The 57,438-nt window shown below is 62.6% G+C and carries 50 protein-coding genes (2 of these 50 running past the window's edge); 19 read left to right on the forward strand and 31 right to left on the reverse strand.

Features of this window, described 5'->3' with window-relative positions; all coding sequences use genetic code 11:
- Positions 1–481 carry the start of a cytochrome d ubiquinol oxidase subunit II gene (cydB, locus tag ABH945_RS31915; protein WP_429253317.1) on the reverse strand. Its footprint begins 524 nt before the window's first position, so 481 of the gene's 1,005 nt are visible here — the first part of the coding sequence; its start codon is at positions 479–481; its stop codon lies off the left edge, out of view.
- A gap of 36 nt (positions 482–517) precedes the next feature.
- Positions 518–1,930 (reverse strand): cytochrome ubiquinol oxidase subunit I, encoded by a 1,413-nt coding sequence (locus tag ABH945_RS31920; protein WP_429253318.1) that lies wholly within the window; start codon positions 1,928–1,930, stop codon positions 518–520.
- 758 nt (positions 1,931–2,688) lie between these two features.
- On the opposite strand from ABH945_RS31920, the gene ABH945_RS31925 reads away from it, so the two are divergent.
- Positions 2,689–3,510: an alpha/beta fold hydrolase gene (locus ABH945_RS31925; RefSeq protein ID WP_074768092.1), complete on the forward strand. Its 822-nt coding sequence runs from the start codon at positions 2,689–2,691 to the stop codon at positions 3,508–3,510.
- A gap of 98 nt (positions 3,511–3,608) precedes the next feature.
- Here the strand turns inward: ABH945_RS31925 and ABH945_RS31930 are convergent, their stop codons facing one another.
- Positions 3,609–4,148, reverse strand: a complete 540-nt coding sequence (locus tag ABH945_RS31930) for a DUF2867 domain-containing protein (protein WP_429253319.1) — start codon at positions 4,146–4,148, stop codon at positions 3,609–3,611.
- Positions 4,149–4,675: 527 nt separating this feature from the next.
- Between ABH945_RS31930 and ABH945_RS31935 the strand changes: the two genes are divergently transcribed.
- Complete coding sequence (locus ABH945_RS31935) at positions 4,676–5,512, forward strand: NAD-dependent epimerase/dehydratase family protein (RefSeq protein WP_074768094.1); 837 nt, start codon at positions 4,676–4,678, stop codon at positions 5,510–5,512.
- A 30-nt stretch (positions 5,513–5,542) separates the two neighbouring features.
- A complete protein-coding gene (locus tag ABH945_RS31940) occupies positions 5,543–6,841 on the forward strand; it encodes an MFS transporter (protein ID WP_074768096.1) in 1,299 nt (432 codons plus the stop codon).
- Between the two features lie 280 nt (positions 6,842–7,121).
- Here ABH945_RS31940 and ABH945_RS31945 read toward each other — a convergent pair whose 3' ends face one another.
- The 3 genes from ABH945_RS31945 to garL all read right to left on the reverse strand — a co-directional run bounded on the left by ABH945_RS31945 (position 7,122) and on the right by garL (position 11,362).
- On the reverse strand, positions 7,122–9,317 hold the full coding sequence (locus ABH945_RS31945) for a glycoside hydrolase family 28 protein (protein WP_429253320.1): 2,196 nt from the start codon (positions 9,315–9,317) through the stop codon (positions 7,122–7,124).
- Positions 9,318–9,563: 246 nt separating this feature from the next.
- Positions 9,564–10,643 carry a 2-hydroxy-3-oxopropionate reductase gene (locus ABH945_RS31950; RefSeq protein WP_429253321.1) on the reverse strand — a complete coding sequence of 360 codons (1,080 nt, stop codon included), beginning with the start codon at positions 10,641–10,643 and terminating at the stop codon, positions 9,564–9,566.
- The gene (gene garL, locus ABH945_RS31955; RefSeq protein WP_429253394.1) at positions 10,562–11,362 is read right to left on the reverse strand and encodes a 2-dehydro-3-deoxyglucarate aldolase; all 801 of its coding nucleotides are present in this window, start codon (positions 11,360–11,362) and stop codon (positions 10,562–10,564) included. The genes ABH945_RS31950 and garL overlap by 82 nt, the downstream gene beginning before the upstream one ends.
- A gap of 221 nt (positions 11,363–11,583) precedes the next feature.
- On the opposite strand from garL, the gene ABH945_RS31960 reads away from it, so the two are divergent.
- Entirely contained in the window at positions 11,584–13,167 is a 1,584-nt protein-coding gene (locus ABH945_RS31960) for an aldehyde dehydrogenase (NADP(+)) (RefSeq protein WP_429253322.1), read from the forward strand.
- Positions 13,168–13,277: 110 nt separating this feature from the next.
- Here ABH945_RS31960 and ABH945_RS31965 read toward each other — a convergent pair whose 3' ends face one another.
- The 3 genes from ABH945_RS31965 to kdgD all read right to left on the reverse strand — a co-directional run bounded on the left by ABH945_RS31965 (position 13,278) and on the right by kdgD (position 16,810).
- Entirely contained in the window at positions 13,278–14,021 is a 744-nt protein-coding gene (locus ABH945_RS31965) for a FadR/GntR family transcriptional regulator (RefSeq protein WP_074768102.1), read from the reverse strand.
- Between the two features lie 199 nt (positions 14,022–14,220).
- Entirely contained in the window at positions 14,221–15,594 is a 1,374-nt protein-coding gene (locus ABH945_RS31970) for an MFS transporter (RefSeq protein ID WP_429253323.1), read from the reverse strand.
- 298 nt (positions 15,595–15,892) lie between these two features.
- Positions 15,893–16,810, reverse strand: coding sequence for a 5-dehydro-4-deoxyglucarate dehydratase (kdgD, locus tag ABH945_RS31975; RefSeq protein WP_074768106.1), 918 nt, complete (start codon positions 16,808–16,810; stop codon positions 15,893–15,895).
- A 247-nt stretch (positions 16,811–17,057) separates the two neighbouring features.
- Between kdgD and garD the strand changes: the two genes are divergently transcribed.
- From garD to ABH945_RS32010, 7 genes are all read left to right on the forward strand, one after another.
- Positions 17,058–18,650 carry a galactarate dehydratase gene (gene garD / locus ABH945_RS31980; RefSeq protein WP_429253324.1) on the forward strand — a complete coding sequence of 531 codons (1,593 nt, stop codon included), beginning with the start codon at positions 17,058–17,060 and terminating at the stop codon, positions 18,648–18,650.
- A 98-nt stretch (positions 18,651–18,748) separates the two neighbouring features.
- Positions 18,749–19,591: an NAD-dependent epimerase/dehydratase family protein gene (locus ABH945_RS31985; RefSeq protein WP_429253325.1), complete on the forward strand. Its 843-nt coding sequence runs from the start codon at positions 18,749–18,751 to the stop codon at positions 19,589–19,591.
- Positions 19,588–20,502, forward strand: coding sequence for an SMP-30/gluconolactonase/LRE family protein (locus ABH945_RS31990; protein ID WP_429253326.1), 915 nt, complete (start codon positions 19,588–19,590; stop codon positions 20,500–20,502). Before ABH945_RS31985 ends, ABH945_RS31990 begins: the two co-directional genes overlap by 4 nt.
- Positions 20,503–21,082: 580 nt before the next feature.
- Positions 21,083–22,075, forward strand: a complete 993-nt coding sequence (locus ABH945_RS31995) for a TRAP transporter substrate-binding protein (protein ID WP_074768112.1) — start codon at positions 21,083–21,085, stop codon at positions 22,073–22,075.
- A gap of 162 nt (positions 22,076–22,237) precedes the next feature.
- Positions 22,238–22,717 carry a TRAP transporter small permease gene (locus ABH945_RS32000; RefSeq protein WP_074768114.1) on the forward strand — a complete coding sequence of 160 codons (480 nt, stop codon included), beginning with the start codon at positions 22,238–22,240 and terminating at the stop codon, positions 22,715–22,717.
- A 7-nt stretch (positions 22,718–22,724) separates the two neighbouring features.
- Complete coding sequence (locus ABH945_RS32005) at positions 22,725–24,077, forward strand: TRAP transporter large permease (protein ID WP_074768116.1); 1,353 nt, start codon at positions 22,725–22,727, stop codon at positions 24,075–24,077.
- A gap of 72 nt (positions 24,078–24,149) precedes the next feature.
- Positions 24,150–25,349 (forward strand): porin, encoded by a 1,200-nt coding sequence (locus tag ABH945_RS32010; protein WP_074768118.1) that lies wholly within the window; start codon positions 24,150–24,152, stop codon positions 25,347–25,349.
- A gap of 387 nt (positions 25,350–25,736) precedes the next feature.
- Here the strand turns inward: ABH945_RS32010 and ABH945_RS32015 are convergent, their stop codons facing one another.
- The 3 genes from ABH945_RS32015 to ABH945_RS32025 all read right to left on the reverse strand — a co-directional run bounded on the left by ABH945_RS32015 (position 25,737) and on the right by ABH945_RS32025 (position 27,704).
- A complete protein-coding gene (locus ABH945_RS32015; RefSeq protein ID WP_074768120.1) occupies positions 25,737–25,922 on the reverse strand; it encodes a 4-oxalocrotonate tautomerase in 186 nt (61 codons plus the stop codon).
- A gap of 44 nt (positions 25,923–25,966) precedes the next feature.
- The gene (locus ABH945_RS32020; RefSeq protein ID WP_429253327.1) at positions 25,967–26,743 is read right to left on the reverse strand and encodes a class II aldolase/adducin family protein; all 777 of its coding nucleotides are present in this window, start codon (positions 26,741–26,743) and stop codon (positions 25,967–25,969) included.
- A gap of 67 nt (positions 26,744–26,810) precedes the next feature.
- Entirely contained in the window at positions 26,811–27,704 is an 894-nt protein-coding gene (locus tag ABH945_RS32025) for an urea transporter (protein ID WP_429253395.1), read from the reverse strand.
- A gap of 264 nt (positions 27,705–27,968) precedes the next feature.
- Between ABH945_RS32025 and ABH945_RS32030 the strand changes: the two genes are divergently transcribed.
- Positions 27,969–28,523 (forward strand): putative glycolipid-binding domain-containing protein, encoded by a 555-nt coding sequence (locus tag ABH945_RS32030; protein ID WP_429253328.1) that lies wholly within the window; start codon positions 27,969–27,971, stop codon positions 28,521–28,523.
- Here the strand turns inward: ABH945_RS32030 and ABH945_RS32035 are convergent.
- The 9 genes from ABH945_RS32035 to ABH945_RS32075 form a co-directional block, all read right to left on the reverse strand.
- Entirely contained in the window at positions 28,513–29,457 is a 945-nt protein-coding gene (locus tag ABH945_RS32035; protein WP_429253329.1) for an alpha/beta fold hydrolase, read from the reverse strand. The two genes, ABH945_RS32030 and ABH945_RS32035, sit on opposite strands and share 11 nt — an antisense overlap.
- Positions 29,454–30,335 (reverse strand): metal-dependent hydrolase, encoded by an 882-nt coding sequence (locus tag ABH945_RS32040; RefSeq protein WP_429253330.1) that lies wholly within the window; start codon positions 30,333–30,335, stop codon positions 29,454–29,456. Before ABH945_RS32040 ends, ABH945_RS32035 begins: the two co-directional genes overlap by 4 nt.
- A gap of 82 nt (positions 30,336–30,417) precedes the next feature.
- A complete protein-coding gene (locus ABH945_RS32045; RefSeq protein ID WP_074768130.1) occupies positions 30,418–31,326 on the reverse strand; it encodes an SDR family NAD(P)-dependent oxidoreductase in 909 nt (302 codons plus the stop codon).
- Positions 31,327–31,389: 63 nt separating this feature from the next.
- Complete coding sequence (locus tag ABH945_RS32050; protein ID WP_429253331.1) at positions 31,390–33,009, reverse strand: flavin-containing monooxygenase; 1,620 nt, start codon at positions 33,007–33,009, stop codon at positions 31,390–31,392.
- Between the two features lie 166 nt (positions 33,010–33,175).
- Positions 33,176–34,168, reverse strand: coding sequence for a sulfonate ABC transporter substrate-binding protein (locus ABH945_RS32055; protein ID WP_429253332.1), 993 nt, complete (start codon positions 34,166–34,168; stop codon positions 33,176–33,178).
- A 285-nt stretch (positions 34,169–34,453) separates the two neighbouring features.
- Positions 34,454–35,332 carry a MerR family transcriptional regulator gene (locus ABH945_RS32060; protein ID WP_074768136.1) on the reverse strand — a complete coding sequence of 293 codons (879 nt, stop codon included), beginning with the start codon at positions 35,330–35,332 and terminating at the stop codon, positions 34,454–34,456.
- 41 nt (positions 35,333–35,373) lie between these two features.
- Positions 35,374–35,955: an N-acetyltransferase family protein gene (locus tag ABH945_RS32065; protein ID WP_429253333.1), complete on the reverse strand. Its 582-nt coding sequence runs from the start codon at positions 35,953–35,955 to the stop codon at positions 35,374–35,376.
- Positions 35,956–36,045: 90 nt separating this feature from the next.
- The gene (gene sapR, locus ABH945_RS32070) at positions 36,046–36,957 is read right to left on the reverse strand and encodes a sap1 transcriptional regulator SapR (RefSeq protein ID WP_429253334.1); all 912 of its coding nucleotides are present in this window, start codon (positions 36,955–36,957) and stop codon (positions 36,046–36,048) included.
- Between the two features lie 188 nt (positions 36,958–37,145).
- Positions 37,146–38,033 (reverse strand): DMT family transporter, encoded by an 888-nt coding sequence (locus ABH945_RS32075; protein ID WP_429253335.1) that lies wholly within the window; start codon positions 38,031–38,033, stop codon positions 37,146–37,148.
- 122 nt (positions 38,034–38,155) lie between these two features.
- On the opposite strand from ABH945_RS32075, the gene ABH945_RS32080 reads away from it, so the two are divergent.
- A complete protein-coding gene (locus ABH945_RS32080; protein ID WP_074768144.1) occupies positions 38,156–39,592 on the forward strand; it encodes a PLP-dependent aminotransferase family protein in 1,437 nt (478 codons plus the stop codon).
- A gap of 33 nt (positions 39,593–39,625) precedes the next feature.
- Here the strand turns inward: ABH945_RS32080 and ABH945_RS32085 are convergent, their stop codons facing one another.
- From ABH945_RS32085 to ABH945_RS32095, 3 genes are all read right to left on the reverse strand, one after another.
- Entirely contained in the window at positions 39,626–40,705 is a 1,080-nt protein-coding gene (locus ABH945_RS32085) for a TAXI family TRAP transporter solute-binding subunit (protein ID WP_074768146.1), read from the reverse strand.
- A gap of 193 nt (positions 40,706–40,898) precedes the next feature.
- Positions 40,899–42,191, reverse strand: coding sequence for a hypothetical protein (locus ABH945_RS32090; protein ID WP_429253336.1), 1,293 nt, complete (start codon positions 42,189–42,191; stop codon positions 40,899–40,901).
- Between the two features lie 461 nt (positions 42,192–42,652).
- On the reverse strand, positions 42,653–44,188 hold the full coding sequence (locus tag ABH945_RS32095) for an MDR family MFS transporter (RefSeq protein ID WP_429253337.1): 1,536 nt from the start codon (positions 44,186–44,188) through the stop codon (positions 42,653–42,655).
- A 75-nt stretch (positions 44,189–44,263) separates the two neighbouring features.
- On the opposite strand from ABH945_RS32095, the gene ABH945_RS32100 reads away from it, so the two are divergent.
- Positions 44,264–45,046, forward strand: coding sequence for a TetR/AcrR family transcriptional regulator (locus ABH945_RS32100; RefSeq protein ID WP_429253338.1), 783 nt, complete (start codon positions 44,264–44,266; stop codon positions 45,044–45,046).
- Between the two features lie 44 nt (positions 45,047–45,090).
- Here ABH945_RS32100 and ABH945_RS32105 read toward each other — a convergent pair whose 3' ends face one another.
- On the reverse strand, positions 45,091–45,807 hold the full coding sequence (locus tag ABH945_RS32105) for a ribonuclease activity regulator RraA (protein ID WP_074768152.1): 717 nt from the start codon (positions 45,805–45,807) through the stop codon (positions 45,091–45,093).
- A gap of 477 nt (positions 45,808–46,284) precedes the next feature.
- Here ABH945_RS32105 and ABH945_RS32110 point away from each other — a divergent pair, with 477 nt between their 5' ends.
- Complete coding sequence (locus ABH945_RS32110) at positions 46,285–46,797, forward strand: response regulator (RefSeq protein WP_074768154.1); 513 nt, start codon at positions 46,285–46,287, stop codon at positions 46,795–46,797.
- Positions 46,798–46,847: 50 nt separating this feature from the next.
- Here the strand turns inward: ABH945_RS32110 and ABH945_RS32115 are convergent, their stop codons facing one another.
- Together ABH945_RS32115 and ABH945_RS32120 are read right to left on the reverse strand one after the other, a co-directional pair.
- On the reverse strand, positions 46,848–47,426 hold the full coding sequence (locus ABH945_RS32115) for a Fur family transcriptional regulator (protein ID WP_429253339.1): 579 nt from the start codon (positions 47,424–47,426) through the stop codon (positions 46,848–46,850).
- 155 nt (positions 47,427–47,581) lie between these two features.
- Positions 47,582–48,208 (reverse strand): glutathione S-transferase family protein, encoded by a 627-nt coding sequence (locus ABH945_RS32120; protein ID WP_429253340.1) that lies wholly within the window; start codon positions 48,206–48,208, stop codon positions 47,582–47,584.
- 238 nt (positions 48,209–48,446) lie between these two features.
- On the opposite strand from ABH945_RS32120, the gene ABH945_RS32125 reads away from it, so the two are divergent.
- Positions 48,447–50,153, forward strand: a complete 1,707-nt coding sequence (locus tag ABH945_RS32125; RefSeq protein WP_429253341.1) for an ATP-binding domain-containing protein — start codon at positions 48,447–48,449, stop codon at positions 50,151–50,153.
- A 15-nt stretch (positions 50,154–50,168) separates the two neighbouring features.
- Here ABH945_RS32125 and ABH945_RS32130 read toward each other — a convergent pair whose 3' ends face one another.
- The gene (locus ABH945_RS32130; RefSeq protein WP_429253342.1) at positions 50,169–51,116 is read right to left on the reverse strand and encodes a phosphoribosyltransferase; all 948 of its coding nucleotides are present in this window, start codon (positions 51,114–51,116) and stop codon (positions 50,169–50,171) included.
- Positions 51,117–51,458: 342 nt separating this feature from the next.
- On the opposite strand from ABH945_RS32130, the gene ABH945_RS32135 reads away from it, so the two are divergent.
- The gene (locus ABH945_RS32135; RefSeq protein ID WP_074771078.1) at positions 51,459–52,025 is read left to right on the forward strand and encodes a molybdopterin-dependent oxidoreductase; all 567 of its coding nucleotides are present in this window, start codon (positions 51,459–51,461) and stop codon (positions 52,023–52,025) included.
- On the forward strand, positions 51,995–53,845 hold the full coding sequence (locus tag ABH945_RS32140; protein WP_429253343.1) for an ATP-binding response regulator: 1,851 nt from the start codon (positions 51,995–51,997) through the stop codon (positions 53,843–53,845). The genes ABH945_RS32135 and ABH945_RS32140 overlap by 31 nt, the downstream gene beginning before the upstream one ends.
- 117 nt (positions 53,846–53,962) lie before the next feature.
- Here ABH945_RS32140 and ABH945_RS32145 read toward each other — a convergent pair whose 3' ends face one another.
- The 3 genes from ABH945_RS32145 to ABH945_RS32155 form a co-directional block, all read right to left on the reverse strand.
- Entirely contained in the window at positions 53,963–54,817 is an 855-nt protein-coding gene (locus ABH945_RS32145) for a helix-turn-helix domain-containing protein (protein ID WP_074768168.1), read from the reverse strand.
- A 325-nt stretch (positions 54,818–55,142) separates the two neighbouring features.
- Positions 55,143–56,486 (reverse strand): type II toxin-antitoxin system HipA family toxin, encoded by a 1,344-nt coding sequence (locus ABH945_RS32150; RefSeq protein WP_429253344.1) that lies wholly within the window; start codon positions 56,484–56,486, stop codon positions 55,143–55,145.
- Between the two features lie 2 nt (positions 56,487–56,488).
- Positions 56,489–56,743, reverse strand: coding sequence for a helix-turn-helix domain-containing protein (locus ABH945_RS32155; RefSeq protein ID WP_429253345.1), 255 nt, complete (start codon positions 56,741–56,743; stop codon positions 56,489–56,491).
- A gap of 318 nt (positions 56,744–57,061) precedes the next feature.
- Here ABH945_RS32155 and ABH945_RS32160 point away from each other — a divergent pair, with 318 nt between their 5' ends.
- Positions 57,062–57,438, forward strand: the beginning of a protein-coding gene (locus tag ABH945_RS32160; protein ID WP_074768174.1) for an NAD(P)/FAD-dependent oxidoreductase. Its footprint extends 964 nt past the window's final position; the window shows 377 of its 1,341 coding nt (coding positions 1–377); its start codon is at positions 57,062–57,064; its stop codon lies beyond the right edge, outside the window.

The following is a 57,438-nucleotide window of genomic DNA, read 5'->3' on the forward strand; positions in this document are numbered from 1 at the left end:
CCGTCAGCAGGCTGAACGGCGTGAGCCAGCCGAACGCGTCGCCGGCATACGCGCCGTCGATCACCGGAATGCCTTGCAGGAAAGCGCCCAGCGCGATGCCCTGGAAGAACGTCGCTCCCGCCGATCCGCCGATGAACGCCAGATCCCACAGATGCCTGGTGCGGTTCGCCTTCGCGCGAATCTCGAACGACACGCCGCGAAAGATCAGGCAGACCAGCATGAAGATCAGCGGCAGATACAGCGCCGACAACACGGTCGCATAGACCATCGGGAACACCGCGAACAACGCGGCGCCGCCGAGCACCAGCCAGGTTTCGTTGCCGTCCCAGACCGGCGCGACCGTGTTCATCATCAGATCGCGTTCTTTTTCATCGGGGAAAAACGGGAAGACGATGCCGATCCCCAGATCGAAGCCGTCCAGCACCACATACATGAAGAGGCCCAGCGCGATGATCGCGGCCCACACTACGGTTATATCCATTCTGTTTCTCGCAAGCGTCTAGGGGAGCGGGCCGGTTCAGGCGGCGTCGATCATCTGATCGGCGGCGGACATCGGGCGGCGCGCGGTCTGATTCGGCGAATGCGCGGGCGCATCGTGCGGCGTGTGCCCCGGCAGCGCCGGACCCGAGCGCATCAGCTTGAGCATGTAGTAGATGCCCGTGCCGAACACGAGGAAGTAGACGGCGACGAAGGTCATCAGCGAAATGCCGACCTGTTGCGTGGTGAGCGGCGACACCGCCTGCGACGTGCGCATCACGCCGTACACGACCCATGGCTGGCGACCGGCTTCGGTCGTGACCCAACCGGCCAGCAGCGTGATGAAGCCGGTCGGCCCCATCGCCACCGCGAAGCGCTGGAACCACTTCGACTCGAACAGGCGCTCGTGGCGGCGCAGCGCCCAGGCCGCGACCGACATCAGGATCATCAGCACGCCGAGCCCGGCCATGATGCGGAAGCTCCAGAACACCACCGTCGAATTCGGACGGTCCTGCGGCGGGAATTCCTTCAGACCGCGAATTTCGCCATCCCAACTATGGGTGAGGATCAGGCTGCCGAGGTGAGGAATCGACACTGCGTAACGGGTGGTTTCCGCCTTCATGTCGGGGATGCCGAACAGGTTCAGCGCGGTGCCGCCTTTCTCGGTTTCCCACAGACCTTCGATCGCAGCGATCTTCGCCGGCTGATATTTACGCGTGTTCAGGCCATGCTGATCGCCGACGAAAGCCTGGATCGGCGTGAGGATCAGCAGCAGCCACAGCGCCATCGAGAACATTTTCTTGACGGCCGGATCGCGCCGTCCGCGCAGCAGATGCCATGCGCCGACCGCCGACACCACCAGCCCCGCGACGATGAACGCCGCAATCGCCATATGCGCGAGCCGGTACGGGAACGACGGATTGAAGATGATCTTGAACCAGTCGAGCGGCACGACGTGGCCGTTGACGACTTCGAAGCCTTGCGGCGTCTGCATCCAGCTATTGGACGCGAGAATCCAGAAGGTGGAGATCAGCGTGCCGATCGCGACCATCAGCGTCGCGCCGAAGTGGGCGCGCGGACTCACGCGCTGCCAGCCGAACAGCATGATGCCGAGGAAGCCCGCTTCGAGGAAGAACGCGGTCATCACTTCGTACATCAGCAGCGGTCCGGTGATCGGTCCCGCGAAGCTGGAGAAGCCTGACCAGTTGGTGCCGAACTGATAGCTCATCACGACGCCGGAGACGACGCCCATGCCGAAGGCCACTGCGAAGATCTTCGACCAGAACAGGCAAAGATCTTTGTAGTACGCCTTGCCGGTTTGCAGCCAGCGCCATTCGAGGACGGCGATGAAGCTGGCGAGACCGATACTGAGCGCCGGGAAAACGATGTGAAACGAGACGGTGAAGGCAAACTGAATCCGGGCTAGATCGAATGCCGATATTGCGGTGTTCATGGGTGTGATATGCGTGATGTCCGCGAGGGCGGACTACGCGCGTCGACCGTTGTCGGTGCGCACTGCATCTGGCAGATGGCGCAAGAGTAGGGGATCGGCGGAAATCTTGCTGCGGCGCGACATGCGTCAAAAAACCGCCTTGTTTTAAGCTGTTTTACGGTTTTTTGGCGTCAAACCCTTGATGGGTATCAAGTTTTCCTGATTGTCTTGCGGGAGGCGCCTCGCGCGTGTGTGCGCCAAGTGCGTCAATAGACCGCGCTGCAACAATCGGGCTCGATTGAGGCGCACGCGGCTCGTGATAGTCGGGCTTCAGCCCGCCTTCGTCACTCCGCTTCGTGACGTCCCGCTTGAATCACCTCTCGTGCGTTTCGAGGCGAATGTCCGCGAACCGTCATCCGCCGACATTCGCGCGACTCTGCCCGACTTCCATGAACACGCGCGCTAGCCACTGAATTATTTTGCCTCTACCATGCAGACAGCCAGCGTCGGCGTCTTCCAGTCCAGAGTCCGTTACTCCGTTTCTCGATGCACGCGCGCCACGCAGGCAGTCCAGTCGTTATTCCCGATATTCGTTTCGAATAGTCACATCGAAGTGTCCGCGAGCCAATCTCCCGGTGCTTCGCAAATCCGTCAAGAAAGTGTGGTGCGATGCAGACCGTCCGTGACAGGGCGCGTCGTCCTGCGCCGCGCGAGTGCTTCGAAAACCCGCTTCATCCCCCTGCCGGCGACGGCAGACTTCATCCACAAGGAGTCAGCAGATGAGCACGATCAAGACGAAAGACGGCACTGAAATCTTCTACAAGGACTGGGGCACGGGGCGCCCGGTCGTGTTCTCGCACGGCTGGCCGCTGTCGGCGGACGCGTGGGACGCGCAGATGCTGTTTCTCGGCAGCAAGGGGTTTCGCGTGATCGCGCACGACCGGCGCGGTCATGGCCGTTCGTCGCAGCCGTGGGATGGCAACGACATGGACACCTATGCCGACGACCTCGCCGCGCTGATCGAACACCTCGACCTGAAAGACGCGACGCTGGTCGGCCATTCGACCGGCGGCGGCGAGGTCGCGCACTACATCGGTCGGCACGGTACGCAACGGGTCGCGAAGGCGGTGCTGATCGGCGCCGTTCCGCCGTTGATGCTGAAGACCGACGCCAATCCGCTCGGCTTGCCGATCGATGTGTTCGACGGAATCCGCAAGGGCGTGGTCGACGACCGCTCGCAGTTCTTCAAGGATCTGGCGGTGCCGTTTTACGGCTACAACCGGCCGAACGCGAAGGTGTCGCAGGGCGTGATCGACTCGTTCTGGGCGCAAGGCATGGTGGGGTCGATCAAGGGTCTGTACGACTGCATCAAGCAGTTTTCCGAAGTCGATTACACGGAAGATCTGAAGAAGATCGATGTGCCGACTCTGGTGCTGCACGGCGACGACGACCAGATTGTGCCGATCGACGCGGCAGGCCGCCGTACTGCCGAGATCGTCAGGAATGCGACGCTCAAGGTGTATCCGGGCGGTCAGCACGGAATGTGCACGGTCGAGGCCGACAAGGTGAACGCCGATCTGCTGGCGTTCATCGGCTCGTGATGAAGCGGGGTTGAAGTTTTCGCCAGGCGAGGAGGGCGCGGCCGGTTACCGATGGCCGCGCCCTCGGCCCGAAGCCTGCCGTTTGTAAAGGCCGTCGCTCAAACAGTCGGCCAGCCCATTCGCGCCGCTCGCCGCAACGACGAGCGCACCACCAGCCGGTGGAACGGCGCGATCGCCACGATGTACGCGCGCCCCAGCGCATTGTGACAATTCACCACCGTGGACAGAACCAGATAACGCGAGCGCCCCTCATGCGTGCTGCGGGTTTGTTGCAGCACCGACACCCGGAAGTCCAGATGATTGTCGTTCTCGCCAAGAATGATCTCGTGCGCGCTACGCGTGTAGATCCTGAAGATATCGACGCGCTCCCGCGGGCCTTCCGCACCTTCGCGGCGTAACTGCTTCGCCGTCTTGAGTCCGAAACGCGCGACCAGTACGTCGCGCAGCGCCAGCAATTGCGCGACCCATCCCGCCTGATTGGCGAACAGGAAGCGCGCGAGCAGCTCGGGGTCGTCGATTGCGTTGTCGGGCAGGCGGACCGCGAACGCGTCGGCGAGGTCGGGCGCGTTATACAGACGGGTGACGGCGGACTCGGACGGCAGCGCGACGGATCGCACGGAATAGTCGGCAGTGGGCATGGTGAGTTGCTGTGCTGAAAATGAACCGGGCTTGATGGACGAAAGAGCGGCAACGGCCTGCGCCTGCGGCTCCTGCATGAGCGGTAAAAGCAGCGGTAGAAGCGGTCGGTAGGACGGCAACGGGACAATGGCGAAACATTCACCGTACCCGAACGCGACAAACCGGCGCTGGCGCACAAGTCTACGCGTCCTTGCCGGAGGCTGCCTCACAGGAGGAGGCCGGTGATTTCCGCAAGCCAATCGATGAAAAGAAAAGTGAGCGAGAATTTTTGCGTTATGTCATACGACATCGCATAAATAAAAAATGAGATAGCGCTTGTTTATTAAGGAAAATTCCATTCAACCCGAATACGGATCAGGGTAAATGCCTGGTTGAAATCCGCGTGAGCATCGTTGATAGTACGTTATCGTACAACTAGCGTGTGTTAAGCAGGCGATAAATGCCGCTGCTTTGCCGCTGGCTTGTCACCCCAATTCGATCGCGCGCGGCGCAGTTGCCGCAGTCAATGAAGCAGGAAAGGAACCGTATGAAAAAGATTGCTCTGAGTGGCGCTGGCGGCCAGCTAGGCTCGGTTGTACGCGCAGCGTTGATCGCGCGCGGCACCTCGTTGCGTTCGGCGGCAGGCTCGAAGGCGTTGACGCCGCTGGTCGAAGGCGAGGACGTGATGCACGGCGACCTGCGCGACCCGGCGATCGTGGATCGCCTGCTCGAGGGCGTCGACGTGCTGATCCATTTTGCCGGGACTAGCGTGGAGCGTCCGCTGCCGGAGATCATCGAAAACAACCTGCGCGGTCTCGTCGAAGTGTACGAAGGCGCGCGCCGTCAGGGCGTGAAGCGCATCGTGTTCGCCAGCTCGAATCACGCGATCGGCATGTATCCGGTCACCGAGCATCTGAGCCTCGACTGCGAACTGCGCCCGGACGGCTTCTACGGCCTGAGCAAGGTGTGGGGCGAAGCGCTCGCCAGAATGTACTGGGACAAGCACGGCATCGAAAGCGTGTGCGTGCGGATCGGCAGCTGCCTCGCGCGTCCGGCCGAGCAGCGTCATCTGAGCACGTGGTTCGGTCACGAAGACCTGATGCATTTCCTCGACCGCTGTGTCGAAGCCGAAGACGTCGGCTTCCTGACGGTGTGGGGCGTGTCGGCCAACACGCGTAGCTGGTGGGACAACAGCGGCGCAGCGCGGCTGGGTTATCAGCCGAAACAGAACGCCGAAGACTACGCGGCGGAAATTCTCGCGCAGCCGAACCCGCTCGACGCGTTGGGCCAGCGCTTCCAGGGCGGCAGTTTTGTCGGTATCGATTATTCGCGCACGGACGGCGGTCCGGACAGCTCGACGGCAAACACCGCGAAGCCGGTCTGACAGCGGTAGGCATTACGAGGAGACTCAGCAATGAAAATCAAGGGCATCCGCTGGTGGATGGTCAGTCTGGTCGCGGCCGGGCTCATCATCAATTACCTTGCGCGCAATACGCTGTCGGTGGCCGCACCGACGCTGATGAAAGACCTGAACATCACCACGGAGCAGTACGCGCACGTGGTGGTCGCGTGGCAGCTCTGCTATGCGTTCATGCAGCCGGTCGCGGGCTGGGTGCTCGATACCATCGGCACCAAGCTCGGCTTCGCGGCGTTCGCGCTGGCGTGGTCGGTGGCGTGTGCGGCGGCGGCGTGGGCCACGGGCTGGCGCAGTCTCGCGTTTTTCCGCGGCGTGCTGGGTCTCGCTGAAGCGGCGGGCATTCCGGCCGGCGTCAAGGCGACCAGCGAATGGTTTCCCGCGAAAGAGCGTTCGGTGGCGATCGGCTGGTTCAACATCGGCTCGTCGATCGGTGCGCTGCTGGCGCCGCCGCTGGTGGTCTGGGCGCTGCTGCGCGGTCAGTGGCAACTGGCGTTCGTGATCGTCGGCGTGGCGGGGATCGTGTGGAGCGTGCTGTGGATGGTGCTGTACAAGCATCCGCGTCAGCAGAAACTGCTCGGCGACACCGAGCGCGACTACATTCTCAGCGGCCAGGAAGCAAAGCACAGCGACGACGCGAGCGCGCCGAAGCGCAGCCGTCTCGCGATGCTGGCGAGCCGCGACTTTTGGGCGATCGGCATTCCGCGCATTCTGTCGGAACCGGCCTGGCAAACCTTCAACGCGTGGATTCCGCTGTACATGATGACCGAGCGTCACATGAACCTGAAGGAAGTCGCGCTGTATGCGTGGATGCCGTTCCTCGCCGCCGACATTGGCTGCGTGCTCGGCGGCTATCTCAGCCCGCTGTTCCACAAGTACGCGAAGGTGTCGCTGTTCACGTCACGCAAGATGGTGTTCGTGGTCGGCGCGCTGTTCATGATCGGACCGGCGTGCGTTGGTCTGGTGGCGAGCCCGTACGTGGCGGTGGCGCTGCTGTGTATCGGCGGCTTTGCGCATCAGACGCTGTCGGGCGCGTTGTACGCCATCACGTCGGACATGTTCGGCAAGAACGAAGTCGCGACTGCGACGGGCATGGGGGGTATGGCGGGTTATCTGGGCGCAGCGGCCTTCACCGCGTTGTTCGGTGTGCTGGTGACGCAGATCGGTTATAGCCCGCTGTTCGTTGTTCTGGCTGTGTTCGATATCGTCGCCGCGTTTGTGGTTTGCGTGCTGGCGAAGAGCCCGGGCAAGGCGCCCGAGCCGCGTTGGACCGCGCCGGCGGGTGCGGTGGCGAAGTGATGGAAGTGGAAGTGAATGGATGAAAAAAACGACGCCCGAGGGCGTCGTTTTTTTTGCCTGCGCGTCGCGTGACAAATGCGGTGAAAGAAGCCGTGACCGACGCGTATGACAAAAAGTAGTGAAAAAAGTCCGCTGAACGAAAACTGCGTGCTCGCGGCAAGTACCTCTGGTCACCCCATAGTCAGCCGCTTGCCCATGCATCGAGCGACGCTTTCAGAGCGCGGCGGTCTCCAGAAACCTTCGCGCCCGGAGACCGCCCGCTCATCAACTCAGCAGCTCATCAGCTGGTCAGCGCGCTGTTATACGTGACGCCCGCAATCACCACATTGCTCAGCGTGATCGACTTCACGTTGCTCACGAACAGCGGACCCGGCACGGTGGCGCTGGCAGGTCCTGCGGCGATCGGCGTACCCAGGTTGCAGTCGGAGATCGTCACGCCGGTGATCGGCGAAACGGTCGGAACGGGCAGCGGACCGTTGTAATCCGCCGCGACCGGGCCTTGTGCGACGAGCGCCTGGAAGCACGAACCGGAGGTCGCCGTGAAGCCCGAAGTCAGCGCATAGCTCACAGCGCCCGACGTGTTGGTCGCATTCACGTTCGAGATGTTGATGTTGTTGATGGTCGCCGGATTCCAGCGGACCGCGTCGCCCGACGGGCTGTAATCGCAGTCGAACGTGATCAGGCCGCCCTGGCCCGTCGACGGATTCGCCGCGAGACCGACCGTGCCCGTGCCCGCGACCGAACCCGGAAACGCCGAGCCCAATGCGCCGCCGCCGTACTTGCCGGTCAGATTCACACCGTTCGGCAACGTGACGCCGTTGATCCACACGTTGTTGATAAAGCCGCCGCGGTTCATGTTGGTCTTGAAGCGCAACGCGATATTCAGCGGATTGGTCGCCCAGTTCGCGTTCTGCATCGTCAGATTGCGCGCGTAGACGTTCTCCACGCCCGCGCTCATTTCGCTGCCGATCGTCAGGCCGCCGTGGCCGCTTTGCATCGTGCAGTTCTGGACCACGATGTTCTGCATCGGACCGTATTGCGTGTCGAGACACTTGCCGGACTTGATCGCGATGCAGTCGTCGCCGGTATTGAACTGGACGTTCTGCACCAGCACGTAATTGCACGCGTCCGGGTCGAAGCCGTCGTTGTTCGGGCCGATACTGTCGGCGAACACGCCGTCGATCACGACGTTCGTGCAATCGGTCGGATGGTGCTGCCAGAACGGTGTGTTCTGCGTGTGGTAGTTCTGCAGCAACACGTTCGTGCAGCCGATGAACTCGACCATGCACGGACGCAGGAAGTGACCGAGGCCGAACACGCGGTTCAGAACCGGTACGCCGAGTTCGGACAGCGCCGGCAGATAGTTCTGATCCTGATTCCAGCCCGACGCGGTGAGCAGCGTCATCAGCGTGGTCGTCGTGCCGTCCTGATTCGTGAACGACACGTTGGCTTGCGGATTCGTGATCTGCGCAGCGGGCAGGCTCGTCAACGCGGTATTGCCCGCGTACGACGCGGAGTTCGCCGAGTACGAGGTCGCGCCCGTGTTGGCGTCCGCTTGCGAGACCGGCGCACCACCCGTCGCCGGCTTCACGTAACCGTATTCGCCGCTCGTGCCCTTGAAGGTCCACCAGCACGATGTCGGCGCCTTGGTGCTCAATTGCATCGGCGTCATCGACTGGCCGTTGAGCACGCAGGTGTTGTCGTCGGCGGTCAGCGCGATGTTGGTCTGCTGGTACGCGTAGATCGGTGCGCCGAAGTTCAGGCAGTCGTTGGCTTGCCAGCGCGACCAGTAGAGGTTGCCGTTGGTCGTCGGATACGGGCCATTCTTCGCGTAGTCGGCCGGGTTCGGGCTGAAATAGATCGTGCAACCCGAGGTCAGATGGAAATTCACGTTGCTCAGCAGAACGATCGGGCCGCCGCAATACCAGTTGCCGGCCGGCACCACGACACGGCCGCCGCCCGCCGCGTGCGCGGCCTGAATCGCGGCGTTGAACGGGGAGCACGAGTCGTACACGGTGTCGGTCATGTCGTACGGCACCATCACCGTCGAACCGGGGCTTTGCGGCGAGGCCGCGGCCTGCGTGCCGGTGACCCACGGAATCGTGCCGCCCGGCCATGCGCTCGCCTGGATCAGCGCGGACGGCAGCAGCGTTTTCGCGCCGTAGCTGGTCACCTGAAAATCGACCGACGGGAACATCGACGTCGTGATCGTCGCCAGTTTGTTGATGATCGCCGTGGCTTCGCCGCTGGCTCCCCAGATCGGATCGACCGGGGCGGTCGGCGTAGTGGCCGGCGGTGTCGACGCGTTCAGCGAATTGCTGCTGCCGCCGCAGCCGGGCAGCGTGCCGAGCAGGGTAGCGCCTGCGGACGCGCCCGCGAACATCATGAAGCTTCGGCGTTTGGGTGAGTTCGGCTGGTCGTTGTCGCGGATTGTCGATGCTGCCAGCTTGCCGCTGTTTTTATCGTGGATTGCCACAAGTGTCTCCTTGCCCTTTGCGGGCGTTGTCAATAATCGTTGGTGCCGTTGAAAGCGCGGCTTATAGGAAGAATTGTCCTGAGATCAGTGATCCTTATTATTTGTAAGCAGTGAGAATGCTTGATGTAAGGTGCCTATCGTTAAAGAGTTGCGTTGGCTTTGAACGCGCACCTACGCCGTTCCCTCGGCCCCCATTGCAGGGAGCGAGGCAGAACGGCGTAGGGACTGTCTTGAGCTTGCGGCGACTTAAGCGCTCTGCTGACCGATCTCGTGATTGGCGAGCACTTCGAGCGCGCGAACCATCGCGGAGTGGTCCCATGCTTTGCCGCCGTGCGCGACGCACGCATTGAACAGCGCCTGGCAAGTGGCCGTGTTCGGCAACGACACGCCGAGCGCCTGAGCCGTCGACAGCGCGAGGTTCAAATCCTTCTGGTGCAGTTCGATGCGGAAGCCCGGATCGAAAGTGCGTTTGGTCATCCGCTCGCCGTGGACTTCGAGAATGCGCGACGACGCGAAGCCGCCCATCAGCGCTTCACGCACGCGCGCCGGATCGACGCCGGCCTTCGACGCCAGCAGCAGCGCTTCGCCGACCGCCTCGATCGTCGCGGCGACGATCACCTGATTGGCGACCTTGCAAACCTGTCCCGCGCCCACTGCGCCGATCAGCGTGACGTTCTTGCCCATCATGTCGAACAGCGGCTTGACGCAGTCGAAGGTCGCCGTGTCGCCGCCGACCATGATGGTCAGCATGCCGGCCTTCGCGCCGACTTCGCCGCCGGACACCGGCGCGTCGAGATATTCCGCGCCGCACTCGCGGACGCGGGCGGCGAAATCGCGGGTCGCCATCGGCGAGATGGAGCTCATGTCGACCACGATCTGACCCGCGCGCAATGCGCCCGCCACGCCCTGATCGCCGAACAGCACGCGTTCGACGTCCGGCGTATCCGGCACCATGATGAAGACCACGTCGGCCTTCGCGGCGACCGCAGCCGGGCTGTCGCACGCGACGGCGCCCGCCTGGACGAGTTCGTCGGGCACGCCGCTGCGCGTGAAAGCCGCCAGCGCGACGCCGTTCTTGAGAAGGTTGGCGGCCATGGGTTTGCCCATGATGCCGAGTCCGATAAAGCCTGCTGTTTGCATGGTTTGCTCCGAAGATGTCATGACGGCGGCGCGTGGATATCCGTTAAAATTTCGCGCGCGTTGCGTGGTCGTTGCGTGCTCGTTGCGTGTGACGTACGCGCGCGTTAAGCCGTGCCCGCCTGTTTCTGCATGAAGTGTTTCTGCACCGATTGCGCCGCGCCTTTCAGCATGCCCATGTCCGCGCACACGGCGATCACGCGGCAGCCCATCGACAGATAACGTTCCGCGTCGGCCTGCACGGGCGCGAGAATGCCGCTCGATTTGCCTGCCGCTTTCGCGCGCTCGAACACATGCGCGATGGCCTGCTGCACGTCGGGATGATTCGCGTTGCCGAGATGGCCGTAACCGGCCGCGAGATCGGACGGGCCGACGAACACGGCGTCGACACCGTCCACCGCGAGAATCTCGTCGATCGACTCGACTGCTTTACGGCTTTCGATCTGCACGATCACGCAGACGTTGTCGTTGGCGATGTCGAAATAGTCGGGCACGGTTGCGAAGTGGTTGCCGCGATGGCTGACGGATACGCCGCGAATACCTTGCGGCGGGTAGCGCGTGGCGGCGACGGCGCGGGCTGCGTCGTCCGCGCTTTCGACGAAGGGCACGAGGAAATTCGAAAAGCCGCTGTCGAGCAGGCGCTTGATGAACACGCTGTCGTTGGCCGGCGGACGTACGACGGGGGCGCTCGCGCTATCCTTGAGCGACATCAGTTGAGGAATGAGCGTGAGCACGTCGTTCGGCGCGTGCTCGGCGTCCAGCAGCATCCAGTCGAAACCGATGATTCCCAGCAGTTCCGTCACGATCGGGCTGGCGAGCGACGACCAGCAGCCGATCTGGGTTTCGCCGCTGCAAACCGCGCGGCGAAAGCGATTGGGCAAGGCCTGGTAGGGCGTAACGACTGGCATCATGTCTCCTCGAACGTCAATGGATCGGGCGAGCGGCAACGACGGTGGATTGAAATGTTATAGGTCGTCGTATGTCTTATTCCAGATTAGCATTGCGACCTGTGCTTGTAACGGGCACGTAAACCCGAATTCGCGGTGCAGCGGGCGTTTCCGGGTTGCGTGAGAGTACCTCGATGTTGTAGGATGACTTATATCTAAAGCCTTTTTCAAGGAAAGCAAAAATGTTGATTACCGGCGAAATGCTGATCGGCCGCCAAGCGGTGCGCGGCGAAGAGCAGGCGTTGCATGCGTTCAATCCGGCCACGGGCTCCGACATCGCCGAGCCGGTTTTCGGCGGCGGTGGCGTCGAGCAGGTTAAACAGGCGTGCGATCTGGCGCAGCAGGCGTTCGACACGTATCGCAATCTGCCGCTGACGGTGCGCGCCGAGTTCCTCGAGCGTATTGCCGACGGCATCACGGCATTGGGCGACGCGCTGATCGAGCGCGCGCAGCAGGAATCCGGTCTGCCGAAGGCGCGTCTGGAAGGTGAGCGTGGCCGTACCACGGGTCAGTTGAAGCTGTTCGCGCAAGTCGTGCGCGCGGGTCAGTGGCTGTCGGCTACGCTCGACTCGCCGCTGCCGGAGCGCAAGCCGCTGCCGCGCTCGGATCTGCGTCTGCAAAAGATCGCGCTCGGTCCGGTCGCTGTGTTCGGCGCCAGCAATTTCCCGCTCGCGTTTTCGGTGGCGGGCGGCGACACGGCATCGGCACTGGCGGCCGGTTGCCCGGTGGTGGTGAAGGCGCACGGCGCTCACTTGGGCACGTCGGAAATGGTCGGTCGCGTGATTCAACGCGTCGCGCAGGAAATGGACTTGCCGGAAGGCGTGTTCTCGCTGGTGGTCGGCGCGGGCAATGCGATCGGCGAAGCGCTCGTTGCGCACCCGGCAATCAAGGCAGTCGGCTTCACCGGTTCGCGCGCAGGCGGCCTCGCGCTGATGCGCGTCGCGGCGGCGCGTGCCGAGCCGATTCCGGTTTACGCGGAAATGAGCAGCATCAACCCGGTGTTCCTGCTGTCGAACGCGCTTAACCAGCGTGGCGAAAGCATGGCGCGCGGTTTCGTCGACTCGCTCGTGCTGGGCGCAGGCCAGTTCTGTACCAACCCGGGTCTCGCGATCGCGCTGGACAGCGACGCGTTGAAGGGCTTCGTCGCGACGGCATCCGAAGCGCTGGCTGCGAAGCCTGCGCAAACCATGCTGACTGCCGGCATTTGCGCCGCGTATCAGAAGGGCGAGAGCACGCTGGCGTCGACCAAGGGCGTTGAAGAAGTGGCGCGCGGCGTCGAGGCAACCGGTCCGAACCAGGCGCGTGCCGCCCTGTTCGTGACCGACGCGAAGACGTTCCTCGCGACCCCGACGCTCGAAGACGAAGTGTTTGGCCCGGTGTCGACCATCGTGCGATGCAAGGACGAGCAGGAACTGCTGGCCGTTGCCGAGCATTTCGAAGGTCAACTGACGGCTACGCTGCAAATGGACAGCGCCGACATCGCGGCGGCGAAGAAGCTGCTGCCGATTCTCGAGCGCAAGGCCGGCCGTATTCTGGTCAACGGCTACCCGACGGGCGTCGAGGTATCGCACGCGATGGTGCACGGCGGCCCGTTCCCGGCAACGTCCGACAGCCGCGCTACGTCGGTCGGCACGACCGCGATCGACCGCTTCCTGCGTCCGGTCTGCTACCAGGATTTCCCGGCTGACCTGCTGCCCGAAGCGCTCGGCGACAGCAATCCGCTGGACCTGTGGCGTCGTCGCGATGGCGAGATCACGCGCAGCTAAGCGTGTGGTTGAAGCGCTAGTCAGATAAAAAAATGGCCGGGATGCAATGCATCCCGGCCATTTTTCTTTTGCGTTCGCTGTGAAGCGTTCGAACAGTTTCCGCTAGCGCCTCAGCTATTCGTCTCGCTCACTTCGTTCGCGCGCCGCAGCCGTTCCCGGCTATTCGACAGATGCATGCGCATTGCCGCGCGCGCACCTTCGGCATCGTGCCGCGAGATCGCTTCGAGAATGCTTTCGTGCTCAAGATTCACTAGCGACAGATACGCATCCGGCTCAGCGCGAGCAATGCCCGCCGAATCGAGCCGGTTACGTGGAATCAGCGCGCTGCCCATCTGCGTGAGGATGTCGACGAAATAACGGTTGCCCGTGGCGCGTGCGACCGAAATATGGAATTGCAGATCGGCGTCGACGCTGTCCAGCCCGTTGTGACGCGTGGCTTCGATCGCGTCGAGCGCGCCGCGCATGCGCGCGATGTCTTCCGGCTTCGAGCGTTGCGCGGCCAAACCAGCGCATTCCGTTTCGAGGCTGATACGCAATTCGAGAATGGACAGCACGTCGCGCAGCGTGGTGGCGGGCACCATGTCGATGCCGAGTTTTTCGCGCTGCGGCTCCAGCACGAAGCTGCCGATACCGTGGCGCGTCTCGATGATCTTGCCCGCCTGCAGGCGTGAAATTGCTTCGCGGATCACGGTGCGACTCACGCTCAGCGTGACCATCAGTTGCGATTCGGTCGGCAGTTTGTCGCCGGGTTTCAGCGCGTTGGACGCGATCTGATCGGTAACGTAGCTGACGACGAACTCGGCAAGATTGCGAGCGCGTCGTGGCGGTGCCGCGGATGCCAGTGGTGTAGCCATCGAAAACGCCCCTTGAAATCAAATAGTTGCAGATAAGACCTGCGTTTCATTATACCGTCGTCTGACGACTGATTATATAGAGGTCAAATCGATTTCCACTATGCGGTTTTTCCTGGGGGTAACCCGCGCTATGCGCCGCCAGGCAAGGCCAGAGGCCCGCCTGATAGGGGCGCCAGGGAAGTACGATGACCCGCGACGGTTAGACGCGCCGCAACTCGACCCGCTTGATGTCCTTCACGATCACCAGATAGCTGAACACCGTGAGCAGCGCGTTCGCGCCGACGAACACCAGCGCGCCGTTGAACGAGCCGGTTTCCGCGACGAGGTAGCCGATCACGATCGGCGTGACGATGCCCGCCACGTTGCCGAACATGTTGAAGATCGCGCCGGACAAACCGAGCGCTTCCTTCGGCGACGTATCCGCGACCACGGCCCAGCCGAGTGCGCCGATGCCTTTGCCGAAGAACGCGAGCGACATCAGCGCAACGACCACCCAGTCGGTCGACACATAGTTGCAGCCGATGATGCACGTCGACAGCAGCATGCCGCCGACAATCGGCACCTTGCGCGCGACGGTCAGCGAAAAGCCGCGCCGGATCAGCCCGTCCGACAGAATGCCGCCGAGCACGCCACCCGAGAATCCGCAGATGGCGGGCAACGACGCCACCAGGCCCGCATGCAGGATCGTCATGCCGCGCGCCTGCACGAGGTAGATCGGAAACCAGGTGAGGAAGAAGTAGGTCAGCACGTTGATGCAGTACTGCGCGAGATAGACGCCGACCAGCATCCGGTTGCCGAGCAGTTGACGCACGAGAAACCAGCCGCCTGTGCTTGAGATATCGGCGGGGCGGGTGGCTTTTTCAGCTTTCTTGTGCCCGCTGATCACGCCGCCGCCCTGTTCGATGTACTCGAGTTCGGCGCGCGACACACGCGGGTGATCGGCGGGATTTTTCATGACCCGCAGCCACGTGGCGGCGAGAATCAGGCCGATCGCACCCATCACGAGGTAGACCGAATGCCAGCCGAATGCGTGCGTGAGCCACGCCATCAGCGGCGTAAATACGACGGCGGCGAAGTATTGCGCCGCGTTGAAAATGGCCGACGCGGTGCCGCGTTCGTTGGTCGGGAACCAGCTTGCCACCACTTTCGCGTTGGCCGGAAACGCGGGCGATTCCGCTGCGCCCATCACGAAACGCAACACGAACAGTGCGGAGATGGCTGCGGATGCGCTGCCCAGCAGGCCGATCGAGCTTTGCAGCAGCGTGAACAGCGACCACGAGAAAATGCTCGCCGCGTACACGCGCCGCGCGCCGAAGCGGTCCAGCAGCCAGCCGGCCGGCAACTGCGCCAGCACGTAAGCCCAACTGAACGCCGAGAAGATGTAGCCCATCTTGACCGCGTCGAGGCTGAACTCGCCGCGCATCGCCGAGCCGGTCACGGAGAGCGTCGCGCGGTCCGCGTAGTTGAGCGTCGTGATCAGAAAGATCAGCAGCAGGATCGTATACCGGACTTTGGTGCGCTTTCCTGCATCGGCGGCGGCATTGGCGGAATCGGCCGTGCGGCTCACATCCATGGTCATCTCCTGAATTTTTATGCGAGGGAGCGAGCTCCCGGAGTTGCATGCAGCGTTCTGGCCGGGCGTCGACGGCAAAGGCGGTCCGGCTGGCGGTACGAGCCGTGCAGCGGCTCGCGATGGCCGCAACGCAACGCAATCGGATTCGCCGTTTTTCAGCGGATCGGATCAGCCTTCACGCCACCCGCGCACAGTACGCAAAACGCCCGGCGACGTTGCCGTCCCGGGCGCTCATTGCAAAGCCGTCAAGCGGCCCTCGTCGCACGGCCGCGATGTTGCCGCGACCGTGGCGGCTGCATTACTGCGCGCCGAGCTTCTTGATCAGCACGTCGAGCATGCCCATTTCTTCTTCGGTCAGGTCGGTCAGCGGTGCGCGGACCGGGCCTGCGTCGTGGCCGACCAGCTTCGCGCCGGCCTTGACGATGCTGACTGCGTAGCCAGCACGGCGGTTGCGGATCTTCAGGTACGGCAGGAAGAAGTCGTCGATCAGCTTGCCGACCGTTGCGTGGTCGTCGGCGGCAATCGCGCGGTAGAAGTCCATCGCCGTCTTCGGGATGAAGTTGAACACGGCCGACGAGTACACCGGCACGCCCAGCGCCTTGTATGCCGCTGCGTAGACTTCTGCGGTCGGCAGGCCGCCGAGGTAAGAGAAGCGGTCGCCCAGACGGCGGCGGATCGTCACCATGTTTTCGATCTCGCCCACGCCGTCCTTGAAGCCGATCAGGTTCGGGCAGCGTTCCGCCAGACCTTCGAGCATGTCCGCGTTGAGCTTCGAATTGGCGCGGTTGTAGATGATCACGCCCATGTTCGGCACGGCTTTACACACTTCTTCAGCGTGCGCGGCGATACCTTCCTGGCAGGCTTCGGTCAGGTAATGCGGCATCAGCAGAATGCCGTTGGCGCCGTGACGCTCGGCTTCCTTCGCGTAGTCGATCGCGACGCGCGTCGGGCCGCCTGCACCCGCCAGGATCGGCACCTTGCCCTTGCAGACTTCGGTGGCGGTCTTCACGACCTTCGAGTAATCGTCATGCGTCAGCGAGAAGAATTCGCCCGTGCCGCCCGCCACGAACAGCGCCGATGCGCCGTACGGAGCGAGCCAGTCGAGGCGCTCAGCGTACGTGTCGGCGCGGAAGTTGCCTTGTGCGTCGAAGTCGGTGACGGGGAAGGACAGCAGACCTTCCGAAACGATTGCTTTGAGTTCCTGCGGTGTCGTCATGATGAGTATCCAGGCGTCTGTACTAGGTCAGTATTGAATCGGTATGGGGTAGATCCGTCGAAATGGACATTTCTTATACGTCATCGTACAACAACAAATCGACGAACTCAACGGGGTTTTCACGGCATAATGGTTGTTATAGGGTAAATACGGAACATCCACGTCATGTCCCATGTTGTAGGATGACGTATGAATAGCTGGCGCGGCAGGCTCGCAGCAGGCTCATATCGCCAAAAGGATCGATGCAATGGAACAACAATCCCCGCTCTACATTCGCGTTCACCCCAATGACAATGTCGCGATCGTCGTCAACGACGGCGGTCTCGGCGAGGGCGCGACATTCCCCGACGGTCTCGTGCTGCGCGAACGCGTGCCGCAAGGCCACAAGGTCGCGCTGGCCGATCTGGCCGAGGGCGACGAGGTCATCCGCTATAACGTGGTGATTGGTTACGCGCTGAAGGCGCTGCCCAAGGGCAGCTGGATCAACGAACACGTGATCCGCATGCCGAGCCCGCCCGGACTCGAAGACCTGCCCATCGCGACGATCAAGGCGCCGGAGATGCCGCCGCTCGAAGGCTTCACATTCGAGGGCTACCGCAACGCGGACGGCTCGGTCGGCTCGCGCAACATTCTCGCGATCACGACCACGGTGCAGTGCGTGGCCGACGTCGTTCAGCACGCAGTGACGCGTATCAAGGCCGAGCTTCTGCCGCAGTATCCGAATGTCGACGACGTGGTGAGCCTCGGCCACACGTACGGCTGCGGGGTCGCGATCGACGCACCGGACGCGATGGTGCCGATCCGCACGGTCCGTAACATCAGTCTGAATCCGAATTTCGGCGGCGAAGTGATGATGGTCAGCCTGGGTTGCGAAAAGCTGCAACCCGAGCGTCTGATGCCGCCGGGCACGATTCCTATCGCGGCGGCCGCGAATGTATCGGAAGTCGCGGACATCGGCGATGTCGCGGCCGACCTGAACGGCGACGTGGTGGTGCTGCAGGACGACGCGCACGTCGGCTTCCAGTCGATGATCGAGTCGATCATGAAGATGGCCGACGGTCATCTGAAGCGCCTGAACAACCGCCGTCGCGAAACCTGCCCGGCGTCCGATCTGGTGATCGGCGTGCAGTGCGGCGGCAGCGATGCGTTCTCCGGCCTGACCGCCAACCCCGCGGTGGGCTTCGCGACCGATCTGCTGGTGCGCGCCGGCGCGACCGTGATGTTCTCCGAAGTCACCGAAGTGCGTGACGGCGTCGATCAGCTCACGGCCCGCGCAGCCAACGCGGAAGTGGCGGCGGAGATCATCCGCGAGATGCAGTGGTACGACGATTATCTGAAGCGCGGCGGCGCGGACCGCAGCGCGAACACCACGCCTGGTAACAAGAAGGGCGGCTTGTCGAACATCGTCGAAAAGGCGATGGGCTCGATCATCAAGTCGGGCAACTCGGCCATTTCGGGCGTGTTGTCGCCGGGCGAGAAGGTTCGTCAGAAGGGCCTGATTTACGCGGCGACGCCGGCAAGCGATTTCATCTGCGGCACGCTGCAGGTGGCCGCGGGTATCAATCTGCACGTGTTCACGACCGGCCGCGGTACGCCGTACAGCCTCGCCGAAGTGCCCGTCATCAAGGTCGCGACGCGCTCGGACCTGGCGCGCCGCTGGCACGATCTGATGGACATCAACGCCGGCACGATCGCCACCGGCGCGGCGACGATTGAAGACGTGGGTTGGGAACTGTTCCGCCTGATGCTCGACGTCGCCAGCGGCCGCAAAGAGACCTGTGCGGAAAAACTCAAGCTGCATAATGCGTTGACGCTGTTCAACCCGGCGCCGGTGACCTGATTCCCGGCTGAGCCTGGTCATGCCGCTGTTCTGCCGCATGGCCGGGCTTTCCCCGAATCGACTGACACCCCGACCGCACTCCCATCAAATAAAGAGACATGACTGACTCGAATTCCGACCGCTCCGCGGCAAAGAAGCCGTTCCATCGTCTGCTGCTGACGGGCGCCGCCGGCAATCTCGGCAAGCAATTGCGCGGCGCGCTGTCCGCGTGGGCCGATATCGTGCGTGTGACCGATATCGCGCCGCTCGGCGAGGTCGCCGATCATGAAGAGGCATCCATCGTCAATCTCGCCGACGAAGCCGCGGTTCACGCGTTGCTCGAAGGCGTGGATGCCGTCATCCACCTCGGCGGTATTTCCGTCGAAGCGCCGTTCGAAGAGCTGATCGAAGCGAACATTCGCGGCCTCTACAACCTGTATTCGGCTGCGCAGAAGCAGGGCGTGAAGCGGATCATTTACGCCAGCTCGAATCACGCGGTGGGTTTCCATCCGGTGACGTCGGTGGTCGATATCGACGCGCCGCTGCGTCCGGACAGCCTGTACGGCGTGACGAAGTGCTTCGGCGAATCGCTGTCGCGTTTCTACTTCGACCGCTTTGGTCTGGAGACCGTGTGCCTGCGGATCGGCTCGTCGTTCGAACAGCCGAAGTCCGCGCGCATGCTGGTCACGTATCTGAGCTATCGCGACTTCATCGAACTGATCCGCTGCTCGCTGTTCACCAATCGCGTGGGTCACGCAATCGTCTATGGCGTGTCGAACAACCGTATTTCGTGGGTCGACAACACCAAGGCTGCGTTCCTCGGCTTCCGTCCGCAAGATAGCTCGGAGCAGTTCGAGCATCTGTTCCCGGCGGGTGCGCCCGACCAGAACTTCGACGATCCGACCCAGTTGTTCCAGGGCGGCCCGTTCGTGCTGGCCGGTCCGATGGAGCCGAAGCGGTGAGCGCGACGTTCGGTCCGCGCGTCGAGCGGCTTGAGGGAGCAGGGCAGGCGCCCGCAGGTGTCGGCGAAAGCCCGGTGTGGCGTGCCGCCGAGCAGGCGCTTTACTGGGTCGACATTCCGGCGCAGAAAATCGTTCGCCTGGCAGTCGGCTCGGGCGTGCGCACCGAATGGACGTTGCCGGAGAAGGTGGCCTGTATCGCGTTCGACCGTCACGGCACCGTGCTGGCCGGTTGCGAGACCGGACTGTTCGCGGTGACGCTGGACGAAGCGGGCGGCAATGTCGCCGTGCGCAAGCTCGCCGCGCCGTCGTTCCGGTTCGCCGACATGCGTTTCAACGACGGCCGTTGCGACCGGCAAGGGCGCTTCTGGTCCGGCACGATGGTCCAGGACATGTCGGCGGCCAATCCGGCCGGCGAACTGTATCGCTACGACGCGCAGGGCGTGCTGTCCGCGCCGGTGATCGACGGGCTGATTACGCAGAACGGTCTTGGCTGGTCGCCGGACGGCACGACGATGTATCTGTCCGACTCGCATCCGCTGCGCCGGCAGATCTGGGCGTTCGACTACGACATCGCGTCGGGCGAGCCGCGCAACCGTCGCATATTCGCGGACCTGAATCATCACGTAGGCCGGCCGGACGGCGCGGCGGTGGACGCTGACGGCTGCTACTGGATCTGCGCGAACGACGCCGGCCAGCTGCTGCGTTTCACGCCACAAGGCAAGCTCGATCGTCAACTGGCCGTGCCGGCCGTCAAGCCAGCAATGTGCGCGTTCGGTGGCCGCGATCTGGACACGTTGTTTGTGACATCGATTCGCCCCGCGACGGGTGCGAGCGAGCACGACGGACATGTATTCGCCGTGCGCCCGGGCGTCACCGGCCTGCCTGAGCCGGAATTCGCCGGCGAACTGTAAAGCCGGCCTTACACGTTGCATGCGCCGGGGCTTATCGCACCCGGCGCCTTACACTTTCGTGTGTTTTATTCATCACTCGTCGTACAACATGTGTCGCGTTTAGGCCACGTTTTTACCGTGACTACGCTATAAAAGCACAGCCGCTTCGACCCATCGTCATCTCCTCCCGATCTCTGCGCTAGCTGGCGCGGGGCCTCGCGGTTCACCGAGCCGGTCATCTCTACCGCGCGTCCCAATTCTGCGGGTAAATACCGTCTGTACAAGTCAAAACGCGTTTTATAGACTTCATATGTCGTCGTACAACGTATAAGCCCAAACGAATTCCTTTCTGTGAATTTCGAGATTACAGCCTGAATCCATCGGGGCTGTATAGGCGGGCCGTTAGTACGCCAGATTTAAATCGACGTAATCGAAGTACAAGAAGCAAGTTGGAGTGCTGAGCATCGCGCCGGGGACATAGCGCGATCCAGCGCGGCAGTGCGCCGCCAGCCGCCCAGGCCCGCGAGTGCGCATCCGTGAGACACATTAAAACCAAGCGGCATCCACCACTCAGGGTGTCAACTTTTCAAGGAATGTCACGATGAACAAGAAGTTTGCCTCTTCCCGTGTTTCGATGATCGTCGCGGCTTCGGTGCTCGCATTCAGCACCGTGTCGGCACATGCGCGGACGTTCCGCGTCGCGGACGTGCACGGCGACACCTATCCGACCAATATGGCCGTGAAGTACATGGGTGAAGAGATCAACAAGGCAACCGGTGGCAAGGATTCCGTGAAGGTGTTCGGCAACAGCGCACTGGGTTCGGAAAACGACACCATCGACCAGGTGCGTATCGGTGCGCTGGACATGGCGCGTGCCAACGGTGCCGCGTTCAACGAGATCGTTCCCGAATCGATGATTCCGTCGCTGCCGTTCCTGTTCCGCGACATCGACCATTTCCGCAAGGTGATGTACGGCCCGGAAGGCCAGAAGATTCTCGACGCGTTCGCCGCGAAGGGCATGATCGCGCTGACGTTCTACGAGAGCGGCGCGCGTTCGATGTACGCCAAGCGCGCGATCCATTCGCCCGCCGACATGAAGGGCCTGAAAGTGCGCGTGCAGCCTTCGGATCTGATGGTCGACGAAATCAAGGCAATGGGCGGCACGCCGACGCCGATGCCGTTCGCCGAAGTCTATACGGGCCTGAAGACGGGTCTGGTGGACGCAGCGGAAAACAATATTCCGTCGTACGAAGAAACCAAGCACTTCGAAGTCGCGCAGGTCTATTCGGAAACCCAGCATTCGATGACCCCGGAAGTGCTGGTGTTCTCGAAGAAGGTGTGGGACACGCTGACGCCGCAGGAGCAGCAGATCATCAAGAAGGCGGCGGCCGACTCGGTGCCGTACTACCAGAAGCTGTGGACCGCGCGTGAAGCCGACGCAGCGAAGACGGTCACCAAGGGCGGCGCGTCGATCGTCCAGCCGGCGCAGATCGACCGCGCGGCTTTCGTGACGGCGATGCAGCCGGTGTGGGCGAAGTACGAAAAGACCCCGCAAATGAAGCAGCTCGTCGACGAGATCCAGGCAATCAAATAAGTTTCGGCATCAGTTAAAGACGGTTGCACAGGCATCGGCCACGGCGAGGAGAGCCCTGCGGAAGTTCCGCGGGCTCTTTCGCCGCGCGCCGTTGCCGGCTGGTGAAGCACAGCAGGATTGCTAAATAGTGAAGTTAGGTCTGTCGTGAGCAAGGACGGGGTCATGAGTTTCCTGAAACGCCCAAATGATTTTCTTTTTCGCGCGCTGGTCGTCGTTGCGTCGACCAGCCTCGCCACTCTCTGTCTGCTGGTGATCTATAGCGTCGTGATGCGCTATGTCTTCAACGACGCACCCGATTACGTCGAGCCGATCGCGCTGCTGCTGGTGATCGTGATCGCGATGTTCGGCGCCGCGCTCAAGGTTCGCGAAGGCGGCCATATCGGGCTCGACTCGCTCGTGAAGAATCTTTCGCTGAAGGGCCAGGCCATTGCTGCGGGGATCCAGCATCTTTGCCTGATCGCTTTTGCGGTGGCGGTTTTCTTCGGCTGCTCGGAAATGGCGATGACCACGATGGAGGACCGGATTCCGATCATTGGCGTTCCAGAAGGAGTGCGTTATCTGATTCCGGTCGTCGCCAGCGTCTGCATTGCGCTGTTCTCGTTCGAGCACCTGCTGGCGCTCTTCGTCAAGAAACAAAAATAGAACAATCATGGAACTTGCCCTCCTTGCTGTCAGTTTTCTCGTCTTCCTCGTTCTAGGGGTTCCGGTTTCATTCGCGTTGGGGCTCTCGTGCGTCCTCACGTATCTGTATGAAGGTTTGCCGGCGGCGACTGCGATGCAGTCGATGATCTCGGGCATGAACGCGTTCTCGTTCCTCGCGGTCCCGTTCTTCATTTTCTCCGGCGAACTGATGCTGCACGGTGGGATCGCCGATCGCATCCTGCGTTTCGCGCAGGCCACCGTGGGTCACTTCCGCGGCGGTCTCGGCATGGCCAACGTGGTCGCGTGCACGCTGTTCGGCGGCGTGTCGGGTTCGCCGACTGCGGATACGTCCGCGATGGGCGGCGTCGTGATTCCGCTGATGAAGCGCGAAGGCTATAGCGCCGCTTACGCCGTCAACGTGACGACGCACTCGTCGCTGGCGGGTGCGTTGATGCCCACCTCGACCAACATGATCATTTACGCGTTCGCCGCGCAGGGCATCACCGGCACGTTGAATGGCGTGCAGATGAGCGGCGTGTCGATTGGCGATCTGTTGTTTTCCGGTCTTCTGCCGGTGCTGTGGGTGATGGGTTTCGTGCTGATCGCGGCCTACTGGCAAGCGGTCAAATACGGTTATCCGCGTCGCCCGGACGGTTCGACCGAACTGCAGCGTTTCCCCGGCTGGATGGCGGTCGCTCGCACTTTCCTCGGCGCAGTGCCGGGTCTGATGGTGATCGCGATCATTCTGGTGTGCGTGGCCAAGGGTATTGCCACCGCCACGGAAGCCGCCGCGATTGCCGTGGGTTACTCGCTGATTCTGACCATCGTCGTATATCGCACGATGACGATGAAGAAGCTCGGTCATGCGCTGTCAAAAGCCGCCAAGACCACGGGGGTGGTGCTGCTGCTGATCGGCGTGTCGAACATGCTGCGCTTCCAGATGGCCTATCTGGAGATCCCGGACGCGATCGAGCGCATGCTCGACGGCGCAACGGTGTTGCCGTGGCTGATGCTGCTCTACATCAACCTGATCCAGATTTTCCTCGGCACGTTCGTCGACATGGCGGCGCACATTCTGATCACCACGCCGCTGTTCCTGCCGATGGCGATGCACAACGGCGTCGGTCCCGTGCAGTTCGGGATCATGATTCTGCTGAACTGTGCTTTGGGTCTCGTGCATCCGCCGATCGGGTCCGTGCAGTTCATTGGTTGCGCGATTGGCAATGTGTCGATTGGTGAAACCACCAAGGTGGCATGGCCGTATTACCTGGCTATCTTCAGCGCCATCAATATCGTCACGTACGTACCTATGTTCTCCACCTGGTTGCCGAGCATCATCAACGGCCACCCTGTGTTCTAAGTAGATACATTCCACACTCAGCGGCGCTTGCTCAAGGTCGCACATAAATAAAGTTCTTAACAAGGAGTAGAAATGAAAAAGGCACTCGTCACTTCAGCACTGGGGTTGGTCGCCCTGGGCGCGCATGCACAAAGCAGCGTGACGTTGTACGGTATCGTCGACACGGGTATCGGCTACCAAAGCAGCTCGGCAGCACTCGGTTCGAATGCCGGCGGCCGTTCGCAGGTCAAGATGATCAACGGTATCTGGGCGGGCAGCCGTTTCGGCCTGAAGGGTTCGGAAGATCTGGGCGGCGGCACGAAGGCCATTTTCCAATTGGAAGAGGGCTTCAACAGTGCGACGGGTGCTGAGAGCGTTTCGGGTCTGATGTTCAGCCGCCAGGCGTATGTCGGCGTGGCGAATGCCAACTACGGTACGTTCACGATGGGCCGTCAGTACACGTCGTACTACACGCTGCTGTCGACGTACAGCCCGACCACGTGGCTGACGGGCGCATACGGCGCACACCCGGGTGATATCGACTCGATGGACACGTTGTACCGCGCGAACAACTCGCTGGTGTACACGTCGCCGAAGTTCGGCGGCCTGACGGTCAGCGGTTCGTACTCGCTGGGCGGCACGCCGGGCAGCTTCGCCGCAGGTCAAACCTGGAGCGCGGCAGCACAGTACCTGTATGGTCCGTTCGGCCTCGCAGCAGGTATCCAGCGCATCGACAACGGCAACACGTCCGGCGGCGCGTGGGGCGCGAACTCGACGACGTCGAACAACGGCGCGCAAGCCGGTATCTCGGCGATCAACAACGGCTTCCAGACGGCTGCCAAGCAACAGCGCATTGCAGTGAACGGCGGCTACGCGTTCAACTCGCAGTGGGACGTGTCGTTCGCCTACTCGAACGTGCAATACGCTCCGGGCATCGCCTCGGCGTTCACGGGCACGGCGATCTGGAACACGGGCGGTGTTGTGCTGCACTACAAGCCGTTCACGGCTCTGGATCTGGCAGCTGGCTATAGCTACACGCGTGCAACGCAGTCGAACGGCATCACGAGCGCGGCTAGCTACAACCAGTTCAACCTGTCGCAGTACTACAGCCTCTCCAAGCGTACGGGTCTGTATGCACTGGAAGCCTATCAACGTGCAGGCGGCAAGACGCTTGGCAAGGATGGCAAGAGCATCATCAACGCAACGGCTGACATCGGTGACGGTCAGAACAGCGCACCGTCGTCGTCGCGCAGCCAGGTTGCTGTTGGCGCAGGCATCATCGTCAAGTTCTGATTGGGTAGTTTAGTGGCGGCGTAGTGTGATGCCGCCACGGCAACGCGTTGCAGGTACGCGTTGCTTCGGGTATTGCGGGCTGCGCGCGCAACGCGCGCAGCCTTTGCGTCGCGCAGCTTTTCAGTGCCACGCACGTCGGACCTGTCCATGGTTTGACTCAATCAATCTCATCTTCGGTTCACGCGCGAATTCCCTCGTGTGGTGCATTCGCTCCGTCGCTTTCTCCGCAACAATCGCACTCAACGCATGCAGTTCACGTTCCGCTGAATGGGAAAACGAGCGCGTTCAGCAGCAATTGCCGTCGCGCTGACGCCGACAAAGCCTTTCAGATTGTTGGGTCCACACAACGCTGGACAAAAATTTACGGCCACCATTCAGCGCAATTCGTCACGCTTCAGACCACAAACGTCCTCCCGTCGCCCAGTTTTCGCGCTTCACTTCGGTGAGGATGATGTCCACCGAATTGGGTTCGACGCCGAGCGAATCGCAGGTCGCCTTGGTGATGGCTTCGACGAACTCGCGTTTCTGATCCAGTGAGCGGCCTTCGAAAAGTTCGATATGAAACGTGGGCATGACGGCTCCGGTAAAAAGTATTTGCTAAAAAAGTAGGCGGAAATTCAGTGCCGGTAAGAGCGGTCGATCCGGTCGAGCTTGCGCAGCAACGCGGGCCATTCGAGGACGCCTTCGACTGCGCCGCCATCGAATAACTGTTCGGCCGTGCGCGCGGCAATCGCCGCGTCGGGCACGACGAGCGCCGTGCCGCAGGCTTGTGCCTGGATCTGGATCTCGCAGGCTTTGAGCAGGGTCGCCATCAGCACATAGGCCTCGGCGACCGTACGGCCGACAGTCAATGTGCCGTGATTGCGCAGAAGCATCGCGGGTTTGTCGGCGAGATGGGCGACGAGGCGGTCTCCTTCGGCGGGCGTGAACGCAAGGCCCTCGTAGTCGTGGTAGGCGAGCTTTCCATAGAAGCGCAGCGCGTGTTGCGACGCCGGCAGCAAGCCGTCGGGCTGCGCGGAAACGGCAACCCCCGCCGTATTGTGCAGATGCATCACACAGAACGCGTCGGCACGCGCAACGTGGACAGCCGCGTGCAGCGCGAAGCCCGTCGCGTTGACGGCATGCTCGCTCGCCCCAACCACATTGCCCGCGACGTCGATCTTCATGAGGTTCGACGCGCACACTTCGTCGAACGCGAAGCCGAATGGGTTTATCAGGAAATGGCCAGGTTCGCCGGGCACGCTCGCCGAGATATGGGTGTAAATCAGGTCGTCCCAGCCGTTGAGCGCCGCGAGGCGATAGGCGGCCGCGAGGTCGACGCGGGTCTGCTGCTCAGCATCGGAGGGCGGCCGCGTTTCAGCGATGCGGGCTGCGGGGGTATGGGTGAACGACATGTGTGTCTCCTGCAATTGCCGGATCGCCGGGGGCTGCTATCGGTTGGCTGCGCTCGGCATCCTTGAGTCAGGCGGGTTGTGCGACACGTCGCCCGAGCCACTGCACGCTCCACGTCGCGATGACGAACGGTGCGGTCATCGCAGGCCATCCTAAGCGGGCAGCTATGGCTTGCAACACGACCGACAACATGACGCCGCCGATCATCGACAACCCGCCGTAGTCGATCAGCGCGAGCGCAGTGAGCGCGCCGTTGAATCCTAACAGGCCGGCATCGAACGAGCTTGGGGATGCGTGGAGAACGAGGTGAGCGGCGCTCGCGAGTGCCGCACCGATTAGCGCGGCGAATGCGTGTCTACGCGATGCTGCTGCAATTCCGGTCAGCACCAGCAAGCCCGGCAATGCGCCCGACGCGAAGCCGGTTTGCGCGAAACCGGCGAGTAAGCCGCTGCTCCATTGCAGCGCGCTACCGGCGACCATCGCGTGCGGTTGGAGCGCGCTGGCCGGAGTGGCATGGTTCGCGAGCATCGGCAGCCAGAACCATGTGACGAGCAGACATGGGCTCGAAAAGTATCCGAGGCCGCGCACACTCAACCAGCGCGACATCGGCTTGATGAGCCACGCTGTGCCGGTCGCGGCGAGAATCGTCACGGCAGCCGCAGTCCCGGAATCGGCGATGAAACTGAACGCGGCGAGACCGGCAAGTGCTCCATTGAAGCCATGCAATCCGGCACGGATTTCGTCGTCGCGATTCGGATGGTCGCGCGTATCCGCCAGAATCGCGCTCACATTCGCCGATATCGCGCCCATCAACGCCGCGCACGCAAGCCGCGGGTCGGCCAGCCACCACGCGGCGAGCAGGCACGCGCCGGTAAAGGCGTTCGCTTGCAGCACGATCTGGCCGACACTGCGCAGCAGCGTGCGTAACGCGGCGGAGGGCGCCTCGGTCGCGGCAGCATGCACGGTAGAAGGGTGAAGTGAGGTGATGTCGATGATGATCTGAACGCGCGTGATGTGATGAGTACAGGCAAACCGGAACCGCGAGCATAGGCCACTCCACCTGGCCCAGGTATCGCCCATCGTTGATAGTGGCTATTTGCAACAATCGCTTCAAACATTGCTACGTTGGCGATCCAACATAGTCACGTTGGCGAGTCGAAAGATTTAGGGCTACGATATGAAAAAAATCTATGTGCAGGACGCACTGTTTCGCGAGGGAGACAGCCAATGCGTGAATTGCGATGGGCATCGGAAGAGGGCGACGGCATCGAGCATCTTGCGTTCGGTCCGCGAGAACACGGTTTCGCGGTGGAGAGCGCATTGGTCGGACAGCGTGATGGCAACCCCTATGGCCTCTACTACCGGGTGCGCTGCGATGAGCGGTGGCGTACGCGTTATGCGTGGTTGAAAATCATCGGCGGCGGCGAGCTTGAATTGCATGGCGACGGCGAAGGTCACTGGCGCAACGGCCACGGCGTCGTGCTGAGCGAGATCGAAGGCTGCATCGATATCGACATTGCGGCTACGCCATTTACGAACACGCTGCCTATCCGTCGGCTGCAACTCGCCGAAGGCGAGCGCAAGCCTATTTCGGTGGCGTATATTTCCACGCCTGATTTGCAGGTGACACGCGCCGAGCAGGCGTATTCGTGCATCGGCTTGAATCGCGAGTATCGCTACGAGGGCATCTTCCGCAATTTCAGCGCGAATCTGACGGTGGATGCAGACGGTCTCGTGATCGACTACCCGACGCTATTCACGCGGCTGCCACTCACTCATTGATCGCAGTCGCGGCGGATGCAGCAGGTCCGCCGCGATCCGTTCGATACCGCTGAACGAAGCGTTCGATGTCAGCGGCAATACGCGCGGGCTCGCGCAGCACGACCCAATGGCCCGCATCGATTTCCATGCGTTCATACGCGCCGAGCCAACTCTCCAGTCCAAGCGATAACTCCGGCCCGACATAACGATCGCGCAACGGCACAATGAACTGCACCGGCGCATGTGCATGACGCGAGCGCGGCCGCAGCAATTTGTCGACGAAATTGGCGCGATAGAGATTCAGGCCATTAATCGCGTTGCGCTTTTGCGCGGGGTCGTGGGGCGCTTGCACGCGTTCGGTCAAACGCAACCACAGCGGCCACATGCGAGCGCCGCCCGCGCGCCACACAAGTTCAGGCAGCCACGGCAGATGGAAAAAGAAGATGTACCAGGATTTGAGCGTCTGCCGGATGCCGCTGCCGAATGACCTTTTGACGGGCTTTACCGCTTCATTTGATGAGCCGCCGTCGTCGCCGCGCAGGCCGAGCGACGCGTGATCGAGGCAAGGCCCGGAGATCGATGTGTACGACGCGATGCGGCCTTTGAACGCCGGGTCGGTGACCGCTTCCCAACTCTGGATCGAACCCCAGTCGTGTCCGACCAGGTGAAAGGGACGCGCACCGCACGTAGCGTCGGCGACCGCGGCGAGGTCGGCGGCGAGACGTTCGAGCCGGTAGGCATTGCGCGCAGCGGGTGCGTCGGATGCGCCCGCGCCGCGCACGTCGTACGTAATCACGCGATAGCGCGCGTCGAGCAGCGCGCGCACCGGTTCCCACACCGCTGCCGAGTCGGGATAGCCGTGCACCAGCACGATCGGCGGTGCTTCACGCGGTCCGCTGACGTAGACCGCGAGTCGCACGTCGCCGGCGTCGACCGACAGCGTGTCGCGTATCACGCGGCCGCCCGCACGCCGCGTCGAGCGGATTTGCGATTGCCCGGCGTGGCCGCGTTGGTGGCGTCGACGGCGGCAACCAGCCCGTCGATTCGCGCGAGTTGCGCACGATTATCGTGATCCCATGGATGGAAGCCGGGCCGGAAAAAACTCAGCCATTCGCCGGCAATGCGCGGAAACACGCCATGACGCGGACCATAGAGAAACTTCACGACCTGCCACATGCCGCGAATATGGCCGCCGCGTTTGCGGTCGGCGATGATCAGGCGCACATGGTAGTCGAACACGATCAGCCAGAACATCACGGTGGTGGACAGCATCGTGCCGGTGCGCAGCAGGTAGCGGCCGAGGCCGGGCTTGAGCACCGTATTCCAGACATCGTAGGAAACGGACTTGTGCTCGGTTTCCTCCAGCGCGTGCCACGTCCACATCTGCGTATAGCCTTCGACCGAACCGCCGATGCGCGTCGGGTCTTCCAGCAGCAGGCTGGCGAGCATCGCCGTGTAGTGTTCAAGGCACACGGTGACCGCGAGCTGATATGAAGGCGGCAGAATCTTGCGGCCGAAGTTGAGTATGGCCCATAAGCGCTTGTCGAGTTTGTGCGCGGGCAGGCCGGCTTCCTGCAGCAGATCGTTGTATTCGACGTGTTCGCGTGTATGCATCGCTTCCTGTCCGATGAAGCCGAGCACCTGCTTCTTCAACTCGGGGTCGTCGATCTGATCGCGATAGTGGCGCACGCTATCCATGAAAAAGCGCTCGCCCGCGGGGAAAAGCAGCGACAGCGCGTTGAAGTAGTGCGTGACATGCGAGCCGTGCGCGTGCCAGTCGCACGCACGTTCTTTCGGCAGATTGAAACGGAGGTCTCGGCGAACCGGCATCATGGCCTTTCTCCCTGTGATCCTGTGTTGACTGCTGATTGTGTTGATGGCGAGGAGCGACGAGGAAACGCGCGCATTGAATGATTCACGCGCGCTTGCCGTCGACCTGCGCGGCGCGTCGCGCGCGTTTTTCGGCGATGCGTTTCATCCGGCGCGTTTGCATCACGACCAGCGCCTGATACGCGGCCGGCAACGTGCGCGCCAGCCAGTCCGCAGCCCGCGCATCACGGCCGATCAGCACACGCCGTCTGTTTTTGCGCACGCCGTCGAGAATCACGCGCGCGGCTTCGTCGGCGGTGGTGATGAAGAACTTCTCGAAGTCGTCCTTGCCCTGCTGTTCGTTTTCGAGCATGAAGCCGACCATGTTCGACGCAATGCGGCTCGACTGCGCAATCGACGTGCGGATTCCGCCCGGATGCACGCAGGTTGCCGATACGCCGCATTTCATCAGATCGAGTTCCTGCCGCAGCGCTTCGGTGAAGCCGCGCACGGCGAATTTGGTCGCGTTGTAGCCGCTCATGCCCGGCTGCGAAAACAGACCGAATACGCTCGATGTATTGACGATATGTCCTTCGCCAGATGCTTTGAGATGCGGCAAAAACGCTTTTGTGCCGTGTACGACGCCCCAGAAGTTGATGCCGACAATCCATTCGAGGTCGGCATAGTCCATTCCTTCGATGGTGCTCGACAGCGCCACGCCCGCGTTGTTGAACACGAGATTGACGCGGTCATGTTGGGCGACCGTTTCGGCGGCCCAGTCGAACATGGCCGTGCGGTCCGCGACGTCGAGCACGCGCGTCGTGATCCGCAGCGGCGAGCCGACGATATGCGGGGCGGCGGCTTCCGCGAGTTGCGCGGTGTCGGCGAGGCTCGCGGCATTGCGGTCGGCGAGGGCGAGATGGCAGCCGTCACGCGCAAGCTGGATCGCGAGCGAGCGGCCCATGCCCGAACCTGCGCCGGTGATGGCGGCCACTCTGTCGGTGAAGTTCTTCATTGGTTTGTCTCCTGTCCTCTCTGAACGGTGCCTGTCGCTGTCGTTGTCGTTGGGTTATGTTCTTCAGGTCGCTTCCGCCGATGTCGCCGCATTGCCATGAGCGTGCTCATGGGCATGCTCATGCGCGGCGGGCTGCTGGCCGCTCGCATAAGGCGCGGCCTGCTCCGGCGCGGGTGCATAAGCGAGGTAATCGTCGATGCTGAACGTGCTGGTGGCCTGGCGGAATTTGTACGCGAATCCCGGCCACAGCGTGGTGTTTCTGCCGGTTTTCGGATCGAGATACCAGCTCTTGCAGCCGCCCGTCGACCAGATCGCGCGGCCGAGTTTCTGCTGGATCTGCTCGTTGTAGGTGCGCTCCACGTGCGGACGCACTTCGATCGCGTCGGCGCGTTCGTCGCGCATGGTTTTCAGCGCGCGCAAGAGGTATTCGACCTGCGACTCGATCATGAAGACCATCGAGTTATGGCCGAGACCGGTGTTCGGTCCGACGATCATGAAGAAGTTCGGATAGCCAGGCAATGCCGTGCCGAGGTACGCATGCGCGCCATCGCGCCATGTGTCGACGATATCGACGCCGCCGCGCCCGCGCACGACACCCGGCGGAAATGGATCGGCCACCTGGAAGCCGGTGCCGAAGATCAGGCAGTCGACGGGATGACGCACGCCGTCTGTCGTGACCACCGCGTCCGCTTCGACGCGCGCAATACCGGTGGTCGTGACCGACACGTTCGGACGCGATACCGCTGGGAAATAGTCGTTCGAAATCAGAATGCGCTTGCAGCCCATCGTGTAATCGGGCGTGAGCGTGGCGCGCAATTGCCGATCGGGCACCTGGCGGCGCAGGTGACGCTCCGCGACTTTCTGCGCGGTTTTCATCAGCGAAGGATGAACCGCGAAACCGAACGCGCGCGATTCGAGCATGCAGTAAAGCGCTGAACGCATGATCTTTTGCGTGAACGGCAGGTGTTTGAACAGCCACTGTTCGAGCGGTTTCACCGAGCGGTCGGCCTTCGGCATGATCCACGGCGGCGTGCGCTGGAACAGGTCGAGATGCGCGACGCGCGGCGCGATATGCGGCACGAACTGGATCGCACTTGCGCCGGTGCCGATCACGGCGACGCGTTTGCCTTCGAGAGGATAAGCATGGTCCCAATGCTGCGAGTGGAACGCTTTGCCTTTGAAGTTTTCGATGCCCGGAATGTCCGGCACGGCCGCGCGCGACAAGCCGCCCATACCTGAGATCAGCACGCGCGCCGACCATTGCTGGCCGTTTGCGAAGCTCAGTTGCCAGCGATGGCGGGTTTCGTCGTAAGTCGCGCTGGCGAGTTCATGGCCGAAGCGCAGATGCCGCTGGATATCGAAGCGCTGCGTGCACGCTTCGAGGTAAGCGCGAATTTCCGGCTGACGCGCGAACATGCGCGTCCAGTTCGGATTCGGCGCGAAGGAAAACGAATAGACGTGCGATTGGACGTCGCACGCGCAGCCGGGGTAGTGGTTGTCGCGCCACGTGCCGCCAACAGAGTCGGCTTTTTCGGCGATGACGAAGTCGGTGATGCCGGATTGCCGCAGGCGGATTGCCATGCCGAGCCCGGCAAAACCCGAGCCGATGATGGCGATGTCGGTGTCGATAGGCGCGCAGGCGTCGGGCGCCGCGGCGTCGTGGGGCATCATGCGTGCGTTCATCCGATCCGTCTCCTTTTTTACCGTCTTAACTGTTACATTGGTTGATGTAACGATAGAGGCTGGAAACGGATGACGCAAGGGGCCGGTTAGACCCCTGACTCTAAGTGCCTGTCACCATTGGGATTTCGCGGGATCGCACGGGCGTTGGCGAAAATTCAGCGCAGATTCACTGCGCCGCCAGCGCCGCCGACACCTGCGGGCTCTGCCAGAAGTTGTCCTTGACGGTGATTTTCTGCGGAATCAGATGCGCGCCGTAGAACGCGTCGGCGACGGTTTGCTGCGAGCGCGCGATGTCGTCGGTCACGGCCATGGTGCCGTACGGATAGCGCCGCACCCAGGTTTCGACCAGCTTCGGGTCGAGGCCGACCTTCGGCGCGATCAGCGCGGAAGTCTCCACCGGATGCGCGTTGACCCAGAGGCCTGCGGTGCGCAACTGTCCGAGAATCGCGCCAACCACATCGGGATGCTGCTGTGCGAAGTCGCGCGTCGCTTCGTAGAAGTTGTACGGGCTGTTCAGATCCGCGTAATCGGTCAGCGTGCGGGCCTTGAGCGCCTGTTGCGCGGACGCGTAGTACGGGTCCCAGATAACCCACGCGTCGACGGTGCCGCTTTCGAAGGCGGCGCGCGCGTCGGCGGGGGCGAGATAGACCGGGTGAATGTCTTCGTATTGCAGGCCGGCTTTTTTCAACGCTTCGAGCAGCAGGTAGTTCGAACTCGAACCCTTTTGCAGCGCGACGCGTTTGCCCTTCAGATCGGCCACATTGCGCAGCGTCGAATCGCCTTTGACGAGGATCGCTTCGGAATGGCGTCCAGCCGGTTCCGCGCCGACGTACACGAAATGGACGCCGCCGGCTTGCGCGAAAACGGGCGGCGGCGCGCCGGTGTAGCCGAAGTCGATACTGTTCGCGTTCAATGCTTCGAGCAGTTGCGGGCCAGCCGGAAATTCGAACCACTTGATGCTGTAGCCGAGCGGCTTGAGTTTTTCGTCGAGCGAGCCTTGCGCTTTGAGGACCGCGAGCAGGCCCGATTTCTGATAACCGATGCGCAGGACTTTGGCTGACTCGCCGCTGTTGCTGGTCTGGGCGGAGGCGCTCAGCGTGACGAAAGCAGCGAGCAATGCGGCAGTTGCGTGTAGCGAAAAGCGAAGGGGGCGGTGCATCCGGCGATCTCCATGGCGGTCGTGTGAGGTGCGCGCCGCGAGTGGCCAGCGTGGTCCGGTCGCCTTGTGTGTCGATGCGGACGCTGCTGGAAACACGTTGCGGCAACGTTTCGGGGATCGTCGCATGGACGTTCCGCCGATCAAACGAAGCAATGGAGATTTGAATATGACGCGCCGGAGAGGGTGGCCGGGCGACGAGATTTTTAACGCCCGCCCGGCGTTTTGCGGCAAAGCCGGCGCAGGAAAAACGCGTGCAGGTTGCACGCGTGACACCCGCACTCCGCGTTACTTCTTCTTGTTCTTCTTCGTGGCACCGCCGCGTTCCGCAGTCGATCCTTCCGCCGGATGAGCGAGATTTTTTTCCATGATCGCCGCGACGCGATCGCCGAGGTAATCGCCGGACGCTTCTTCGAGCGCGCGGTTCATCTCGCTTTCGATCAGCACGTTGGCCAGCGGCCTTAAGCGCCAGATAGCGTCCACGAGAGCGGGCACGTCGGCGGGCGGCGGAAGTGCGTCGGCATCGTAACGGTCCAGTTGACGCACGACCAGATCGACCAGCGCCTTGGCGACCGCATTGAAATGCGGCCTCGCGATGCGCACCGCGTCGAGCAGGTCGGTCAGCGGAATGCCTTCCTTTGCCATGGTCGCGCCGGCTGCCAGCGCGGTGGGATTGCCCGACACAAACGACAAACCGTCGCGCTCAAGCAGGCCGAGATCGACCGCCTTGATGAGCGCGGCCGGCGACGCTTTATCGCCGAACATCTGCAGCAGTTCGACCAGTGAGTATTTTTTCGGCCGCTCGCGCGACCAGCGTCCGCCGATCGCCGTTTCCAGGCCGAGGATCGAGCGCAGATCGTGGCCTTCGTCGACGGCCATGATCAGATCCTGAATGTTCGCGAGCGTGTAACCGCGCGTCAGCAGGTGGTTGATCAGCTTAAGACGCGACACGTGCGTGTCGTCATACACGCCGACGCGGCCGCGTTTTTCCGGCGGCGCGAGCAGCCCCCGGTCCTGATACGCGCGCACGTTGCGCACGGTGGTGTCGGTCACGCGCGCGAGTTCGTCGACGGTGTATTCGTTGCGCGGCGTCGCGCTCGCCGGATCGTTTGCACCAGCGGACGGGAGCGGAACAGGGGAGGGCGAAGGGGGCGGCATGTTGGGCATGCAGGGATTCTAACGCGGCGCTTGCGAGACTAGCCAGGTACTCAGACCCGGTCTTCCGGCAGCGTCGAATCGCCCGCGCCGAGCCTGCGCTGCATCAGCGTCGTATCGAGCCAGCGGCCATGCTTGAAACCCACCGCTTTCAACGTGCCTATCAGTTCAAAGCCCAGTTGCGTGTGTAACGACAGCGAGCCGCCGCTGCCGCCATCGGCGATGACGGCGACCATCTGCCGCCACGGCCCGGCCTCGCACCGGTCGATCAACGCTTGCAGCAGGATGCGCCCGAGGCCGCGTCCGCGCCACGCATCGCCGATATAGATCGAGTCTTCGATGGTGTTGCGATACGCGGCGCGCGGACGGTATGGCGTCGCGTAGCAATACCCGGCCACCTGGCCGTCGATCTCCGCGACCATATACGGCAAGCCGTGACTGCGGACCGACGCGAGGCGCGTGCGGAGGTCGTCGACGGAAGGCGGGGCTTCTTCAAACGAAGCGACGCCGGTCAGCACGTGGTGCGCGTAAATAGCCTGGATCGCGGGGAGGTCGGCGTCGGTGGCGTCGCGGATCAGCGGGGCGCTTTCATTCGTCGAAGTCAAGGCGGCGGCCTCAGGGCGGGTCGTGCTCATACGTGTTCCTGTCATGACGGTGAAAACCGGAGGTGACGTTTTACTATGCCTGAGGGGCGCGCAGTGTTGAACCGGATCAAAAATCGACGATCACAAATCGAACTGATCGAATTCGCTTTGCAACTCGCGGTTGCGCGCCACGCGTTCGTCGATAGCCGGCCCCAGCCGTTCGACAATTGCCGAGATGAGCAGATTGAACAGGCAGGTCAGCGGCGCGAGCGAGTCCCAGAATTGACCGACGTCGGTCTTGACCTGCAGCAGATCGCCATCGAACTCGCGAGCCCATGGGCAATAAATATCGGTGACGAGCGCGAACGGCAGCCCGCGTCGCGTGGCCGCTTCGCAATAGCGTCGCGCAACGGTCGAGTAGGCGCGCGTATCGGTGACGATCAGATACGGCGATTTGAATTCGGAGTTCAGCGAATCGACGTAGGAGCCGGACATGCCGTCCGAATAGAACACGCGCGGCCGGATGTATTCGAGGTAGCTATAAAACGCGTTGCTGATACCGCGCGTGGACTGGATGCCGAGGATATACACGGCGTCGGCATTCGAAATGCGCTCGGCCACCTGGCGGAATACCGGCGATTGCGCGAGTTGATACACGTGCTGGATCGCGCCGATTTCGAGTTCGAGGGAATGGGCGAGAGCGGTGTTGGTTGCATCGGGAGCGGTTTCGGCGCCGGCATGCGCGTCGGGATCGGTCTGGGCCGCCTGATGACCGGCCGCGCGGCGGAACGCGTCGAGCCGGTCGGTAATCAGCCACGGACGCTCCTGCGCGCCGCGCAATTCGCGCTTCAGATCGTCGAGGTTCTGATAGCCGACGCTGCGCAGAAAGCGGCCCACCGAGATGCCGCTGGTGCCCGCTTGCTGGGCGATCTGATCGGCGGTTTCGAGGCCGAGCCGCTCGAGGTTGGCCAGCATATAACTGGCGACGCGTTTGGAGGTCGGCGTGAGTTCGGCAAAGCGGGCTTCGACGGTTTGGGCAAAAGCGGTCGGCATTGTCAGTCGCGCGCAAGGCAGTGGTTAGTCGATCATCGGGATGATGACATATTCAACTGACGGTTCGTCTCACGCGATCCTGAAAATGCTGACGGGCGACGTGAAGTTGCCGGGCAATCTGGATGATATTCGCCAAGGCAGTCGACACCTTCGCTTATTCAATAGCGCCGCGTTTTCACTGATGCCGCTCACACCGTCCGACTGACCGGCGCCGCTCGTGAAAAGCGCCGCGCCCCGGCCACGCACGCAACCACGATCATCGTCACGAGGATCATCGACATCGGTACCTCTTCGTGCAATAGCAGCCCGGCAAGCAACAGGCCGAAGAACGGCTGCAGCAACTGCAACTGTCCGACCGCCGCGATGCCGCCGAGCGCCAGGCCGCGATACCAGAACACGAAGCCGATCAGCATGCTGAAGAGCGACACATAGGCGAGGCCCCAAAGCGCCGCGTGACTGATGCCGTCGAACGAGGCGGGCCGGGTCCACAACGCGAACGGCAACATCACCGGCAACGACAGCACGAGCGCCCACGAAATCACCTGCCAGCCGCCCAGGTGACGCGACAGCCGCGCGCCTTCCGCATACCCCAGCCCGCATACGACGATCGCAGCCAGCATCAGCGCATCGCCCACCGGCGACGCGTCGATCCCGTGACGCAACGCGAACGCGACAACGGCCGCGCTGCCCAGCGCCGAAAACAGCCAGAACGCCGGCTGTGGACGCTCGCCGCCACGCAGCACGCCGAAGATCGCCGTGGCGAGCGGCATCAGGCCGACGAACACGACCGCATGCGCGGAACTTACGTGACGCAACGCGAGCGCCGTCAGCAGCGGGAAGCCGACCACCACGCCGAGCGCGACGACGATCAGCGGAATGAGGTCGCGGCGCGCGGGACGCGCCTGCCGGAACACCAGCAACAGCAGCAAACCGAGCGTGCCCGCAATCGTCGCGCGCGCGACGGTCAGGAACACGGGATCGAGGCCTTGCACAGCCAGGCGGGTGGCCGGCAGCGAGCCGCTAAAAATCAGTACGCCCGCGAATCCGCTGAGCCAGCCGTTTGTGGTCTTGTCCATCTGGAGAGTGTATGCCGTGAAATGAAACTTCGAGACCACACAGCATGCGCTCCCGCGCCGAAAACGATAAGCTACGGATCAGTACAATTCGCACGAACTGTACCGAACATGGAGCAGTACAGATGGCGGACAATGAGAACAGCCGGACCGCGTCCGGCACGCGCGTCGGCGCGGTCATGGACAGTTTGCGCGAGCGCATTGCCAGCCGCTCGCTGATGCCGGGTGCGCGCGTGCCGTCCATTCGCGCGATGACCGAGACGCTCGGCATCTCCAAGTCGACGGTGGTCGAAGCGTATGACCGGCTGGTCGCGGAAGGTGTGATCGTCGCGCGGCGCGGGTCGGGTTTTTTCGTGTCGGGTCACGCGCCGCCGTTTGCGCTCGCGGATGTCGGTCCACGTCTCGATCGCGAGGTCGATCCGTTATGGCTGACACGGCAGTCGCTGGAGGCAGGCGAGAAGGTACTGAAGCCCGGTTGCGGCTGGATGCCGCCGTCGTGGCTGCCCGAAGACGGCGTGCGGCGCGCGTTGCGCGCGGTGGCTCGCGATCCGCAGTCGCCGCTCGCCGAATACGGCACGCCGTGCGGCTTGCCCGCGCTGCGTCAGCAACTGGCGTGGCGGCTTGCCCAGCATGGCGTCGATGCACCGCCGGAGCAGATCATCCTGACCGATGGCGGTACGCACGCGCTCGATCTCGTTTGCCGTTTTCTGCTCGAACCGGGCGACACGGTGTTGATCGACGACCCGTGCTACTTCAACTTTCAGGCGCTGCTGCGTGCGCATCGGGTGCAGATCGTGAGCGTGCCTTTTACGCCGAACGGACCCGATATCGCAGCGTTCGAACGCGCGCTGGTCGCGCATCGTCCGCGGCTTTATGTGACCAATTCCGCGATCCACAATCCGACCGGCGCGACGCTGGCGCCCGCGGTCGCGCATCGGTTGCTGAAGCTTGCGGGCGAACACGATCTGCTGATCGTCGAAGACGAAATCTTCGCCGATCTCGAAGACGAAGCCGCCCCGCGTCTCGCCGCGTTCGACGGACTCGCGCGCGTCGTGTCGATCGGCAGCTTTTCGAAGACGCTGTCCGCGGCGGTGCGCTGCGGCTACATTGCCGCGCGCGCCGAGTGGATCGAGCCGCTGATCGACCTCAAGCTCGCGACGACTTTCGGCAACGGGCAGCTCGCCGCGAGCGTCGTGCATCGAATGCTGGTGGACGGGACTTACCGACGGCATCTGGAGGCGACCCGCGCGAAGTTAGCCGACGCGATGGGCGAAACGATCCGGCGACTCGGCTATGCAGGGCTCGACATCTGGACACGGCCGCGTGCCGGCGTTTTCGTGTGGGCACGTCTGCCCGATTCGCTCGATGCCGCCGATGTCGCGCGTCACGCGCTGGCCGGCAATGTGGTGTTCGCGCCGGGCAACGTGTTCAGCGCGTCGCAATCGGCGGCGGGGTTTTTACGCTTCAACGTGTCGCAATGCAATCGCCCGAAAGTCTACGAGGAACTGCAACGGGCGATGGAGGTGGCATCGGCATCGAGGAAGGAACGGGAGCGCGTTTGAGCTCGCACGTCCCGTCCGATTTGCCGCGCTGCTTTATTTACACAGCAGAAGCAGGCGCTCCTGATCGGTACAGCTCGAACGCGGTTTCTGCACGGGTTGCGTGGCGGCTGCCGCGCTCATCGCCGCGCTCTTGTTCGCGAGACACGCGCGCAAATGTTTTTCCACCGGACTGTAGTATTTCCATCCGCGCACGAGCGTCGGCAGTTCGAGCTTCACCTGCTTCCACTTCGGATGCCCGTGCTCCTGAAGGTTGTCGAAATTGGCGCATAGCGAATCGGCGAAGTGATTCAGATTGCCGACCGTATCGCGCAGACCGTAATCGTAGGTGACGAGAAACGCCTTCACGGTGAGCGTCGGCACGTCTTCCTTGATCCACGTCGGATAGCTGGCCGCGCGGATCGTCGCGGGGAAGTAAGTCTGCTTGGCGCGCACGGTTTCCGGGGCGGCCGGATCGACCCGCAGCAGGCGGATCTGCTGCAGCAGATCGGCGTTCATGTCGTTGAACAGCTTGGCCGGCTGGCCGACCACGATGATCGCGACGTCGATTTTCTTCACGATCAGCGCGGCCAGCGCATCTTCATTGCTCAGGTGAACGATGTTCTGCTCGGGAATCGCCTGACCGAACATCAGGTGATAGAGCGTCGTCGCCGATTGCGCGGTGCCGCTGCCGATCAGCCCGACGCTGATGGTTTTGTCCTTGATGTCGGCGAAGGTTTTCATCGGCGAATCCGCGCGCACCACGACGTTGATCTCCTCGTCGTAGAGCGGCATGATGAGCCGCAGCGGCCGGATCGCGGTGCCTGCGTCGGCGTTGCCCGCGTTCGCCATGTCGAGGTAGGCCTGGTACACGTCGGACTGCACCAGCGCCAGTTTCACGCCGGATTCGTAGCGCATGCGCTGCACGTTCTCCGCCGATCCCTTCGACGCCACCACTTCGAGATCGATCCCCACCGGCTGCGCGACCCATTTCGACAGATCCTGTCCGATCTGGATATACGTGCCTCGCTCGGGACCGGTGACGATCTTGTAATGCGCGGGTTCCGCCGCGCCACTCAGCGAAGCTACGACCATTAGCGCCAGCGCCAGCCATCCCGCCAGAAGTCTCTTCAGCATGGTCTCTCTACCTATCGGTCAGGTTTGTACAGCCTCGCGCGTCGGTGCGCGTGAAGCACCGGTGAGCCGGTTGCCATGTCATGTTCAACGCGCCGCAATTGCCGCGTCCGTGTGTTGCCGCTCAAAGAACACGTAAAAACGTGTGCGATTACCGCTTATTGTGACGAGGTAGTTCGGTATCCGGATAAATGTCTTATTGACCAGGCGAGGTGGTAGTGGAGGACTTGGCGCCGTTGGGGGCCGCATGGCTCCAGCCGGAATCGACGATCGTGCGGGCACGAGCGTCGGCGCTGTTGGCGTCGGTTCCTGTGGTAGCTGCCGTGCTCGCGCGCGGCGCGGTTGCCGTGACGTCGCCGTTTGCCGGCACGCCTTTCGGCGATGGCGTCTGCAATTGGGCCGACTGCGGTGCTGGCGAACCCGCTATTTGCGCGGCCGGTTTGCTCCCGGCGGCGGCGCCGGTCGAGGCGTCCGTTTTGAGCGGCGCCCAACCGGTCTCGCGAATCACCCGCTGGAGGATGGCCTTCGCGGTTTCGTTGCCGGTGTCGATGGCAAGCGCTTCGTTCGCATGCTGACGCGCGCAGGACCACGACTGCTGCGCGACGCAGGTCTGCGCCGCCTGCAACGCGGTGTCGCGGCGCGCGGCGAGCGGGCGCACTTCGGACGCCATGGTCTGTGCGTCGGGATTGCCCGGTTGGAGCGCCTGAGCGCTGGCTAGAGCAGCTTGCGTCGCAGACAGATCGTTTGCATTGAAAGCGAGGTGGGCGGCCTGCAAAGCTTGCGAGGCGTCGCGGAACTGCGGCGCAACGGGTTTGACCGGCGCGACGACGACCGGTGGCGTAACAACGGGCGCAGGGACGACTGCGGGCGCTGCCGGAACCGCTTTCGCGGCGCTGATGGTGGCAGCGGTATTCGCCGGACCGCCTGGCGCAGCGGGTTTGCTTGCGTCTGCGGAATGCGCTGTTTGCGTCTGCGTCGGCGTAAATGGCGCGATGGTGCCGGTAGACGTTCTGGCATCCTGATTACTCACCGGCGTGGTTTGATCGTTGCTGTCGTCCGAGTAGCTACTGTCGCTAAATAGTGCATAGGCGACATACGCCAGGCCGATTACGACAAGCACAAAAATGGCGAGCAGAACCCGGCGAATCGTTACACGGCTGCCGCCGGTACTATAAGGCGGCTCCTCGAACGGAGGAATGGGCATGTCCGGTGACATCAATGGCGCGCGAAGCGCGACTTCCGCACGATTCGATTGCGCCTGATGCGCAGCGAGCGCCGTCGGATCGGCTTCATCCGGTAGCGCCGGATCGCTGTCGAGTCGCCCCGCGCTGGTCCGGCTGCCGGGCATCACGGTGCGCGAGTGCGGACCTGTTTCAAGCGGATGTACCGCGCCGCAATACGGGCAATAGTCGACTTGCCGGTACAGGGCGCCGCCACACCGTTTGCAGGGCGTCGGAAAGCTATGGCCGAGTGCTGTCTGGGTGGACATACCGTGGACCCACCTGTGGAAAACGATGCCATTACGGCATGCTCCGGATCGTGTTGAAGCAGGAGCGTTTGTCCGCGGAAATCACGATCCACATGCGCCGGAGAGTCAGGGAGACGCAAGCCCGTGCTTGCGTTGTCGCTGCATCCAATATGTGGCGTTTCAATCAGAACGTCAATTGACATTCGCACTGATGTTGTGTGCGCCAGCGCACATTTCCAGGTACGACGAAATAGTGACTTTTGTCGAAAAGCTGCTTCAGCAGAGGGTTATTTTTATATTGCCCCGTGCAGGTGCAGCATGTCTATGAGTGGATTGACCTCGCGTATTGCGATGTATTTGTGAAAATAGAACGAGGTCGAAACGCGCGCGTTCGACCTCGTTCACCAACTGCCTCTTCAATTGCGTCATTAAGCGCTTGCATCACGCGTCGACATCGAGCGCGTGAAAGGACGGCGCAACGATCAATGCTTGCGCAGCGGATGATCTTTCAGCAACCACGCAAGCGCGAACGCGAGCACCACCACGCAAGCCGCCGACAGATACACCGTATGCAACGCGCCGGCAAATGCATGCAGATAATCGCTGCGCAACGCATCCGGCAACTGATGAATCGCGGCCGGCCCCAACGCATGCGGTAATTCGGTATCGGCGGGGATCAGATTTTCGAGGCGCGCAGCGAGCCCGTTGGAAAAAACCGCACCGAACGCGGCCACGCCGATCGAGCCGCCGATCGAGCGGAACAGCGTCGCGCCCGATGTCGCCACGCCCATGTGTTTGAACTCGACCGTGTTCTGCACCGCGAGAATCAGCACCTGCATCACCATGCCGAGACCGCAGCCGAGCAGACCCATATAGACATACATCACATGAATCGGCGTATCGATCTGCAGGCGCGACAGCAGCATCATCGCGACCGCGACGAGCAGCGTGCCCATGATCGGGAACATCCGGTACTTGCCGATCTTGCTGATGATGCGGCCGGTCACCATCGACATCACGAAGAGGCCGCCCATCATGGGCAACATCTGCATGCCGGCTTCGGTCGGCGTCGATCCTTTCACGACCTGCAGATAGAGCGGAATAAACGTGACCGAGCCAAACAGCGACACGCCGATGATGAAGCCGATCAGACTGCTCAGCAAAAACGTGCGCTGTTTAAAGAGTTCGAGCGGCATGATCGGTTCGACCGCAGTGCGCTCCTCGTGGATGAAACCCCAGATCGCCACCAGCCCCATTCCCAGCGTGAACCACAATTGCGGCGACGACCACGGCAGGATCGTGCCGCCCTGACTCGTGAACAGAATGATGCAGGTCAGCGCACCGGCGAGAAACGCGGCGCCCATGTAGTCGATCGTGTGCTTTACATGACGAACGTGCGGCTTGAACACTGCGCCGATCACGACGAGCGAAATGATGCCCAGCGGCAGGTTGATGTAGAAAATCCAGCGCCACGTGAGGTGTTCGACGAGAAAGCCGCCGAGCAGGGGGCCGATCACGGTCGCCAGCCCGAATATGCCGCCGAACACGCCCTGATAGCGGCCACGATCAGCGGGAGGGATCACGTCGGCGATGGCGGCCATGGTCACCACCAGCAAACCGCCGCCGCCGAGTCCTTGCAACGCGCGCAAGACGATCAGTTGCGTCATGTTCTGCGCGACGCCGCACAACGCGGAGCCGACCAGGAACACCACGATCGCCGTCTGCAGGACGATCTTGCGACCGAACAGATCGCCGAACTTGCCGTACAGCGGCACGACGATGGTCGAACTGAGCAGATAGGCGGTCACCACCCACGACAGGTTGTTCAACCCGCCCAACTCGCCGACGATGGTCGGCAGCGCGGTCGACACGATCGTCTGGTCGAGCGCGGCCAGCAGCATGACCAGCAGCAGCGCCGGGAACAGCAGGCGGATCGGCGGATGCTCGGCGGCTGGCGCACCGGTCCGGTTATCCGGCTGCGGAGGCTCGGCAGGGTGAGTCATAGTCGGTTGTTCCATGTCGCGGGGATGTTGAAATTAATTAACGTGGCGATTAATATATGCGACATCGCTTCACTCGTCAAATTGAATGCAATGACAATGATTTCACCGGATGACCCGGAAGTGGCAAATGTCGTGGCCGACGCCCCGGTAGCGAAAGCGCGAGGGGCGGTCAAACGTCCGCGTAAGGCGTCACACGACGATTCAGCCGCCGACTCCGAGGCCGCCGCGCCCGCGAGGCGGCCGGGCAGGCCGACGGGGGCCGCTCGCGGTCCGGCGCAGCGCGCCCGTCTTCTCGACGCGGCGCTTGCGCTGTTCGCCCGCAAAGGCATCGTCGACACCACGCTCGGCGAGATTGCCCGCGAGGCTGGTTTCACCCCGGCGATGATGCATTACTACTTCAAGACGCGCGATCAACTACTCGACGTGCTGATCGACGAGCGTTTCGCTCCGCTGCGCACGAGCCTCGGCATGCCGTTCGCGGAAAATCCCGATGATCCGGTGGCCGCGATCACGCAACTGGCCGGGCAATTGGTAAGGGCGGCGAGCGAGCATCCGTGGTTTCCGTCGCTGTGGGTGCGCGAAGTCATCAGTGACGGCGGGTTGTTGCGTCAGCGGATGCACGAGCGTTTCGGCAATGCGCATCAGAAGGCGTCGCTGCAGGCCATCGCGCGCTGGCAGAAAGAGGGGCGGCTGAACGCGGCGCTGGAGCCCGCGTTGGTGTTCGTCACGCTGCTCGGGCTGACGATTTTGCCGCTGGCTACGTCGAAGTTGTGGGGTAACGATCCGTTGCGGCGCGACATCGGCGGCGAGGAAATCGCGCGGCATGCGGTGGCGTTGCTCGTGCAAGGGATCGGGCCGAAGAAGGCCGACTGATCCGCGACGATGCGCACGTTGTCATTGAACGTCGCGCATTCGTCTCACTTCTGCTGTTTCTTCCATTCCTCAAAAGCCGCCCTAGTCTTTTCGTTCGGCGGATAAGTCCCGGGCAGCGCGGCGCCGTCGCGAATCAGTCCGGTCAGAAACGCCTCCATCTGTTCCTGCTCAGCGGCTGCTTGCGCGACCTCGGCGGCCATCTTGAGCGGGATCACGACGACGCCGTCCGCATCGCCGACGATGATGTCGCCGGGAAACACCGCCACGCCGCCGCAGCCGATCGGCACGTTGATATCCACGGCATGGTGGCGGATCAGGTTGGGCGGCGCGCTGGCCCCGGCGCAGAACACCGGCATGCCGAGCGCGGCGATTGTCGTGCTGTCGCGGACCGGTCCGTCGGACACCATGCCCGCCACGCCGCGCACCTGCAAACGCAGCGAAAGTATCGAGCCGAACGATGCGCTGCCGCGTTCGCCCCGGCAATCCTGCACAAGCACATGACCGGCTGGAATGGTCTCGACGCATTTGCGCTGCGCGTAGTCGGGGTCTGCGAACAGTTCCAGCACGTCGATGTCTTCGCGCGACGGGATGTTGCGCAGCGTGAAGGCGGGGCCGACGAGGTTCGGTCCACTGTGCGGCGCGAGCGGGGCGACCCCTTGCATGAACGTATTGCGTAGGCCGCGTTTGAAAAGCTGGGTGGTCAGCGTGGCGGTGCTTACGTGGCGGAGTGCTTCGAGCGTCGCAGAATCGAGATCGGACATGGTGACGTGGCCTCGGTTTGATGGTCGAAAACGGATGCTGACATGGCGCGGCGATGTAGCTAAACCTGGCGCTTCGCGCTCACGATCATAGCGCCGTGCTGCAGAGTGCGGCCCCGTTACCGTGTTCCCGTTGGGCAATCGCGCGCCCCGTTTGCCGTTAATCCCGAGTCGCGGCACGCCACGTGCTACTGATGCAACAGGTCTGAATGCCGCGCGCAGAGAGCAACCCCGCCGGCATCGCAAAAGAACACGAATGTCAGAAAAGACGCCAGGCGGGCAGTGCCGTGCGATTGGGGTTTGCACGAGCCGCACGGCGGATCGGGTGTCGGCATCGGTCTGCCAAAGTCGGGCACCGAAAGCCGGTTTTTCATCGGCGTGCAATTTGGGCGCGTTAGTGTGCGCCCGCGTCGCGGCTGGGCCATGTTTTACAATCTTGGCCTTGGTCTGCAACTCGGCGCATGAAATCGAGTCGGAACCATGAACAGCAATACCGTAGCCGCTGAAATCGGCGGCAAGCAGCAGAACGAAACGTTGGCTGCGTCTGACGGCCTAACCGGATTTTTAGAGCAACAACAGAAAATGAACGGAGCATTGAGACTCGATCAGGCCACGATCGTGCTCGTAGAAGACGACCAGGATAGCCGCGAATCGCTGACCTTGTTACTCGAAGCGGAAGGCGCACATGTCTGCGCCGTGGCGGATGCGGAAGAAGGTGTCGAAGCAGCGCTCCGGTTGTTACCCGACGCGGTCGTGTGCGATCTCGATCTGCCGGCCATGGATGGGTTTTATCTGATCCAGCGTCTGCGCGACCATGAAATTCGTGGCGATCATTCGCCGTCGGTCGCGGTGGCGCTTACTGGCCATACCGATGACGCTTATCGATTACGCAGTATCGGCGAAGGCTTTCAGCATTTCATGACCAAGCCTGCGTTGCCGGAAGACCTGGTGACGCTGCTGCATGATGCGATCGACGCCCGCGGAGCAGGTTGATTCTGGCGCGCGGTGTTAAAGGATGCGCGCGGTAAATGCAGTTGTTGCGGCTATTTCGTGACCGCAGCAGTCGCCGCGGGATCACCGGCCGCCGCCTCCGCCGCCTGGCAAGCCGCGCACAATCCCTTCAATTCGATTTCGTCGCTGGCGAGACGGTAGCCCGCGTCTTCGATTTGCGCGACGAGCGCCTGCCGCAGTTTCGGCTGATGCAATTCGGTGACGCTGCCGCATTGCTGACAGACCACGAGAATGCCATGCTGACATTGCGTCAGGTCGTGGCAAACGGTGAAGGCATTGATCGATTCGATCCGGTGCACGAGTCCCGCCGACAGCAGGAAATCCAGCGCCCGGTACACCGTGGGCGGCGCCGAGCCGGGGTGAATCTGGCGCATCTCGTCGAGCAGCGAATACGCTTTGGTCGCGCGGCCCGAATTCAGCAGCAATTCCAGCACTTTGCGACGGATCGGCGTGAGTTTCTCGCCGCGTTCGCGGCAATATTCGTCCGCGAGTATGAGTGCGGCTTCTTGCGAATCGCCGTGCGTATGCGCCATTTCCGGATGCTCATGAGTGTGAGCGGAACTGGCGGGGGCGGCTTTGTGGGCGGTCGCGGCGGGCTTGGCGGTCTTCATGTGTCGATTATAAAGGCCCGCGCGCGTTGCCGTGCCTGTGGGAAATAACGTGCTTGCCGGCTGTAGCGAAGATCGCAGTGAGGCGGTGCAGGCCGGCGGCGTAAGACGGGCGTGTTGTGCAAACAGGGCGGACGCGGACGCTCCGCCCAACTGCTTCAGGTCAGCGCAAAATCCACGTATTTTTTGAACCCCGAGCGCGTCGCAATCCGCGAATACCAGCGCTCCAGATTCGGCAGCGGCGGGCGTTCCACGCCATCCAGGCCGAACCAGCGTTTTGCGTAGGCGCCGATCACGATATCGGCCAGTGTAAAGTTCTCGCCCTCGAGGAAAAAGCGCCCTTGCAGATGCGTGTCCAGCATCCGCCACAGCACGCTGACCGCGCTGAAATCGGCGGCGAGCTTTGTCGTATCGCGCTGCTCGGCCGGTGTGCGGACCAGCGCCCAGAACACCGGACGCTCAGCGGGTTGCAGCGTGGACAGCGTCCAGTCCAGCCAGCGGTCGATACCGGCCCGCAGCTTCGGTTCGGGCGGATAGAGCAGGCTCGATTCGCCGTATTGCAGCACCAGATAGCGCAGGATCGAGTTGGATTCCCACAGCACGAAATCGTCGTCGACCAGCGTGGGAATCTTGCCGGTCGGGTTCATCGAGAGATAGCCGGGTTCGTTGTTGCGGCCGAATTGCAGGCCCGCGTCGATGCGGTCGTACGGCAGCACCAGTTCGTCGCAACACCACAGCACTTTCTGAACATTGACGGAATTGGCGCGCCCCCAGATCGTGATCATCCGGTAAATCCTTTTTATTACAGTTGGCAAGCCGCACCCTGCGCGCGGCGTTCAACCAGTAACGATACACGATGCACGCGGCTTTGCGCGCCGCAGGGCAGCAATCGGCGCGGGGCTCGGCGCTGGGATGCGGTGTTTGATTACGCATCTGGCGAACCTCGATTCCGGGCGGTTACGCTGCGTTTGAACGCATTTGCGTTGCGTACAATGAGCGCACCCGACTACGACGAGGCACCGCATGGCCCGCATTGTCCCCGACGACTGGAAGAGCCTCGCCGCTACCGGCGCGGCGTCCCGCGAACGCGAAACCCTCGCGTTGCTGGAGGAGGCGCTTCCCGCCGATTACACGGTCTATCACGGCGTCCACTGGACGCGTCTGAACCAGAATTTTTCGGTGTTCGGCGAGGCCGACTTCGTGATCGTCAGCCCCGCCGGACGCGTGATGATCGTCGAACAGAAAACGGGTTTTCTGCGAGAAACGCCCAAGGGGCTCGTCAAGGTCTATCTTCAGACCGAGCGCAACGTGGCAATCGCGCTCGCGCATACCGTCGAGGGGCTGCACCGGCGTTTTACCGCGGCGTTTGGGGGAGGCACCTATTTCATCGAGGAACTGCTGTATTGCCCGGACCACGTCGTCAAGGATGCGGCGATCGCGGGTGTGAACCCGGCGCGCATCGTCGATGCCACGCGTAAAGGCCGGCTCGCGCAAATCGTTCGTGAAGCGTTGCCGGAAGACGAGCCGCGCCTTGCATGCGCGTCGAAAATCCACCATTTTCTCGCCGACGAACTCGCGCTCACGCCGGACGCAAGCGCGCTGGTCGGTCAGGCGGGCACGCTGGTCACGCGGCTGGCAGGCGGTCTCGCGACATGGGCGCGGCGGCTCGAATTCTCGCCGTTCCGCTTGCGGGTGATCGGCACGGCCGGTTCCGGCAAGACCCAACTCGCCGTGCAGGTGATGAAGGACGCCGTCGCGCGCGGCCAGCGTCCTTTGTATGTGTGCTTCAACCGCCCATTGGCGGATCACATTGCGCGCGTCGCGCCGCCCGAGGCCAAGGTCGCGAACTATCACCAGCTATGCGACTGGGTCGCGCGCGACGCGGGCCGCGAGCCCGATTTCCAGTCCAGTCACGTGTTCGATCAACTGGAAACGGTCTTCGCGGACACGCCCATCGAGCCACGTTGGCAATTCGACGTGTTGATCGTCGACGAGGGGCAGGATTTTCAGCAGCCGTGGGTCGCCGCGCTCGAACGGCTGTTGCGGCCGGACGCGGCCTGGTGGTGGCTCGAAGACCCGCTGCAGAATCTGTATATGCGCGAACCGGTGACGTTGCCGGGCTGGACCACGCTGAAGGAAACCACCAACTATCGCAGTCCGCGAGACATTCTGGATTATGTGCGCGACGTGGTCGGCGCGTCGGTGCCGGTCGCGGCGGCGCTGGCGTCGGGCAGCCCGTTCGACGGCTCCGATATTTCGCTGTCGGTCTACGACGAAACCAGGAATCCGGCCGATGCCTGCATCGACGCCACCAAGCGCGCGATCACCCAGGCGTTGTCGCTCGGCTTTCGCAAGCAGGACATCGTGGTGCTGTCGTTTCGCGGCCGCGAAGGCTCGGCAATGACCGCGCTCGATCATCTCGGGCCGCATCGGCTGCGCAGTTTTACCGGCAAGTACGATCTGTTCGGCAACCCCGAATATCGCGAAGGGGACGTGCTGTTCGAGTCGATCTATCGCTTCAAGGGGCAGGCGGCGCCGTGCGTGATTTTCACCGAGGTCGATTTCGAATCGTTCGATGAGCGGATTGCCCGCAAGCTGTTCGTCGGCGCGACGCGTGCAACGATGAAGCTGATCGTCGTCGCGTCGCAGCGGGCCGCGCGGCATCTGCATCTGCGGGACGGGAAGGATGTCAGGGACGTAAAGGAGTTGAGGGAAGGTCAGCCGCTTTAGTCCGCTCGGCCTTCTTCAGCCCCAGGCGCGCGCCCCGACCAGCATCCCTGTCTGGGTGCGCGCATCCCACCAGATCACGCGCAGCAACGGCGCTTGCTGCGCGATCAGCAGCGCCTGCACCGGATCGCTCTCGACAAAATGCGTGACGCCGCCGCGCAACGCCGCGCTCGCCTTATGGGCCGCAGCGCCGGCGGCGCTTTCGTCGTGCGTATCGGGCGTGCGCATCACCAGTTGCATATGATCGAAGCCATGCCGCACGAGCCACGCCTGCGTGCGCGCCCGGTCCAGTTCCGGCCGCCCCGTGATGATCGTGCGAACCCGCTTCAGATCGATGTCCGGTAACTCGTCGAACGGCAACAGCGCGTCGCGTTCCACGAGCGCAGCCGCCAGGTCTTCGTCGTAGCGCGCGAGCGGCACGTCGGGCAGCAGAATGCCGTCGAGGTCGATCGCGTACGTCGCGTAGTCGTGATCGTCGGCCATTGCCTGCGCGGCGCCTGCTTCGACGCGCTCCCAGTCTTCGCGATACCGCTCGGTGTACGCCTGGCGCTCCCACGGAAACAACGCGAAATAGCCGCGCGCGTCGATCGCATAGTCGGGCTGCGTGCGGCTAAGGTCATCGACGGCGCCGGTCAGTGTTCTGACCGTGAGCCCCTGCTGCTGAAGAAACGCGATGCAATCGGTCAGCGTAAAACCACGCCCGGCGATGTCCTCGCACAACAGCACTTTCGACCCTGCTGGCGGCATCGGCAGCGTCGAATCCCATGCGACGGTGCGCGTCTGGCGGTCGTAGCGCAAAAACGCGACCGGCGTGCCGACCGCGTGCGACACCATCAGCGCGAGCGGCGCACCGCCGCGCAGAATGCCGATCGCCATCGTGAAGTGCTCGGCGAGCAACGCGGGCTGCAGCGATTCGATCCAGTGATCGAGTTGTTCGTACGTGAGGGGCAAAACCGGCTTGTTCATAACTGGTAGGGCGTCGCGAGATGCGTGCGGGGCAGATGTCAGTGACGTGGAAACGGCGCGTAGCGGGCCAGCGGGCCGCCGTTTTTGAGACCAGGAATTTTGGCGATATTATGCATGCGGTTCAAAGATCGCGCGTCGGGGTGACGCGCATCACCGGAGAGGCGTCGCTCGATAGCGGCGACACGGCCGGGCAGAGAACGAAGACGCAGGTAGATCGAATAGCGAAGGGTGCAAGCTACCGGAACGACGATGGCTGACGAAGCCATAGCCCGTTTTGGCACCGGAGCGAGCGCAGCAAAACAGGTAAGGAATAGAAGAGCGATGACCAGGTTGATCGAGTTGATGACGAAGTTGCACGCTGCAAATACCGCCGATGTGATTTATCGCGCGCTGCGCCGGGCGCGTTGGGCCATTGGCCTGATGGCCGCGCTGGCCGGACTGGCCGGACTGGCCACGTCGGGCATCGCGCAGGCCCAGACCGACGCGCCGCTCACGCTCGACGTGCAGGGCAAGATCAGCAAGACCAACGACGCGGCGCATCAGTCCTACCACTTCACGGAAGCGCAACTGCTCGCGCTTCCGCCGCATTCGATCACCACTTCCACCACGTGGACTCCGCGTTCCACCTTCACAGGACCGCTGCTCGCGGATATTCTGAAGGCGGTCGGCGCCTATGGCACCCAGATCGAGTTCCGTACGCTCGACGATTACACCTACACCGTGCCGGTGTCCGACAGCGATCGCTATGGCGTGGTCGTGGCGTACAGCATGAACGGCCAGCGGCTGAAGGTCAGCGACTTCGGGCCGCTATTCCTTATCTACCCGCGCGACGCGTTCCCTGACGAAATCACGGGCGCCTCGGGCGATTCGAAATTCGTATGGCAGATCAAGGCCCTCATCGTCAAATAGTGCGCCGTCCGTGGCGCCGGGTGTTCTATGTGCTGATCTGGCTAACCGCGCTCGCGGCGCCAGCCGGCGCAATTGGCTATCTGTTGTACGCAAACCTGCTGAATCCGCGCGCCACCGAGCAGTTGACCGGCACCTACGACGGCTTTTACTGGGACGCCGCGCAACTGCAAATTGCCTACGGGCGCTTTGAAAACCAGTTGCTGCTGTATCAGTCAGGCACTGACGACGACTTCCAGCGGCTGATGCTGCGTTACCAGCTGCTGCAATCCAAACTCCGTGTGATGGCCGGCTCGACGCAGCGGCTGACCGCTCAGCTTGCGCTGCTGCAACGGCAGATCGACGAAATTCACCGGCTCGATACGCTGCTGCACACGCTTCAACCCGAAGTCGACGCATTGCCGAAAGATCGCGGCCGCGCGAGCCGGATCGTCGCGCAATTGCGCGCGCACTGGACGGAGATCAACGATCTCGCGCTGAGCCGCCGTTTCGCCGACGTCGCCGACCGCGAAGCGATGAACCGCGATTTCATCGACAAGCGCCGCTTGCTGTTTGTGGCCGGGATGGTGCTGCTGTTGCTGTCGGCAGCGGCGACCACGCTGCTGGTGCTCAACGGCCGGCGCCGCACGCGTCTGATGATCCAGCAGCACGCGGCGCTCGAAGCCGAACACCAGGCGAGCCGCGCGGCGCGCGAGGCGAGTCTCGCAAAAGACGCGTTTCTCGGCATGATCAGTCACGAACTGCGCACGCCGCTGCATGCAATCGTGTCGTCGATTGAATTGCTGGGCTTCAACTATCACTCCGAGGCCGACCGCAAGGTGATCCTGCGCCTCGAAACGGCAGCGCGGCATCTCGAAGCGCAAATGAAGGACCTCACCGATTACGCGCGCCTGGGCGCGGGCAAGCTCGAACTGCGTCACGAGCATTTCGAGCCGCGCGAACTGCTGGCGTCGATTGTCGACGAACACACGATGTCGGCGGCGGCGCGCGGTCTGCAACTCGACAGCGAGGCGACCGGCGTGCGCGGGCTGGTCGACTCCGATCCGCATCGGATCCGTCAGATCGTCAACAACCTCGTCACCAACGCAATCCGCTATACCGAGTCCGGCGCGGTGCGCGTGCAGTTGCGGCAGCAGCCGGCCGTGCTGATTTTTATCGTCAGCGATACCGGGCCGGGCGTGGCGCAGGCGCAGATTCCGCTGATTTTCCAGGAGTTCACGCAACTCGACTCGTCGCGCACACGGCGTTTCGAAGGCGCGGGAATGGGGTTGACGATCGTGCAGGGGCTGGTGAAGCTGTTCGGCGGCACGGTCGATGTCGCGAGCACGGTCGGCGTGGGCACCACGTTCACGGTGACTATTCCGGTCACGTCGGTCGCGGCTGCCGAGCCGGCCGATGTCGCCGCGCAGGCCGACCCCGGCGGCGCGCGACCGTGCGTGCTGATCGTCGACGACAACCGTCTGATCCGCGAATCGCTCAGCGAAATGATCGCGCATATGGATTTCGACGCGCACGCCGTCGCCACCGCCGACGATGCGCTCGCGTGGCTCGACCTGCGCCGTTGCGATGTAGTGCTGCTCGACCTGCACATGCCGGATCGCGACGGTTATACCTTTCTCGCGGAATTCGAAAAGCGGGGCGGGCCGTCGGCTGGCGTGCCGGTGATCGTGGTCAGCGCGTATGCGCCAGAGGTGAGGACGAGGACGGCGGCGGAAGAAGCAGATGGCGAACAGCCGTTCTTCGACGCGTTATTAAAGCCGGTACATTACGAGGATCTGCGCAGCGCATTGCAGCGTGCGGTGGCGTCGCGCCATGTGGTGTGAAGCGTGGCCGGCAGGGCGGGAATGGAGGCGGGCATCAACCTGAGCACACACCTTCAGCCGCTGAAACTCACGGCGGGTTAGCGGCGGCGTTTCAATGTCTGTCTTTAAGACCGAGCTTCAAGGCCGGTTCAACCGTTTGGACAGATCGGCGACCAGAATCGCCATGCGCGCGGGCTTTTCATAGCACGCGACGTCGAAATTGCGGATGACCTGACTGATTTCCGATTCGCTGGCCTTGCCGGTCAGCAATTCGCCGGTCAGCACGAAGATCGGCGCGTCCGGGTTTTCCGACGCTCGCACCGCGCGAATCGCGGCCGCCGAGGTTTGCGCGCCGAACAGCCAGTCGATCACGATGCCGTCGAATACCTGCGTTTGCAGTTGCTCGGCAAACGACGCCAGCCCGTAAATCGCCACCGCCGCGAAGCCGCTGCGCTCCAGATAGTCGCGCAGGTTGTCGGCGCTGGCCTGATCGTCGTCGACCACGGCAATAGTCGGCTTGTCGGTTTCAGCGCGGCGCGGATAAATCTCGATCTTGTGGACTTCGTATGCGCTCTGGTAAAGCGTGCCGTCGTGACGCGCGACGCGCCATTGGCCGAGCCGCGAATACGCGACGAATTCCGGGCGGCTGCCCGCTTCGAGCGCCGCACCGACCCAGGCGGTGCACGCCAGTTCGATTGCGCCGATGCAGAACACGGCTTCCTGCGCGATCGCGCCGACCATGCCCGGATCGAGCGATTGTGCGCCGAACAGCTGAGCCGCCGGTTCGCCGAACACCTCGGCGACCTTTTTGATCTGCGACAGGGTCCACGGGCTGTTGCCGCGCAGCTTGCGGTGTCCCTGTGAAAAACTCAGATCGAGGATCCGGCACAGCTCAGTGGTTTGCTGACGTTTGCCGATTCCATGCCGGCTCATCAATTCGCGTACGCGCTCGGCGACCGCGATGGCGTCAGGTGAGAGTGTTTCGTTGGTCATACTGCGTGAAAATCCGCCGTCTTAAAGGGTACTGGGGGAAGCGATAGTGCAGGCGCGGCCTCTCCACGCACAAGCAATGCGCATGGATGAGCTACGCAGGGGGACAGCAAATGTACCGTAAAAAGTATCGCGGTTTATGTTTTTGCCGAATTGCCATTGAGCCCGACCCGGCAAAACGCGTGACAGACAATTCCGGCATTTTTATGTATTTGGCATCGTGCGTATTTTACCGATTAACGGTGTCCCATCTGTGAAGAATATGCCGTACGAGCGCGATATGCCGACTGTTTGAGCACTATTTGACTCCTGAACGCATTGGATCGATTCATTCAGGCGGCATTTTCTCGAGCTTCGCGGCCGAGTTTTTCAGTCCTTTGAAAATCCGCTCGGCGACCCGCGCTGGAAACCGTTCAGGCAATTCCGCCGATACCCGCTCGATTACCCTGGGCGTTTCGTCGATCAGCCGCTGGATCAACGGTTCCGCGCTCGCGCCGTACGAGCATTTCAGCGCCATCGTGTTGAAATGACGCCGTTGCACGTCGCGAAACGCGTCGTGTTTGCTGCGCGACCACATGCCCATCGCGAGCCGCGCCTTGAACCACGACCACTGGTTGGGGCCGCTGCCTTCCACCGGCCAGATCGACATCACGTCGTAAAGCGGCGTCAGCCGGTATTGGCCGCCCGCCAGCAGGCGGATGCTGAAGTTTTTGGCGTGGCCGTCGGGTGCGGCCAGCATCCAGAACAGAATCTGGCTGGCGAGCAGCGTTTCGATGTCCTGCCGCGACGTCACCGATTGCTGAAGAATCCGCGCGAGGTCGAGCACGCCGGGGCCACCTTCGTTTTCATACTTGCGATGCGAGGGCACGCCGTACACCTGGCAGAAGTCCTCCTGCGGCAGACGCAGCAGCCATTGGCCGCTCGAATGCATCTGCCGGTCGAAGCGTTCGACGCTCAACACGCGCTGCTTGCCGAACGTCATGATTTCCGTATTCGCGACCGGCAACCCGTATGCACGCAGAATCTGCAGACACAGCCACTCGTTTTCCACCGACGTGCTGAGGTCGGCGAGCTTGTTGCCGACCAGCCCCAGCGGCAGCTTGAAAATATGCGTGGTCGGCGTCGCGCCGTGCGGGCGCTGCCATTTGCCGTCGTGCCACAGCAGCGCGGTTTTCTCCTGCGCGCCGGCCAGCGAGATGCGGAAGTCGTCGTCCGGCTCGTCGTGGGCGCCGATTGGCGGCGTGCTGACCGTGCGCGCCAGCATCGCTTCGATCTCGCTGTCGGATAGCGGCGTACCTTCGATCCGGTCGACCCCTACCGGCGCGTCGTCTTCGGGCAGGAGCTGGACCGCGCCCACGCAGTCGCGGCCGATGGCCTGCAGCAGGTCGAACGCATCGAGCGTGTCGGTCTGATAGCGCTGGGCGATACGTTTGCGGATCGCCTCGCTGTCGGGCAGCAGATTGTCGAAGTAATTCAGCACGCGCGGGCCTTTTTGCGCCATGTTGCCAGGTGTGAATGGCAGCGACAGCGACAGCGGGCGACCCGCCGCCGATTCGACCCACGCGGGGTCGTACGCGAACTCCATCGGCCCGCGCGCGGGCAGGCGCCAGACGCCGACACGCTCGCCATTGGCCCACACCGACAACGCCTGCGAATGAGTGGGGCGACCCATGCTCACCACTCGATCAGCGGGGTCGGGTCGGGCTGCGGCTGGCTCCTGTCGCGCACCTGCAACTGCAGCCCGTAGATGCCGGAGAGCGCCAGCAATTGCGCGACGGTGAGCGAACCAGCGTCGGTTTCCAGCGCTGAAATGCGGCTCTGACTGACGCCGATGCGCGCGGCCGCGTCAGCCTGCGTGAGACCGGCTTGCCGGCGGCTCGCGGCGAGCAGCTGGGCGATCTGGTTAGGGGTGGCGATGAGATGGAGCATGACGGATTATCCGTGAGACGAATAAATGCAATTTATGCGTCAAACGAATATTTGTCAAATATTCGTCTCGCGAATATTTTTCTAAATATCTGTGAGACGAATAAAAGACGAATATCTGTTTAACGAATAAATGGGGTGAGATTTTAGTCGTAACTCTAAAGCCCTTCTGGTAAGGCTTTGCGGGTTACTCTGCCGCGTTCCGATGGCGTTGTCGATCTCGCCAGGTTCGCCATCTCCGCAGACTTCCGGTGCGGCGGCATTGCAGACAATCGACTCGCCTGCGAAGATTACGCCCACATTTAAAACCGGCCCAGCCAGATGACCACGACTTACCCGCTGCACGCAAACTTCACCTCTGCCGATCAACCGTTTCCGAAACAGGCCGATGTCGTGATCGCCGGCGCGGGCATCATGGGCTGCGCGGCCGCCTGGTATCTTGCGCGCCGCGGCCTCTCGGTGGTGGTGCTCGATAAATCGCGGATTGCCGGCCAGCAGTCGTCGCGGGCATGGGGTTTCGTGCGTCAGCAGGGCCGCGAAGCCGCCGAAGTGCCGCTGATGATGGCGAGCATCCCGCTCTGGAAAGAACTCGAAAGCGAGCTGAATTTCGATCTGGAGTGGCGTCAGGGCGGCTGCCTCTACGTGGCTTCCGATGAAGAAGAATGGGCGTCGTTCCAGCAATGGATGGACGTCGCGCG

The sequence above is a fragment of the Paraburkholderia sp. GAS333 genome (assembly GCF_050435665.1).
GTDB lineage: Bacteria > Pseudomonadota > Gammaproteobacteria > Burkholderiales > Burkholderiaceae > Paraburkholderia > Paraburkholderia fungorum_A.

Excerpts from the sequence above, each read along its gene's own strand:
- ABH945_RS32110 (WP_074768154.1), top strand. The coding sequence starts at position 46,285 with ATGAACAGCAATACCGTAGCCGCTGAAATCGGCGGCAAGCAGCAGAAC.
- garD (WP_429253324.1), top strand. The coding sequence starts at position 17,058 with ATGGAACAACAATCCCCGCTCTACATTCGCGTTCACCCCAATGACAAT.
- ABH945_RS32100 (WP_429253338.1), top strand. The coding sequence starts at position 44,264 with ATGACAATGATTTCACCGGATGACCCGGAAGTGGCAAATGTCGTGGCC.
- ABH945_RS32075 (WP_429253335.1), bottom strand. The coding sequence starts at position 38,033 with ATGGACAAGACCACAAACGGCTGGCTCAGCGGATTCGCGGGCGTACTG.
- ABH945_RS31965 (WP_074768102.1), bottom strand. The coding sequence starts at position 14,021 with ATGGCTACACCACTGGCATCCGCGGCACCGCCACGACGCGCTCGCAAT.
- ABH945_RS32145 (WP_074768168.1), bottom strand. The coding sequence starts at position 54,817 with ATGACCAACGAAACACTCTCACCTGACGCCATCGCGGTCGCCGAGCGC.
- ABH945_RS32050 (WP_429253331.1), bottom strand. The coding sequence starts at position 33,009 with ATGAACGCACGCATGATGCCCCACGACGCCGCGGCGCCCGACGCCTGC.
- ABH945_RS32135 (WP_074771078.1), top strand. The coding sequence starts at position 51,459 with ATGACGAAGTTGCACGCTGCAAATACCGCCGATGTGATTTATCGCGCG.
- sapR (WP_429253334.1), bottom strand. The coding sequence starts at position 36,957 with ATGCCGACCGCTTTTGCCCAAACCGTCGAAGCCCGCTTTGCCGAACTC.
- ABH945_RS32140 (WP_429253343.1), top strand. The coding sequence starts at position 51,995 with ATGGCAGATCAAGGCCCTCATCGTCAAATAGTGCGCCGTCCGTGGCGC.
- ABH945_RS31985 (WP_429253325.1), top strand. The coding sequence starts at position 18,749 with ATGACTGACTCGAATTCCGACCGCTCCGCGGCAAAGAAGCCGTTCCAT.
- ABH945_RS31995 (WP_074768112.1), top strand. The coding sequence starts at position 21,083 with ATGAACAAGAAGTTTGCCTCTTCCCGTGTTTCGATGATCGTCGCGGCT.
- ABH945_RS31970 (WP_429253323.1), bottom strand. The coding sequence starts at position 15,594 with ATGGATGTGAGCCGCACGGCCGATTCCGCCAATGCCGCCGCCGATGCA.
- ABH945_RS31940 (WP_074768096.1), top strand. The coding sequence starts at position 5,543 with ATGAAAATCAAGGGCATCCGCTGGTGGATGGTCAGTCTGGTCGCGGCC.
- ABH945_RS32105 (WP_074768152.1), bottom strand. The coding sequence starts at position 45,807 with ATGTCCGATCTCGATTCTGCGACGCTCGAAGCACTCCGCCACGTAAGC.
- ABH945_RS32010 (WP_074768118.1), top strand. The coding sequence starts at position 24,150 with ATGAAAAAGGCACTCGTCACTTCAGCACTGGGGTTGGTCGCCCTGGGC.
- ABH945_RS32060 (WP_074768136.1), bottom strand. The coding sequence starts at position 35,332 with ATGCCCAACATGCCGCCCCCTTCGCCCTCCCCTGTTCCGCTCCCGTCC.
- ABH945_RS31935 (WP_074768094.1), top strand. The coding sequence starts at position 4,676 with ATGAAAAAGATTGCTCTGAGTGGCGCTGGCGGCCAGCTAGGCTCGGTT.
- ABH945_RS32085 (WP_074768146.1), bottom strand. The coding sequence starts at position 40,705 with ATGCTGAAGAGACTTCTGGCGGGATGGCTGGCGCTGGCGCTAATGGTC.
- garL (WP_429253394.1), bottom strand. The coding sequence starts at position 11,362 with ATGCCAGTCGTTACGCCCTACCAGGCCTTGCCCAATCGCTTTCGCCGC.
- ABH945_RS31960 (WP_429253322.1), top strand. The coding sequence starts at position 11,584 with ATGTTGATTACCGGCGAAATGCTGATCGGCCGCCAAGCGGTGCGCGGC.
- ABH945_RS32005 (WP_074768116.1), top strand. The coding sequence starts at position 22,725 with ATGGAACTTGCCCTCCTTGCTGTCAGTTTTCTCGTCTTCCTCGTTCTA.
- ABH945_RS32015 (WP_074768120.1), bottom strand. The coding sequence starts at position 25,922 with ATGCCCACGTTTCATATCGAACTTTTCGAAGGCCGCTCACTGGATCAG.
- kdgD (WP_074768106.1), bottom strand. The coding sequence starts at position 16,810 with ATGACGACACCGCAGGAACTCAAAGCAATCGTTTCGGAAGGTCTGCTG.
- ABH945_RS32000 (WP_074768114.1), top strand. The coding sequence starts at position 22,238 with ATGAGTTTCCTGAAACGCCCAAATGATTTTCTTTTTCGCGCGCTGGTC.
- ABH945_RS32045 (WP_074768130.1), bottom strand. The coding sequence starts at position 31,326 with ATGAAGAACTTCACCGACAGAGTGGCCGCCATCACCGGCGCAGGTTCG.
- ABH945_RS32040 (WP_429253330.1), bottom strand. The coding sequence starts at position 30,335 with ATGATGCCGGTTCGCCGAGACCTCCGTTTCAATCTGCCGAAAGAACGT.
- ABH945_RS32055 (WP_429253332.1), bottom strand. The coding sequence starts at position 34,168 with ATGCACCGCCCCCTTCGCTTTTCGCTACACGCAACTGCCGCATTGCTC.
- ABH945_RS32155 (WP_429253345.1), bottom strand. The coding sequence starts at position 56,743 with ATGCTCCATCTCATCGCCACCCCTAACCAGATCGCCCAGCTGCTCGCC.
- ABH945_RS32065 (WP_429253333.1), bottom strand. The coding sequence starts at position 35,955 with ATGAGCACGACCCGCCCTGAGGCCGCCGCCTTGACTTCGACGAATGAA.
- ABH945_RS32115 (WP_429253339.1), bottom strand. The coding sequence starts at position 47,426 with ATGAAGACCGCCAAGCCCGCCGCGACCGCCCACAAAGCCGCCCCCGCC.
- ABH945_RS32020 (WP_429253327.1), bottom strand. The coding sequence starts at position 26,743 with ATGTCGTTCACCCATACCCCCGCAGCCCGCATCGCTGAAACGCGGCCG.
- ABH945_RS32090 (WP_429253336.1), bottom strand. The coding sequence starts at position 42,191 with ATGTCCACCCAGACAGCACTCGGCCATAGCTTTCCGACGCCCTGCAAA.
- ABH945_RS32125 (WP_429253341.1), top strand. The coding sequence starts at position 48,447 with ATGGCCCGCATTGTCCCCGACGACTGGAAGAGCCTCGCCGCTACCGGC.
- ABH945_RS31920 (WP_429253318.1), bottom strand. The coding sequence starts at position 1,930 with ATGAACACCGCAATATCGGCATTCGATCTAGCCCGGATTCAGTTTGCC.
- ABH945_RS32120 (WP_429253340.1), bottom strand. The coding sequence starts at position 48,208 with ATGATCACGATCTGGGGGCGCGCCAATTCCGTCAATGTTCAGAAAGTG.
- ABH945_RS32030 (WP_429253328.1), top strand. The coding sequence starts at position 27,969 with ATGCGTGAATTGCGATGGGCATCGGAAGAGGGCGACGGCATCGAGCAT.
- ABH945_RS32150 (WP_429253344.1), bottom strand. The coding sequence starts at position 56,486 with ATGGGTCGCCCCACTCATTCGCAGGCGTTGTCGGTGTGGGCCAATGGC.
- ABH945_RS32130 (WP_429253342.1), bottom strand. The coding sequence starts at position 51,116 with ATGAACAAGCCGGTTTTGCCCCTCACGTACGAACAACTCGATCACTGG.
- ABH945_RS31925 (WP_074768092.1), top strand. The coding sequence starts at position 2,689 with ATGAGCACGATCAAGACGAAAGACGGCACTGAAATCTTCTACAAGGAC.
- ABH945_RS31930 (WP_429253319.1), bottom strand. The coding sequence starts at position 4,148 with ATGCCCACTGCCGACTATTCCGTGCGATCCGTCGCGCTGCCGTCCGAG.
- ABH945_RS32080 (WP_074768144.1), top strand. The coding sequence starts at position 38,156 with ATGGCGGACAATGAGAACAGCCGGACCGCGTCCGGCACGCGCGTCGGC.
- ABH945_RS32095 (WP_429253337.1), bottom strand. The coding sequence starts at position 44,188 with ATGGAACAACCGACTATGACTCACCCTGCCGAGCCTCCGCAGCCGGAT.